At 71.5% G+C, this 55,643-nt stretch carries 55 protein-coding genes and 1 pseudogene (2 of these 56 running past the window's edge); 30 read left to right on the plus strand and 26 right to left on the minus strand.

Features of this window, described 5'->3' with window-relative positions; all coding sequences use genetic code 11:
• From ABEA34_RS16510 to ABEA34_RS16520, 3 genes are all read right to left on the minus strand, one after another.
• Positions 1–358, minus strand: partial view of an ABC transporter substrate-binding protein gene (locus tag ABEA34_RS16510; protein WP_345522484.1) — the 5' portion only. Its footprint begins 491 nt before the window's first position; only the first 358 of its 849 coding nucleotides appear in the window; its start codon is at positions 356–358; its stop codon lies off the left edge, out of view.
• Between the two features lie 23 nt (positions 359–381).
• Complete coding sequence (locus tag ABEA34_RS16515; RefSeq protein WP_345522485.1) at positions 382–1,029, minus strand: hypothetical protein; 648 nt, start codon at positions 1,027–1,029, stop codon at positions 382–384.
• 77 nt (positions 1,030–1,106) lie between these two features.
• On the minus strand, positions 1,107–1,784 hold the full coding sequence (locus ABEA34_RS16520) for a hypothetical protein (protein WP_345522486.1): 678 nt from the start codon (positions 1,782–1,784) through the stop codon (positions 1,107–1,109).
• Between the two features lie 91 nt (positions 1,785–1,875).
• Between ABEA34_RS16520 and ABEA34_RS16525 the strand changes: the two genes are divergently transcribed.
• From ABEA34_RS16525 to ABEA34_RS16545, 5 genes are read left to right on the plus strand one after another with little or no spacing between them, the layout of a single operon-like run.
• Positions 1,876–2,658, plus strand: a complete 783-nt coding sequence (locus ABEA34_RS16525) for a sulfite exporter TauE/SafE family protein (RefSeq protein ID WP_345522487.1) — start codon at positions 1,876–1,878, stop codon at positions 2,656–2,658.
• Positions 2,655–3,290, plus strand: a complete 636-nt coding sequence (locus ABEA34_RS16530) for a YigZ family protein (protein ID WP_345522488.1) — start codon at positions 2,655–2,657, stop codon at positions 3,288–3,290. The genes ABEA34_RS16525 and ABEA34_RS16530 overlap by 4 nt, the downstream gene beginning before the upstream one ends.
• A complete protein-coding gene (locus tag ABEA34_RS16535) occupies positions 3,287–3,601 on the plus strand; it encodes a pyridoxamine 5'-phosphate oxidase (protein ID WP_345522489.1) in 315 nt (104 codons plus the stop codon). The genes ABEA34_RS16530 and ABEA34_RS16535 overlap by 4 nt, the downstream gene beginning before the upstream one ends.
• Positions 3,598–4,332: a VOC family protein gene (locus ABEA34_RS16540; protein ID WP_345522490.1), complete on the plus strand. Its 735-nt coding sequence runs from the start codon at positions 3,598–3,600 to the stop codon at positions 4,330–4,332. The genes ABEA34_RS16535 and ABEA34_RS16540 overlap by 4 nt, the downstream gene beginning before the upstream one ends.
• Positions 4,329–4,826, plus strand: coding sequence for a DinB family protein (locus ABEA34_RS16545; protein ID WP_345522491.1), 498 nt, complete (start codon positions 4,329–4,331; stop codon positions 4,824–4,826). Before ABEA34_RS16540 ends, ABEA34_RS16545 begins: the two co-directional genes overlap by 4 nt.
• On the opposite strand, the gene ABEA34_RS16550 is transcribed toward ABEA34_RS16545, so the two are convergent.
• The gene (locus ABEA34_RS16550; RefSeq protein ID WP_345522492.1) at positions 4,823–6,160 is read right to left on the minus strand and encodes an ABC1 kinase family protein; all 1,338 of its coding nucleotides are present in this window, start codon (positions 6,158–6,160) and stop codon (positions 4,823–4,825) included. The genes ABEA34_RS16545 and ABEA34_RS16550 overlap by 4 nt on opposite strands.
• A gap of 104 nt (positions 6,161–6,264) precedes the next feature.
• On the opposite strand from ABEA34_RS16550, the gene ABEA34_RS16555 reads away from it, so the two are divergent.
• On the plus strand, positions 6,265–6,660 hold the full coding sequence (locus ABEA34_RS16555; protein WP_345522493.1) for a hypothetical protein: 396 nt from the start codon (positions 6,265–6,267) through the stop codon (positions 6,658–6,660).
• A 27-nt stretch (positions 6,661–6,687) separates the two neighbouring features.
• Here the strand turns inward: ABEA34_RS16555 and ABEA34_RS16560 are convergent, their stop codons facing one another.
• Positions 6,688–7,047: a YciI family protein gene (locus tag ABEA34_RS16560; RefSeq protein WP_345522494.1), complete on the minus strand. Its 360-nt coding sequence runs from the start codon at positions 7,045–7,047 to the stop codon at positions 6,688–6,690.
• Positions 7,048–7,155: 108 nt separating this feature from the next.
• The gene (locus ABEA34_RS16565; RefSeq protein WP_345522495.1) at positions 7,156–8,580 is read right to left on the minus strand and encodes a DHA2 family efflux MFS transporter permease subunit; all 1,425 of its coding nucleotides are present in this window, start codon (positions 8,578–8,580) and stop codon (positions 7,156–7,158) included.
• 93 nt (positions 8,581–8,673) lie between these two features.
• Between ABEA34_RS16565 and ABEA34_RS16570 the strand changes: the two genes are divergently transcribed.
• Positions 8,674–9,336 (plus strand): TetR/AcrR family transcriptional regulator, encoded by a 663-nt coding sequence (locus ABEA34_RS16570; RefSeq protein WP_345522496.1) that lies wholly within the window; start codon positions 8,674–8,676, stop codon positions 9,334–9,336.
• Positions 9,337–9,414: 78 nt separating this feature from the next.
• Here ABEA34_RS16570 and msrA read toward each other — a convergent pair whose 3' ends face one another.
• The 3 genes from msrA to ABEA34_RS16585 all read right to left on the minus strand — a co-directional run bounded on the left by msrA (position 9,415) and on the right by ABEA34_RS16585 (position 11,527).
• The gene (gene msrA, locus ABEA34_RS16575) at positions 9,415–10,059 is read right to left on the minus strand and encodes a peptide-methionine (S)-S-oxide reductase MsrA (protein ID WP_345522497.1); all 645 of its coding nucleotides are present in this window, start codon (positions 10,057–10,059) and stop codon (positions 9,415–9,417) included.
• A 76-nt stretch (positions 10,060–10,135) separates the two neighbouring features.
• Positions 10,136–11,275, minus strand: a complete 1,140-nt coding sequence (locus ABEA34_RS16580; RefSeq protein ID WP_345522498.1) for a CARDB domain-containing protein — start codon at positions 11,273–11,275, stop codon at positions 10,136–10,138.
• Positions 11,276–11,302: 27 nt separating this feature from the next.
• On the minus strand, positions 11,303–11,527 hold the full coding sequence (locus ABEA34_RS16585; RefSeq protein ID WP_345522499.1) for a hypothetical protein: 225 nt from the start codon (positions 11,525–11,527) through the stop codon (positions 11,303–11,305).
• A gap of 51 nt (positions 11,528–11,578) precedes the next feature.
• Here ABEA34_RS16585 and ABEA34_RS16590 point away from each other — a divergent pair, with 51 nt between their 5' ends.
• From ABEA34_RS16590 to ilvA, 3 genes are read left to right on the plus strand one after another with little or no spacing between them, the layout of a single operon-like run.
• Positions 11,579–12,742 (plus strand): cystathionine gamma-synthase, encoded by a 1,164-nt coding sequence (locus ABEA34_RS16590; RefSeq protein ID WP_345522500.1) that lies wholly within the window; start codon positions 11,579–11,581, stop codon positions 12,740–12,742.
• 24 nt (positions 12,743–12,766) lie between these two features.
• Positions 12,767–14,113, plus strand: a complete 1,347-nt coding sequence (locus ABEA34_RS16595; protein WP_345522501.1) for an AI-2E family transporter — start codon at positions 12,767–12,769, stop codon at positions 14,111–14,113.
• Positions 14,106–15,320: a threonine ammonia-lyase gene (ilvA, locus tag ABEA34_RS16600; protein ID WP_345522502.1), complete on the plus strand. Its 1,215-nt coding sequence runs from the start codon at positions 14,106–14,108 to the stop codon at positions 15,318–15,320. The genes ABEA34_RS16595 and ilvA overlap by 8 nt, the downstream gene beginning before the upstream one ends.
• Here ilvA and greA read toward each other — a convergent pair whose 3' ends face one another.
• A complete protein-coding gene (gene greA, locus ABEA34_RS16605) occupies positions 15,321–15,833 on the minus strand; it encodes a transcription elongation factor GreA (RefSeq protein ID WP_345522503.1) in 513 nt (170 codons plus the stop codon). It abuts the gene before it with no gap.
• Positions 15,834–16,026: 193 nt separating this feature from the next.
• The gene (locus ABEA34_RS16610; RefSeq protein ID WP_345522504.1) at positions 16,027–16,425 is read right to left on the minus strand and encodes a DUF4307 domain-containing protein; all 399 of its coding nucleotides are present in this window, start codon (positions 16,423–16,425) and stop codon (positions 16,027–16,029) included.
• Positions 16,426–16,490: 65 nt separating this feature from the next.
• On the opposite strand from ABEA34_RS16610, the gene mca reads away from it, so the two are divergent.
• Positions 16,491–17,342: a mycothiol conjugate amidase Mca gene (gene mca, locus ABEA34_RS16615; RefSeq protein WP_345522807.1), complete on the plus strand. Its 852-nt coding sequence runs from the start codon at positions 16,491–16,493 to the stop codon at positions 17,340–17,342.
• A 12-nt stretch (positions 17,343–17,354) separates the two neighbouring features.
• Positions 17,355–17,606 carry a hypothetical protein gene (locus ABEA34_RS16620; protein ID WP_345522505.1) on the plus strand — a complete coding sequence of 84 codons (252 nt, stop codon included), beginning with the start codon at positions 17,355–17,357 and terminating at the stop codon, positions 17,604–17,606.
• 2 nt (positions 17,607–17,608) lie between these two features.
• Here the strand turns inward: ABEA34_RS16620 and ABEA34_RS16625 are convergent, their stop codons facing one another.
• On the minus strand, positions 17,609–20,077 hold the full coding sequence (locus tag ABEA34_RS16625; protein ID WP_345522506.1) for an Ig-like domain-containing protein: 2,469 nt from the start codon (positions 20,075–20,077) through the stop codon (positions 17,609–17,611).
• Between the two features lie 150 nt (positions 20,078–20,227).
• Between ABEA34_RS16625 and ABEA34_RS16630 the strand changes: the two genes are divergently transcribed.
• The 10 genes from ABEA34_RS16630 to araA all read left to right on the plus strand — a co-directional run bounded on the left by ABEA34_RS16630 (position 20,228) and on the right by araA (position 32,170).
• Entirely contained in the window at positions 20,228–21,262 is a 1,035-nt protein-coding gene (locus ABEA34_RS16630; RefSeq protein ID WP_345522507.1) for a LacI family DNA-binding transcriptional regulator, read from the plus strand.
• A gap of 16 nt (positions 21,263–21,278) precedes the next feature.
• The gene (locus ABEA34_RS16635; protein WP_345522509.1) at positions 21,279–22,370 is read left to right on the plus strand and encodes an aldose epimerase family protein; all 1,092 of its coding nucleotides are present in this window, start codon (positions 21,279–21,281) and stop codon (positions 22,368–22,370) included.
• A 124-nt stretch (positions 22,371–22,494) separates the two neighbouring features.
• Positions 22,495–23,499, plus strand: coding sequence for an ABC transporter substrate-binding protein (locus ABEA34_RS16640; RefSeq protein ID WP_345522510.1), 1,005 nt, complete (start codon positions 22,495–22,497; stop codon positions 23,497–23,499).
• Positions 23,500–23,611: 112 nt separating this feature from the next.
• A complete protein-coding gene (locus ABEA34_RS16645) occupies positions 23,612–25,201 on the plus strand; it encodes a sugar ABC transporter ATP-binding protein (protein WP_345522511.1) in 1,590 nt (529 codons plus the stop codon).
• Positions 25,194–26,249, plus strand: a complete 1,056-nt coding sequence (locus ABEA34_RS16650; protein WP_345522512.1) for an ABC transporter permease — start codon at positions 25,194–25,196, stop codon at positions 26,247–26,249. Before ABEA34_RS16645 ends, ABEA34_RS16650 begins: the two co-directional genes overlap by 8 nt.
• Positions 26,246–27,247: a galactofuranose ABC transporter, permease protein YjfF gene (gene yjfF, locus ABEA34_RS16655; RefSeq protein ID WP_345522513.1), complete on the plus strand. Its 1,002-nt coding sequence runs from the start codon at positions 26,246–26,248 to the stop codon at positions 27,245–27,247. The genes ABEA34_RS16650 and yjfF overlap by 4 nt, the downstream gene beginning before the upstream one ends.
• Positions 27,244–28,290: a LacI family DNA-binding transcriptional regulator gene (locus ABEA34_RS16660; RefSeq protein WP_345522515.1), complete on the plus strand. Its 1,047-nt coding sequence runs from the start codon at positions 27,244–27,246 to the stop codon at positions 28,288–28,290. Before yjfF ends, ABEA34_RS16660 begins: the two co-directional genes overlap by 4 nt.
• Before the next feature lie 3 nt (positions 28,291–28,293).
• A complete protein-coding gene (araB, locus tag ABEA34_RS16665; RefSeq protein ID WP_345522517.1) occupies positions 28,294–29,982 on the plus strand; it encodes a ribulokinase in 1,689 nt (562 codons plus the stop codon).
• Positions 29,982–30,671, plus strand: coding sequence for an L-ribulose-5-phosphate 4-epimerase (locus tag ABEA34_RS16670; RefSeq protein ID WP_345522519.1), 690 nt, complete (start codon positions 29,982–29,984; stop codon positions 30,669–30,671). The genes araB and ABEA34_RS16670 overlap by 1 nt, the downstream gene beginning before the upstream one ends.
• On the plus strand, positions 30,668–32,170 hold the full coding sequence (gene araA, locus ABEA34_RS16675; RefSeq protein ID WP_345522521.1) for an L-arabinose isomerase: 1,503 nt from the start codon (positions 30,668–30,670) through the stop codon (positions 32,168–32,170). Before ABEA34_RS16670 ends, araA begins: the two co-directional genes overlap by 4 nt.
• Positions 32,171–32,195: 25 nt before the next feature.
• Here araA and trhA read toward each other — a convergent pair whose 3' ends face one another.
• From trhA to ABEA34_RS16695, 4 genes are all read right to left on the minus strand, one after another.
• Positions 32,196–32,990: a PAQR family membrane homeostasis protein TrhA gene (gene trhA / locus ABEA34_RS16680; RefSeq protein ID WP_345522522.1), complete on the minus strand. Its 795-nt coding sequence runs from the start codon at positions 32,988–32,990 to the stop codon at positions 32,196–32,198.
• Positions 32,991–33,070: 80 nt separating this feature from the next.
• On the minus strand, positions 33,071–33,784 hold the full coding sequence (locus tag ABEA34_RS16685; RefSeq protein WP_345522523.1) for a GAF and ANTAR domain-containing protein: 714 nt from the start codon (positions 33,782–33,784) through the stop codon (positions 33,071–33,073).
• Positions 33,785–33,831: 47 nt separating this feature from the next.
• The gene (locus ABEA34_RS16690; protein ID WP_345522524.1) at positions 33,832–34,566 is read right to left on the minus strand and encodes a GAF and ANTAR domain-containing protein; all 735 of its coding nucleotides are present in this window, start codon (positions 34,564–34,566) and stop codon (positions 33,832–33,834) included.
• Positions 34,567–34,792: 226 nt separating this feature from the next.
• On the minus strand, positions 34,793–36,436 hold the full coding sequence (locus tag ABEA34_RS16695; RefSeq protein ID WP_345522525.1) for an acetyl-CoA acetyltransferase: 1,644 nt from the start codon (positions 36,434–36,436) through the stop codon (positions 34,793–34,795).
• Positions 36,437–36,512: 76 nt separating this feature from the next.
• On the opposite strand from ABEA34_RS16695, the gene ABEA34_RS16700 reads away from it, so the two are divergent.
• The gene (locus tag ABEA34_RS16700) at positions 36,513–36,965 is read left to right on the plus strand and encodes an aromatic ring-opening dioxygenase LigA (RefSeq protein WP_345522526.1); all 453 of its coding nucleotides are present in this window, start codon (positions 36,513–36,515) and stop codon (positions 36,963–36,965) included.
• Between the two features lie 264 nt (positions 36,966–37,229).
• On the opposite strand, the pseudogene ABEA34_RS16705 reads toward ABEA34_RS16700, so the two are convergent.
• Positions 37,230–38,084: pseudogene (locus tag ABEA34_RS16705) on the minus strand (PPK2 family polyphosphate kinase); the annotation flags it as partial.
• Position 38,085: 1 nt separating this feature from the next.
• Positions 38,086–39,804, minus strand: a complete 1,719-nt coding sequence (locus ABEA34_RS16710) for a phospholipase D family protein (RefSeq protein WP_345522528.1) — start codon at positions 39,802–39,804, stop codon at positions 38,086–38,088.
• A gap of 87 nt (positions 39,805–39,891) precedes the next feature.
• Between ABEA34_RS16710 and ABEA34_RS16715 the strand changes: the two genes are divergently transcribed.
• From ABEA34_RS16715 to ABEA34_RS16745, 7 genes are all read left to right on the plus strand, one after another.
• Entirely contained in the window at positions 39,892–40,605 is a 714-nt protein-coding gene (locus ABEA34_RS16715; protein WP_345522529.1) for a phosphatase PAP2 family protein, read from the plus strand.
• On the plus strand, positions 40,580–41,332 hold the full coding sequence (locus ABEA34_RS16720) for a phosphatase PAP2 family protein (RefSeq protein ID WP_345522530.1): 753 nt from the start codon (positions 40,580–40,582) through the stop codon (positions 41,330–41,332). The genes ABEA34_RS16715 and ABEA34_RS16720 overlap by 26 nt, the downstream gene beginning before the upstream one ends.
• A gap of 57 nt (positions 41,333–41,389) precedes the next feature.
• A complete protein-coding gene (locus ABEA34_RS16725) occupies positions 41,390–42,202 on the plus strand; it encodes a DUF1206 domain-containing protein (RefSeq protein ID WP_345522531.1) in 813 nt (270 codons plus the stop codon).
• A complete protein-coding gene (locus ABEA34_RS16730) occupies positions 42,189–43,130 on the plus strand; it encodes a diacylglycerol/lipid kinase family protein (RefSeq protein ID WP_345522532.1) in 942 nt (313 codons plus the stop codon). Before ABEA34_RS16725 ends, ABEA34_RS16730 begins: the two co-directional genes overlap by 14 nt.
• A 66-nt stretch (positions 43,131–43,196) precedes the next feature.
• Positions 43,197–43,769 carry a dihydrofolate reductase family protein gene (locus tag ABEA34_RS16735; RefSeq protein WP_345522533.1) on the plus strand — a complete coding sequence of 191 codons (573 nt, stop codon included), beginning with the start codon at positions 43,197–43,199 and terminating at the stop codon, positions 43,767–43,769.
• Between the two features lie 22 nt (positions 43,770–43,791).
• Positions 43,792–45,759 (plus strand): thioredoxin domain-containing protein, encoded by a 1,968-nt coding sequence (locus tag ABEA34_RS16740; RefSeq protein WP_345522534.1) that lies wholly within the window; start codon positions 43,792–43,794, stop codon positions 45,757–45,759.
• A gap of 19 nt (positions 45,760–45,778) precedes the next feature.
• The gene (locus tag ABEA34_RS16745) at positions 45,779–47,272 is read left to right on the plus strand and encodes an aldehyde dehydrogenase family protein (protein ID WP_345522535.1); all 1,494 of its coding nucleotides are present in this window, start codon (positions 45,779–45,781) and stop codon (positions 47,270–47,272) included.
• Positions 47,273–47,303: 31 nt separating this feature from the next.
• Here ABEA34_RS16745 and ABEA34_RS16750 read toward each other — a convergent pair whose 3' ends face one another.
• From ABEA34_RS16750 to ABEA34_RS16785, 8 genes are all read right to left on the minus strand, one after another.
• Positions 47,304–48,551 carry an HNH endonuclease signature motif containing protein gene (locus tag ABEA34_RS16750; RefSeq protein WP_345522536.1) on the minus strand — a complete coding sequence of 416 codons (1,248 nt, stop codon included), beginning with the start codon at positions 48,549–48,551 and terminating at the stop codon, positions 47,304–47,306.
• Positions 48,552–48,816: 265 nt separating this feature from the next.
• Positions 48,817–50,127, minus strand: coding sequence for a flavin-containing monooxygenase (locus tag ABEA34_RS16755; RefSeq protein ID WP_345522537.1), 1,311 nt, complete (start codon positions 50,125–50,127; stop codon positions 48,817–48,819).
• On the minus strand, positions 50,124–51,260 hold the full coding sequence (locus tag ABEA34_RS16760) for a serine hydrolase domain-containing protein (protein ID WP_345522538.1): 1,137 nt from the start codon (positions 51,258–51,260) through the stop codon (positions 50,124–50,126). The genes ABEA34_RS16755 and ABEA34_RS16760 overlap by 4 nt, the downstream gene beginning before the upstream one ends.
• A gap of 41 nt (positions 51,261–51,301) precedes the next feature.
• Positions 51,302–51,895 carry a hypothetical protein gene (locus ABEA34_RS16765; RefSeq protein ID WP_345522539.1) on the minus strand — a complete coding sequence of 198 codons (594 nt, stop codon included), beginning with the start codon at positions 51,893–51,895 and terminating at the stop codon, positions 51,302–51,304.
• The gene (locus tag ABEA34_RS16770; protein WP_345522540.1) at positions 51,892–52,479 is read right to left on the minus strand and encodes a phage tail protein; all 588 of its coding nucleotides are present in this window, start codon (positions 52,477–52,479) and stop codon (positions 51,892–51,894) included. Before ABEA34_RS16770 ends, ABEA34_RS16765 begins: the two co-directional genes overlap by 4 nt.
• Positions 52,476–54,425 (minus strand): putative baseplate assembly protein, encoded by a 1,950-nt coding sequence (locus ABEA34_RS16775; RefSeq protein WP_345522541.1) that lies wholly within the window; start codon positions 54,423–54,425, stop codon positions 52,476–52,478. Before ABEA34_RS16775 ends, ABEA34_RS16770 begins: the two co-directional genes overlap by 4 nt.
• 8 nt (positions 54,426–54,433) lie before the next feature.
• Positions 54,434–54,871 (minus strand): GPW/gp25 family protein, encoded by a 438-nt coding sequence (locus ABEA34_RS16780; RefSeq protein WP_345522542.1) that lies wholly within the window; start codon positions 54,869–54,871, stop codon positions 54,434–54,436.
• Positions 54,871–55,643, minus strand: partial view of a phage baseplate assembly protein V gene (locus tag ABEA34_RS16785; protein WP_345522543.1) — the final stretch only. Its footprint extends 1,000 nt past the window's final position; only the last 773 of its 1,773 coding nucleotides appear in the window; the start codon falls outside the window, past its right edge — the gene reads right to left on this strand; its stop codon occupies positions 54,871–54,873. Before ABEA34_RS16785 ends, ABEA34_RS16780 begins: the two co-directional genes overlap by 1 nt.

The following is a 55,643-nucleotide window of genomic DNA, read 5'->3' on the forward strand; positions in this document are numbered from 1 at the left end:
GGTCGATGGTCAGCACGTCGGCCCGGCAGTCGAGGTAGGAGAGCGCCTCGTCCACGACCGAGACGTCCACCGCGCAGACGGCGCAGAGGTCCTGCGTGACGACCAGGTCGGCGTCGAGCTCGGCGAGCGCGTCGGCCGACAGGTGGTAGAGGTCCTCGCCGCGGGCGACCGCGCCGACGACGTACGCGTCGATCTCGGCGGGCGCCAGCCCCTCCGGCAGTGCGGAGGTCGACACGATCCGCCGGCTCCGTGCCTCGGCCGGGAAGTCGCACTCGAAGGTCACGCCGACGACGGAGTCACCCGCGCCGATGGCGAAGAGGATCTCCGTGGTCGACGGGAGCAGGGAGACGATCCGCATCCCTCGACCCTAGAGGGCCTGGGTCAGCGGGCCGTCCTCAGCGCCAGCCGGGTCAACGCCACCGTCTTCGGGACCGAGGGCGCGTCGTCGCCCTCCATGGACATCGTGGCCGCGTTGATGACGAGGGCGCCTCTCCGTACGTACAGCAGGTTCATGATCGTCGTCGCCTTCTTGGTCGTCCACGTCAGCCGGTAGCCCCAGTGCTGCCCGGCGAGCTTGAACCGGATGGCCTTGATCGTGAACGTCGAGTGCGGCGCGGCGACCCCGCCGTCCTTCGCGCACTTCTTGGCCTCGGCCTGGCCCTCGCGGAGGTACTTGGCCGCGGCCTTGGGTGACGGCAGGCGCTCCGCCGCGAGGAGGACGACCGGCTCCGCACCCGTGACGCTGAGGGAGTCAGTGTTCTCCGGGTCGAAGGCCGCCACGTAGGTGGCCGTGCTGCTCACCGCTCCCTTGATCGGCTTGCCGTCGTCGCAGCCCTTGCCGATGCTGTAGACCTTCTCGCGGGTCACGTCGGCGGTCCCACCCTCCAGGTGCGGGTAGATCTTCGTCACCTGGGCGAGCGCCGGGACGGCCGGCGGCTTCTGCGCGGCGGCGGGCGAGGTGAGGGTCGGGACGAGCAGGGCGGGTGCGGCGAGGGTGACCAGCGCCCGAGCCAGCCATCGGCGAGTCATGGTGCCGATGCTGCCAGCAAAGCGGACGGGCCGGGACCGGAACGGCCCGACCCGTCCACCCCGTCCGGCTGCGGGGGTCAGCCGGCGGTCTTGAGGGCGATCCCGGTGAAGGCGATCGACTTCGGGATCGACGGCGCCGTGGCGTCCATCGACATCGCGGTGGTGTAGACGATGGACCGGCCCTTGCGGGCGAAGAGCGAGTTGAAGACCGACGAGGTGGTCTGGTCGCCGATCGTGCAGGTCGACCTGATCTGGTAGCCCCAGCGCTCGTTGCCCAGCTTGAACGCGATCTTCTTCGTCTTGCTCGTGCAGTGCGGCTGGCCGCCCGTGCCGCCACCGCCGCCGCCGGGGTTCGTGCCCGGGCAGTGCTTGGCCTGCTTGGCGTAGCCGCGGAGGTAGGCGATCGCCGCCTTGGCGGTCGGGAACTTGAACGCCTGCACCGACACGCTCGGCCGCTCGCCGGTCATCAGGTAGGCGTCCGGGTCGCCGGAGGAGTAGTCGGGGGCGTACGACGCCGTCCGGCCGCTCGCGCCCTTGACGACCTTGGTCTGGCCGCACTTCTTGCCGGGCCCGTAGACCTTTGTGGCGGTCTCGGTGGCGGTGCCGCCGGCGAGGTGGGGGTAGACCTTCGCGGCGGCGTTGATGGTCGGCACCTTCACGGTCGGGGCCGCGGTGGCGGACGACGCGAGGGCGGGTACGGCGAGGGCGGGGACGACGAGCGCGATCAGCGCCCGGCTCATCCAGCGGCGGTTCATGGTGGACTCTCTTCCTGGTTTCCGGTTGGTGGGGAGACCATGTCGCCGCCCGCTTGTGGTCGGCTGGGAGCCGACTTGGAGAATGGCGTCGATGGACGACCCGACCGCGACCGTGCTGGTGCTCCTCGGCCTGGCCGGGTTGGCCGCGGGCTTCGTCGACGCCGTCGTCGGCGGTGGCGGGCTGATCCAGCTCCCGGCGCTGCTGCTCGGCCTGCCGAACGCGGCGACCGTGCAGGTCCTGGCGACCAACAAGGTCGCCGCCATCAGCGGTACGACGGTGAGCGCGGCGACGTACTACCGCCGGATCAGGCCCGACCCCAGGACCTTCCTGCCGCTGATGCTCTTCGCCTTCGCCGGGTCTGCCGCGGGAGCCCTGGTCGCCAGCCAGATCCCCCGGGAGGCGTTCGAGCCGATCGTCCTGGTCGCGCTCGTCGTGGTCGGCGGCTACGTGCTGCTCAAGCCCCGGCTCGGCGACGCCACGGCCCTGCGCTTCTCCGGCCACCGGCACACGGCGGCCGCGATGGGCACCGGCCTGGCGATCGGCTTCTACGACGGTGCGCTCGGACCGGGCACCGGCAGCTTCTTCGTGATCACCCTGGTCGGCCTGCTCGGCTACAGCTTCCTCGAGGCGTCCGCCAAGGCCAAGCTCGCCAACTTCGCGACCAACCTCGCCGCGATCGTCGTCTTCGCCCCGCAGGGCGCGATCCTCTGGAAGGTCGCCCTGGTGATGGGCGCCTGCAACATCGTCGGCGGGTACGTCGGGGCGCGGACCGCCGTCTCCCGCGGCACCCGCTTCGTGCGGATCTTCTTCATCGTGGTCGTCTCGGCGTTCATCGTCCGGATCGGCGGCGACGTGTTCGGGTTCTGGTCGTGACCAGCTACCTGACGGTCGCGCGGGACGCGACCGCCGAGATCGAGGTGAAGCGGTCCCGCTTCCTCTGCACCCTCGCCCGGGTCGAGGAGGAGGCTGCGGCCCGGGCGCTCGTCGACCGGCTCCGCAAGCACCACTGGGACGCGCGGCACCACTGCTCCGCCTTCAGGATCGGTCCGCCGCCCCACGCGGTCGAACGGTCCTCCGACGACGGCGAGCCTGCGGGTACGGCGGGCGCGCCGATGCTCGAGGTGCTGCGCGGCGCCGGCGTCGGCGACGTCGCTGCGGTGGTGACCAGGTGGTTCGGCGGCACCCTGCTGGGCGCCGGCGGACTGGTCCGTGCGTACGGCGACGCGGTCCGTGCCGCGCTCGACGCGTCCGGCACGCTGCGCCGGTCGCTCGTGCGCGAACACCTCCTCGAGCTGGACCACGCCGACGCGGGCCGGGTCGAGAGCGAGCTGCGCACCCGCGGGATCGCGGTGCTCGACACGGCGTACGGCGCGGGGGTGTCGCTCACCCTCGGGGTCGCGCCGGCCGACGAGCCCCGCCTCGCCGCTCTCCTCGCCGAGCTGACCTCCGGCGCGTCCGAAACCACGGTGGCAGGCGAGCGGTGGGTCGATAACCTCAGAACATGAGCGTTCTCGTCGACCTCGCGGACCTGCCCGAGCGGCTGCAGGAGTTCGACCGCGGCTACCTGCTCACGTCGCAGAGCGGCCTGGTCAAGGCGGTGTCGGTGCGAGCGGTGCCCGAGGACAGCGGGCTCCGGATCACCACACCTGGCCGGGGATCGGTCGCCAACGTCGGCGCCAACCCCCACCTCACCCTGCTCTTCCCGCCGCTCACCGACCCCGGCATGTCCCTCCTGGTCGATGGGACCGGCGCCGTGGACGGCGACGACGTGCTCGTCACGCCGACCGGTGCCGTCCTGCACAAGCCGGTCTCATGACGATCACGCCTTACTGGGTCAGCGCCTTCCTGGACTTCGGGTCCGGTGACTTCGAGCGCGGGGTGGCGTTCTGGCGGGACGTGACGGGGTACGCCGTCTCCGACCCGCGCGGGGAGACCGGCCAGTTCGCGACCCTGGTGCCACCCGACGGCGACGACTACCTGCGGGTCCAGCACCTCGACGACGGGCCCGGCCGGGTCCACCTCGACCTGCATGTCGCCGACCCCACGATCGCCGCCGAGGCGGCCGTCGAGCTCGGCGGGCACGTGCTGGTCCGGCACGAGCAGGGCTACGTGGTGCTGCGCTCGCCCGGCGGCCTCGTCTTCTGCTTCGTCAGCCACCCCGCCGCCCGCCGCCCCGCAGCGCAGACCTGGCCTGGGGGCCGCTCGCAGGTCGACCAGGTCTGCCTCGACGTCCCGCCGTCGGCGTACGACGTCGAGGTGGCCTTCTGGCAGGGCCTGACCGGCTGGGACCTGACGGCGGTCAACGAGCAGGAGTTCGAGCGGCTCCAGCCGCCCGACGACCAGCCGCTGCGCTGGCTCGTCCAGCGCCTCGACGACGACGGGAGCGAGGTCGGCGCCCACCTCGACCTGTCCGCGGACGACCGCGACGCCGAGGTCGCGCGGCACGTGGCGCTCGGCGCGACCGAGGTGGCGCGGCACGAGTGGTGGACGGTGCTCACCGACCCGGTCGGCATCACCTACTGCGTCACCCGGAGGGCACCGCGATGAGCCAGGCAGCCGACGAGCGCACCACGATCCAGGGCTTCCTGGACCACCACCGCGACGTGCTGCGCCGCAAGTGCGCCGGCCTCACCCCCGAGCAGCTCGCGACCGCCCACCCGCCCGCGTCGATGACCCTCGGCGGGATGCTCAAGCACCTGGCGTACGTCGAGAACTGGTGGTCGGTCGGGGTCTTCCTCGGTGAGCAGCCGGGTGAGCCGTGGGGCTCGGTCGACTGGGCCGCGGACGGCGACTGGGACTGGCACTCGGCGGCCGACGACGACCCCGCGGAGGTGCTGGCGCTCTACGAGGCCGAGGTCGCCGCCGCGGACCGCGTCTACGCCGGCGCCGGGCTCGACGACCTCGCCGTACGCGCCCACCACCGCACCGGTGAGCGCTCCAACCTGCGCTGGATCCTGATGCACCTGGTCGAGGAGTACGCCCGCCACAACGGCCACGCCGACCTGATCCGCGAGGCCATCGACGGCCAGGTCGGGGACTAGCTGTCCCCGGCGAAGCCGGGCAGCCACTCGGTGAGGATCTCCCGGAAGGGCACCTCGGCCTCGAGCTGGCTCAGGATGCCGATGGCGCCGAGCCAGGTGCGGTGGATCAGGAGGTACGACGGGGGCAGGTTGATCTTGAGGGCCAGCGTGTACGCCGGGTCGCGCGGGTTGTTGACCCGCTGGAACTGCGACTGCATCCACTTCCGCGAGAACCTGAAGCGCTCGACCTGCGTCGGCTCGACGAACGGCGACAGGTAGTCGAGGAGCAGCGCGGGGTCGATGGTGACCCGGTCCTTGATGAAGCCCTCGTCGCGCAGCCCGGCGAGCAGCTGCTCGTCGTCCTCGATCGCGGCGATCCGGATCAGCGAACCCATCGCCAACGGCAGGGCGCCCTCGGCGAGCCGGGCGACCGCGCCGAAGTCGAGGACCCCCATGCCGCCGGGCTTCCCGTCCTCGGTGGGCAGGATCCGGAAGTTGCCGGGGTGCGGGTCGGCGTGCAGCATCCCGGTGCGCGCCGGACCCTCGACCAGGAACCGGACGAAGAGCTCGCCGTAGTGGTCGCGCTCCTCCTGCGTCCCGTCGGAGATGATCGCGGCCAGGGACGAGGTGGACTCCATCCACTCCGTGACCAGGGTGGTGTCACCGGCCGCCACGACGTCGGGCACGACGAAGTCCGGGTCGTCGCGGAAGGCCTCGGCGAACGTGCGCTGCGCCTCGGCCTCGAGCCGGTAGTCCAGCTCCTCCTCGGTGCGGGCCTGCATCTCGGCGATCAGGGGCTTCACGTCGATCCCCGGGACCAGGCTCCCCATCGTCCGGGCGAGCCGGGAGAGCTGGCGCAGGTCGGAGCGCAGCGCGTCGCCGGCACCGGGGTACTGCACCTTCACCGCGACCTCGCGGCCGTCGTGCCAGCGGCCCCGGTGGACCTGGCCGATCGACGCGGCCGCGGTCGGGCCGCCGTCGAGCCAGACGAGCTGCTTCTTCCAGTCCGGGCCGAGGTCGCGGGCGAGCGCCTCGCGGACCTGCTGCGTCGGCATCGGTGGGGCCGAGTCCTGGAGCCGGGTGAGCTGCTCGCGGTAGGGCCCGGCGATCTCCTCGGGGAGCGCGGCCTCGAGCACCGACAGGGCCTGCCCGAACTTCATCGCCCCGCCCTTGAGCTCACCCAGGGTGCGGAAGAGCTGCTCGGCCGTGCGCTGCTGGATCTCCGACATCACGGCCTCGGCGGGCTTGCCACCCATCCGCTTGCCGAACCCGAGCGCGCTGCGTCCGGCGTACCCGATCGGCAGGGCGGCGAGCCGCGCCGTCCGGGCCACGGCCTTGCGAGGCAGCTCGGTCATGGGTCAAGTGTCCCAAACGCACCTAACGCCCACCGTTCGCGTCGTCGCGGCGGCAAAGCGCCGGAACGCCTGCGCTCTGGGGGCCGAGCCGTCACGCTGGCCCGATGAACCCTCTCCGCCTGCTCGGCGCCGTCCTGCTCCGCACCGTGGCGTGCCTCGTGGTGGTCGGGGTGGTGGTCCTGGCGATCGAGCACAGCGACTCGGACGACGCCCTCGGGGCCGGGCTGCTCGCCTTCCTGGTGCTGGTCACGCTGGCGTTCGCGTGGGCGCTCGTCGACGGCGTACGGCGCGGGTTCGTGCCCTCGCTGCTCGTGTGGGTCCTCACCTCGGCGGCCGCCGGGGTCGGCATCCCGCTGGTGCTCTCGCTGGGCTCGGACGAGAGCGTCGCCGTGGACGACGTCGTCTTCTTCGGGTTGCTGCTGCTCGTGCCCGCCGCTGTCGGGTTCGTCATCGGCGGCGCCGTGCACGGCACGAGGCGCGCGTCCGAGCCGGCTGCCTGACCGCCTGCCGCGTCATCCGGCGGAGGGTCAGTCGATCATCGGCCCGTCCTTGAAGCGACGGACCTCCTGCGGCCAGCCGCAGCCCTCCGCGACCCGACCTGCCCAGAACTGGGCGGTCTCCCGGTCGGGGACGTCGACGACGCAGAAGCCGCCGAGGTGCTCCTTGGTCTCCACGAAGGGGCCGTCGCTGAAGATCACCGAGCCGCTGGTCGCGTCGGCGCTGAAGGCCTCGTCGACCTCCTCGTCCAGGCCGCCGCCGAAGACCCACACTCCCGCTGCCTGCATCTCGCGGGCGACGGCCAACGAGGTCGGCCCGCGCGACTCGAACCACTCCTCGGAGTGGTCGCCCACCCACTGCTGGTTGAAGAAGATGAGGTACTTCGCCATGTCTGCTCCTCGGCTCGGACGGACCCGGTGCCCGCCGCTGCCTACGCTACGAACGGCGGGGACCAGATACGACAGCCACGCGAGGAGATTGCGGACCTGGCGAGCACCTCAGGCTGCGGCGAGCTCGGCGATCTCGTCAGGACTGGGCACCAGCTGCCGGGAGAGGGCGGCCAGCACCAGGATCGCGCCGCCGAGCACGGCCGTGAGCAGCAGGCCACGCTGGAAGCCGTCGGTGAGCGCCGCCTGCACGCTCGCGCCGCCGGTCAGGGCGGAGGTCGTCGCCGAGGTGGCCAGGGTCGAGATGACGGCCAGCCCGAGGGCGCCGCCGACCTGGTAGCCGGTGTTGATGACCCCGGAGGCCGCCCCCGCGTCCTCGTGGGCGACCTCGGACAGCGCGGTGATCTGGGCCGGGACCCCGACGCCCATGATGCCGGCGCCGTACAGCACGAGGCCGGGCAGCAGCTCGGTCACGTAGGAGCCGTCGGCCGAGGCGCGGCTGAGCAGCAGCAGACCGAGCAGGCTGACCACGGCCGAGACGACCTGGGTCGGTCGCGTCCCGATGCGGGGGAGCACCTGGGTGGCGACCATGGCCCCGACGATCGCGGCGATGCCCATCGGGAGGAACTCCAGGCCGGTCTCCAGGGCGGACAGGCCCTTCCCCTGCTGGAGGAAGATCGCGGTGAGGAAGAACATGGCGAGGAAGGCTCCGCCGTTGAGCGCCAGCACCAAGGTGGACCGGCTCAGGGTGCGAGAACGGAACAGGCGCAGCGGCACCAGCGGCGCGGCCGACCGCGACTCGGTGAGCAGGAAGAGCGCCAGCAGCAGGATCCCGGCGACGAGGGAGCCGATCACCTCGGCTGATCCCCAGCCGAGCGGTTCGGCCCGGATCACGCCGTAGATCACGGCCAGCACTGCTCCGGTGCCGAGTGCCGCACCCGCCACGTCGAAGGAACGCGGGCCGTCGGAGGTGACGCGGCTGTCCGCGACCGTCGACGGGGTGAGGAGCAGGAGGACGACGCCGATCGGGACGTTGACGAAGAAGACCCACTCCCACCCGGCCACGTCGACCAGCACGCCTCCGGCGACCACGCCGAGCGTGCCGCCGAGGCCGGCGAGGCCGCCCCAGATCCCCATCGCGATGTTGCGCTCGCGACCGGCGGCGTACGTGACGGTGAGGATGGACAGGGCGGCGGCCGACATCAGCGCCCCGCCGAAGCCCTGCACGGATCGGGCCCCCACGAGGAACCACTGAGACGTCGCGAGCCCGCCGACCAGCGAGGCGGCGGTGAAGATCGCCAGGCCGCCGGCGAAGACGCGGCGTCGGCCGAGGACGTCGCCGAGCCGTCCCCCGAGCAGCAGGAAGCCACCGAAGGCCAACGTGTAGGCGCTGATCACCCACTGGAGGTCGTCGGAGCTGAAGCCGAGATCGGCCTGCATGTCGGGCAGTGCGACGTTCACGATCGTGACGTCGAGGACCACCATGAACTGGGCGAGCGCCAGCACGACCAGCGTGGCCCAGGGACTTCTGCGCATCGGATCAACCTCTCCAGGGATTCCTGTGCGACGTACCTGTACGTCGTACATTTACGACGGAGAGTCGAACACGTACGGTGTACAGTTGTCAACATGGTGCAGGGGACGAAGGTGCGGCTCAGCCGTGAGACCGTGACGCAGGCGGCGGTCGCGCTCGCGGACACCGAGGGCCTGGAGGCACTCACGATCCGCCGGCTCGCCACCGACCTCGGCGTGACGCCGATGGCCCTCTACTGGCACTTCAAGGACAAGGACGCCCTCTTCGACGGCATCGCCGAGGCGGTGCTCGCAGAGGTGCGTCTGCCCGAGGCGACCGACGCCACCGCGCCGTGGGACGCCGAGCTGCGCACCCTGCTGGATGCGCTCCTCGGCGCGCTCGCCGACCACCCGGCGGTCGCCGACCTGGTCAAGGGGCGGTTCCTGCAGAACGAGCCGGGCCGCCAGATCACCGAGCGGGTGCTGTCGCTGCTGCGCGCCGGTGGTTTCTCACCGGAGCAGGCCTCCCAGCTGGCGGTCTACGCGCTGCTGTTCATGGTCGGGCTCATCACCGGCATGCCGGGCCAGGCGATCGGCTCGAGCCAGGAGGAGCGGGACCAGCAGGTGCGGACGAAGTGGGCCGCGCTGCAGGCGCTGCCTCCGAAGACCTATCCCTGCATCCTCGACTCGGCGGACTCGCTCACCGACTGCTCTGCGACCGAGCAGTGGCTCGAGCTCGGCATGGACACCCTGATGGCGGGCATCCGCGGCCGAGCCTGACCCGGGGGCGCTGCCCGGGACGTGACACGTCCCGGTGGCCGTGGCCACCGGGACGCATGGTGTGGTCGCTCGCGTGGGTCAGGCGGTCGCGGGGAACTTCACGCCGGTGTTGGCGTGGCAGCGGTAGCCGAACGGGTTCTTCGCGAGGTACTGCTGGTGGTGGTCCTCGGCGTAGTAGTACGTCGGGGCCTGGCGGATCTCGGTGGTGATGTCGCCGAGCCGGCGCCGCTTGAGCTCGTCGCCGTACACCTTCGTCAGGTCGCGGGCGACCTGCTCCTGCTCGGGGCTGGTGAAGTAGATCGCCGAGCGGTACTGCGTGCCGACGTCGTTGCCCTGGCGGAAGCCCTGGGTCGGGTCGTGGACCTCGAAGAACGTCTTCACCAGGTCGGCGAAGGACACCTTGCTCGGGTCGAAGACGATCCGGACGGCCTCGGTGTGGTTGGTGCGGCCGGAGCACACCTCGTCGTACGACGGGTGCGGGGTGGTGCCGCCGGCGTACCCGACCGACGTCGACCAGACGCCCGGGAGCTGCCAGTAGATCTCCTCGGCGCCCCAGAAGCAGCCGAGGCCGAAGAACGCCACCTCGAAGCCCTCCGGCACCTCGTCGGTGACCAGGGGGGCGTCCAGGACCTTGTGCTTCTCGGACAGGGGGAAGTTGCGCTCGCTGCGGCCGACCAGGGTCTCCTCGGGGGCGACCAGCTGGGCCTTGCGGGTGAGGAACACGGGTTCTCCTTCTTTCGGAGTGATGATGCACAGTCTGTAACACCGCCGGTGGCCGTGGCGTTCCCGGCTGCGAGGGTCAGGGGGACACCCAGTCGTCGTCCATGTGCCCCTTGACCAGCACCTCCTGGAAGTCGTGCCAGGTGCCGTCCGTCGGGTTGTCCGGGTCGGTCGGCTCGTCCCAGTGGGTGCCCGCCAGCTCCAGGCGGGTGACCGGGTAGCCGAGGTCCTCGAGGTCGGCCAGCTCCGCGTCCACCCCGGCCTCGGGGTAGGTCTCGTCGTCGGTGTGGAGCAGGTGGACGACCGGGAAGCGCCAGGCCGCCTGGGCGGCGTCGGAGGGCGTCGTGCCGTTGTCGCGGAACGGCGAGGTGTTCATCGCCAGCACGCCGGCGAACCGCTCGGCGTGCAGGAAGGCGGTCCGGTAGGCCAGGTCGCCGCCGGAGGAGTAGCCGCCCAGGACCACCCGTCGCGGATCGATGTCGAAGTGGGCGGTCAGGCTGGCCACGGTGCGCAGGACCCGGTCGGGCCCGGTCGACATCGACCAGCAGCCGCCTTCGGCCCCGTCGGGCACGATGGCGATGTAGTGGTAGCCCCAGTAGTCCGCGGCACCCCAGATGTCACCGTGGTCGCCGCCGCAGCCGTGCAGCCAGATGAGCACCCGGTAGGGAGCGTCGCTGCCGTCGTCGGGCACGTAGACCCAGTAGGAGCCGGACGCGTCGGTGTAGGGGACCTCGGTGCCGCGCGCCACGTCCAGGGGGTCGCACAGCCGGGTGGTGCACAGGGCGCCCGTCGAGGTGGTCCGGACCGTGACCCGGCCGAGGACGCGGCAGTTGTTGCGCTCGGACCGCTCGCGGAGCCGGTGCCGCGGGTCGGCGCAGGCCCGCACGGTGTAGCGGCCGGGCTGCAGGCGCGCGGTCGGTACGGCGAACCGCACGCGCGCGTGGTGGCCCGCGGCGAGCCGGGGGACCGGCCGCGAGCCCAGCACGACGGCGCGGCCCGCTCGCTCGGCCGTGAGCCGCACCACGGACCGCCCGGCGGCCCGCGCACGAGCACCCCGGCCGTTGGTGACGACCAGTGCGGCGACGACGCGCTCGCCGGTCACCCGCACCGAGCCACGGGTCACGACCAGGTCCGGGCCGGTCTCGCCGGCGGCGTACGTCGGGGGAGGGCCGACCAGCCCCGGGAGCAACCCGAGGACCAGACCCAGCGAGAGTGCCACGGCGCGCCGCACAGGAGTCGCGCCCCGTCACTCGCCCTGGTCGACGTACAGGTCCAGGTGGCCGCACTCGCCGCAGCGGTACGCCGCGATGTCGCGCCGCTGCTTGCCCATCCGCTGGGCGCCGCCGAACGGCCCCTTCTGCAGCGGTCCGGGGATCCAGCGCGCGTAGCCGCGGGAGCTCTCGCCGGCGTCCTCGACGAAGCCGGGCTCGAGCCCGACGGCCTGGCACGCGGAGCAACGTCGGTCGGTCATACGTGGATGGTAGGCGGCGACCTCAGGAGACCCGCCGGATAGCCTCGGGGGATGAGTTCTCAGCAGCACCGCAACAAGTCCGGCTTCGAGACGCGTGCGATCCACGCGGGGTACGAGCCGGATGCGGCGACGGGGTCCGTCATCCCGCCGATCTACGCGACCAGCACCTACAAGCAGGACGGCGTCGGCGGCCTGCGCGGCGGCTACGAGTACAGCCGCTCCGCCAACCCGACCCGCACCGCGCTCGAGGGCAACATCGCGGCCCTCGAGGAGGGGGAGCGCGGGTTCGCGTTCGCCTCCGGACTGGCCGCCGAGGACACGCTGGTCCGCGCGCTGTGCCGTCCCGGCGACCACGTCGTGATCCCCGACGACGCGTACGGCGGCACGTTCCGGCTCTTCGACAAGGTCGAGAGCGTGTGGGGGCTCGAGCACAGCCCCGCTCCGGTGTCCGACCTGGAGAAGGTGGCGGCCGCCGTCCGCCCCGGCCAGACGAAGCTCGTCTGGATCGAGACGCCCACCAACCCGCTGCTCAACATCGGCGACATCGAGGCCCTGGCCGCCATCGCCCACGACGCCGGCGCACTGCTGGTCGTCGACAACACGTTCGCGTCGCCGTACCTCCAGCAGCCGCTGACCCTCGGCGCGGACGTGGTGGTCCACTCGACCACGAAGTACTGCGGCGGCCACTCCGACGTCGTCGGCGGCGCGCTCGTGGTCAAGGACCTCGAGATCGCCGAGAAGGTCGGCTTCCACCAGAACGCGATCGGCGCCGTCGCGGGGCCGTTCGACGCCTGGCTCACCCTGCGCGGGCTCAAGACGCTGGCGCTGCGGATGGAGCGGCACTGCGACAACGCGGAGCGCGTGGTCGACTTCCTGACCAGCCACCCCCAGGTCGGCGAGGTCATCTACCCCGGCCTCGAGACGCACCCCGGGCACGAGGTCGCGCAGCGGCAGATGAAGAGGTACGGCGGGATGGTGTCCTTCCGGGTGACCGGCGGGGAGCAGCACGCGCTGCAGGTCTGCGAGCGGACCGAGGTCTTCACGCTCGGCGAGTCGCTCGGCGGGGTGGAGTCGCTGATCGAGCACCCCGGCCGGATGACCCACGCGAGCGTCGCGGGCACCGATCTCGAGGTGCCCGCGGACCTGGTCCGGCTCAGCGTCGGCATCGAGACGGCCGACGACCTCGTGGCCGACCTCGAGCGCGCGCTGGACTGACGCCGACTTGGGTACCTTGTCGCCGTGAGCAACGACGCCGACGGGCCCGACGTACCCCCCGAGCCCGAGACCTCTCGGCGACGACTGCCGATCATCGCCCGCCGGCAGCGGTCGGACGCCGAGGCCGAGGAGCGCGAGGTGCGTCTCGCGGCGCGGCTCGCGCACCAGTTCGCGCACCTGCGCGACGAGCGCCAGGCCCAGCTGAACATGCCGGCCGTCGTGGTCGGCGCGGCGCCGGTCAGCCGGCAGGTGCCCTGGGGGGTCGACCTCGCCGCGGCATGGGCGTGGCGCTTCCTGGTCATCGTGGCAGCGGGTGCGGTCGTCTTCCTGACGATCGGCTTCCTGTCCGTGGTCGTGCTCCCGGTCGTGATCGCGCTGCTGATCACCGCCCTGGTCGTCCCGATCGTGGACCTCCTGGTGCGGATCGGTGTGCCCCGCGGCATCGCGGCGCTCGGTGTGGTGATCGCGGGCATCGCCCTGGTCGGGCTGCTGCTCACCCTGGCCGGCCAGCAGATCGCCACCGGTGCCACCGACCTGGCCGACCAGACGGTCGCCGGGCTCGACGAGATCAAGGACTGGCTCAAGGACGGGCCGCTGCACGCCAGCGACTCACAGATCAACGACTACATCGACCGGGCCCAGGACGCCATCACCAAGCAGTCCGAGGGTGGGGAGGTCGTCGGCCGGATCACCGAGGTCAGCACCGCGGTCGGGCACGTGTTCGCCGGCTTCTTCATCGTGCTCTTCTCGACGTACTTCTTCCTCGCCGACGGCGAGAAGATCTGGGCGTGGATCGTCCGGCTCTCGCCGCGCGCCGCCCGCGGCCACGTGGACAGCTCGGGCCGGGTCGCCTGGATCTCGCTGACGCAGTTCGTCCGGGCGACCGTGATCGTCGCGCTGACCGACGCCATCGGGATCGCGGTCGGCGCCGCGATCCTCGGGGTGCCCTTCGTGCTGGCGATCGGCGTGCTGGTCTTCCTCGGCGCCTTCGTGCCGCTGGTCGGTGCCACCGTCGCCGGGACCGTCGCCGTCCTGGTGGCCCTGGTCGCCAACGGCCCGATCACCGCGCTCCTCATGCTGGCCGTCATCATCGGCGTCCAGCAGCTCGAGGCCCACGTGCTCCAGCCGTTCCTGATGGGCCGCTGGGTGTCGGTGCACCCGCTGGCCGTCATCCTGGCGATCGCGGCCGGCGTCCTGATCGCGGGCGTGGCCGGCGCGCTGGTCGCCGTACCGATCGCCGCCGCCGTCAACGCCGTCGTCCAGCACCTCGCCGCGTACACCTCACCCGGTGACGATCCGGTCGAGGAGCTCGAGGAGGACTACGAGGAGACCAGGGAGACCGTCGACATCGGGGACGGGCCCGATGAGTGACGTGCCGACCGTCGGCCTGAGCGACATCGAGGCAGCCCGTCAGGTGCTCGCCGGAGTGGCCATCGAGACGCCGATGGAGGAGTCGCGCTGGCTCTCCGCACTGGCCGGCGGGCCGGTGTCGCTCAAGTGTGAGAACCTCCAGCGCACGGGGTCGTTCAAGGCCCGCGGCGCCTACGTCCGGATCGCCCGGCTCTCCGCCGAGGAGCGCGCGCACGGCGTGGTCGCGGCGTCCGCCGGCAACCACGCGCAGGGCGTCGCGCTCGCCGCGCAGCTGCTCGGCATCCGGTCCACCGTCTTCATGCCCGAGGGGGCGCCGATCCCGAAGGAGAAGGCCACCCGCGCGTACGGCGCCGACGTGGTCTTCCACGGCCGCTACCTCGAGGACGCGCTGGTCGAGGCGCACGCGTTCGCCCAGCGCACCGGAGCGGTGCTGATCCACCCCTTCGACCACGTCGACATCGTCGCCGGCCAGGGCACCGCCGGGCTGGAGATCCTCGAGCAGTGCCCCGAGGTCGAGACCGTCCTGGTGCCGACCGGCGGTGGGGGACTGCTCGCCGGGATCGCGATCGCGGTCAAGGCGCTGCGTCCGGGCGTGCGGGTCATCGGCGTCCAGGCCGAGGGCGCGGCGGCGTACCCCGGCTCGCTGGAGCACGGCGCCCCCGTGGCGCTGCCGTCGATGAGCACGATGGCCGACGGCATCGCGGTCGGTCGTCCGGGCGACATCACCTTCGCCGCCGTACGCGACCACGTCGACGAGATCATCACCGTCTCGGAGGACGCGCTCGCGCGCGCCGTGCTGGCGACGCTCGAGCGGGCCAAGATGGTCGTCGAGCCGGCCGGAGCGGCCGCGGTCGCGGCGCTGCTGGAGCACCCCACGGCCTTCCGTACCCCGGCCGTCGCCGTGCTCTCGGGCGGCAACATCGACCCGCTGCTGCTCGGCAAGGTGATCCGGCACGGCATGGCCGCCGCGGGTCGCTACCTCAACCTGCGCGTCTGCATCCCCGACGTACCCGGTGGTCTCGCGCAGCTGCTCACCGAGATCAGCGCGGTCGGCGGCAACGTGCTCGAGGTCGTCCACGAGCGGATCTCACCCACGCTGCACGTCGACGAGGTCGAGGTGCACCTCCAGCTGGAGACCCGCGGCGCGCCGCACGCCGAGCAGGTGCTCGCCCGCCTGCACGAGCACGGCTACCGGGTGATGAGGTAGCTATCCGGTGTAGGGGACCGCGTCCACGATGACGACCTTGAGCTCCTTGCCGTTGGGCGCCTCGTAGCTGACGGTGTCGCCCTTGGAGGACCCGAGGATCGCCGAGCCGAGCGGCGACTGCGGCGAGTAGACCTTGAGGCCGCCGCCGGCGGCGTCCTCCATCTCGCGGGCGCCGAGCAGGAACGTCTCGACCTCGTCATCGGAGTCACCGACGAACTTGTAGGTGACCTTCATGCCGGGCTCGACGACGCCGTCGTCGGCCGGGGTCTCGCCGACCTCCGCGCGGTTGAGCATGTCCTCGAGCTGCCGGATCCGGCCCTCGAGCTTGCCCTGCTCCTCGCGGGCGGCGTGGTAGCCACCGTTCTCCTTGAGGTCGCCCTCGTCGCGGGCGGCGCTGATGCGGGCGATGATCTCCTGGCGGACGGGACCCTTGAGGTCCTCGAGCTCCTGGGTGAGCTTGTCGAAGGCGTCCTGGGTGAGCCAGACCTTGCCCTGCGCTGCTGCCTGTGTCATCGCGTAACTCCTGCTTGCTTCGAGGTACGACGGAAACGACCGTCGTATCGTCGGTGGGTGCCCCGCGCTGGATGCCGGTAAACGACACGGTGCCCGATCGGAAGATGGGCGATCGCGCCGGGCCGTCCACGACGGCCCTGCGGGGAGCGTCAGACCGAGGAGTCTAACAACGGACGCCCCCAAACGCCGATGTTCAGCGCGGGTGGCTCTGCCCGGGGGCGGTGCAGCCGAGCAGCTCGACCGACGTGGCGAGGCGCTCGGTGCGCACGTCCAGGTCGCTCTGGCCGTCCCTGGGGACGAACACCCTCTCGCCCACGACGGTGTGGTCCTCGGCGAACGCCCGGAGCGTGCAGCTCGCGACGACCCCGTCGTCGGCCAGCCGCACCTCGACCGTCGCCGTCGCCTGGTGCTGGTCGACGATCTTGTAGCCGACGATGTCGGAGCGCACCTGCGGGGTCGACTGGTCCCAGATCGTCCAGCCCAGCCAGCCCAGGAACGCCGCCGCGACGACGACGCTGCCGGCGATCAGCACCCGGCGCCGCCACGGCGCGGGCGCGCCGTACCGGTCGGCGAGGTCGGTCGGCTGGGTCACCGCGAAATCCTCCCACCTAGGATGACCGGGTGACGCAGCACCCCTCCCGCGCCGGCCTCCGGCTCATGCATGTCCATGCCCACCCCGACGACGAGTCGAGCAAGGGTGCGGCGAGCACCGCGATGTACGTCGCCCAAGGTGTCGACGTGCACGTCGCGACCTGCACCGGCGGCGAGCGCGGCTCGATCCTCAACCCCAAGATGGACCGGCCCGACATCCTCGAGAACATCACCGAGATCCGGCGCCAGGAGATGGAGCGGGCCCGCGACATCCTCGGCATCCGCCAGGACTGGCTGGGCTTCATCGACTCCGGCTGGCCCGAGGGTGACCCCAAGCCGCCGCTCCCGGAGGGCTGCTTCGCGCTGGTCCCGCTCGAGGAGGCCGTGGCGCCGCTGGTGCGGCTGATCCGCGAGTTCCGTCCGCACGTCCTGACGACGTACGACGAGCGCGGCGGCTACCCGCACCCCGACCACATCAAGTGCCACGAGATCAGCGTCGAGGCGTTCCGGGCGGCGGCCGACCCGGACCGCTACCCCGAGCTGGGGGAGCCGTGGCAGGTGCTCAAGCTCTACTACCACCACTCCTTCAACAAGGCCCGGATCCAGGCGACCCACGACGCGATGATCGCCCACGGGCTGGAGTCGCCGTGGGCGGAGCGGCTCGCCGAGTGGAAGGACGAGCCCGAGTGGGAGGCCCGGGTCACGACCCGGGTGCCGTGCTCCGACTACTTCGGCGTGCGCGACCAGGCGCTCCTGGCGCACGCGACGCAGATCGACCCGGACGGCTTCTGGTTCGCGATCCCGCGCGAGCTCCAGGCCGAGGTCTGGCCGACCGAGGACTTCGAGCTCGTCGAGAGCAAGGTCGCCTCCCAGCTCCCCGAGGACGACCTCTTCGCGGGCATCACCGACCCGCAGTGAGAGACTGAGCGCATGCAGGTGCTGACCGTCCTTCCCCAGGTGCTCTCGTTCGTCGATGACGTCCCGGAGGCCAACGACGTCAAGGCGGGCTGGGTCGCGTTCGCGATCTTCATCGGCCTGATCCTGGCGGTCGCGTTCCTCGGCTGGAGCCTGGTCAAGCAGCTGCGCAAGGTCGACGCGGCCGAGGAGGCCGGGCTCTACGACCCGTCCGACAAGAAGCCGGTCCCGATGCCCGAGCAGACCCCGGACCGCCCCCAGGCCTAGGGTCAGCCGACCTGGCAGGCGGTCAGCCTGCCGGTCGCGACGGCGAGGGTGCGCTTCGCCGCCTTCACCGCCTTGGTCGCGGTGGCGACCTTCTTCTTCGCCTGCGCGATCGCCTTGCGGTTGCCGGCCTTCTTGGCGGCCTTCAGCTTCTTGGTGGCCTTGGTCAGCGCGGCGGTCGCCTTCGTGACAGCCGCTCTCGCCTTCGTCACGCTCGCCTTGTCGGCGGAGCAGCTCGGCGGGGGCGAGACGACGGTGAAGCTCCTGATCGCCGGGACCTGGTCTGCGTTGCCGGCCCGGTCGATGGCGCGCACCACGAAGGTGTGCGCGCCCACCGCCAGGACCTGGGTGGTGTGCGCGGCGCCTGGCCCCGAGCAGGCGGCGTACGCAGCGCCGTCGAGCGAGCACTCGTACGTCGAGCCGGTCTCGGTGGCCGTGAAGGTGAACGTCGGCTGCGTGCTCGGGGTGTCGCCGGTCGGACCGGACGCGATGGTGGTGTCGGGGGCCGCCGTGTCGACCGTGAACACGACCTGGCTCGGAGTGGCACCGACGTTGCCCGCCCGGTCGGTGGCGCGGACCGCGAACGAGTGCGCCCCGTCGGCCAGGGCTGTGGTGGTGTGGGTGGTGCCCGGTCCCGAGCAAGCGGCGTACGCCGCGCCGTCGACGGAGCACTCGTACGTCGAGCCGGTCTCGGTGGACGTGAAGGCGAAGGTCGCCGCGGTGCTGCTCGTGAACGCAGGCGGACCGGACGCGATGCTGGTGCTGGGCGCCGCAGTGTCGACGGTGAAGGCGACCTGGGCCGCCTCGGGGTCGGTGTTGCCTGCCGGGTCGGTGGCGCGCACCGCGAGCGTGTGCATCCCGTCGGCGAGGAGCGGTGCGGTGAACCTGCCGTCCGTCCCCGCGCACGCGACGAACTCCGCGCCGTCCAGCGCACACTCGTACGTCGAGACGCCGTCGCCGGCGGTGAGCCCGAACGTGGGAGTGGAGTCCGGGAGATAGGCCGGGACCGCCTCGATCATGGTCTCTGGCGCCGCGGTATCGACGGTGAGCTGCCTGACCGCGGGCGTGGGGTCCACGTTGCCCGCGGCGTCGATGGCGCGGACCGACACCCCGTGTTCGCCGTCGCTCAGCGTCGGGAGCGTGACCTCGGGCGCGTCGCAGGCGCTGAACTCCGCCTGGTCGACCGAGCACTCGAAGGTCCCGCCCTCGTCCGTCGACGCGATCCCCCACGTGGGTGTCGGGTCGTTGGTCAGACCGTCGGGGCCGGAGGTGATCGACGTGTCGGGGACGTTGGTGTCGACCGTGAACGACCTCGTCGCCGGAGGGTCCTCGACGTGGCCGGCCGTGTCGGTCGCGCGCACGGTGAACGTGTGCGGACCGTCGGCCAGGACCGACGTGGTGTGCCCGTCGGGCTCGGAGCAGACCTCGTAGGGCGCCTCGTCCAACGAGCACGCGAAGGTCACGTCGGCCTCGGTCGAGTTGAAGGCGAAGGTGGGGGTCGAGTCGTTCGTCGGTCCACCGGGTCCGGAGGTGATCGTCGTGTCAGGAAGGGCCGCATCGACGATGAACGACCTGGTCGCCGGCGTCGGATCGGTGTTGGCCATGTCGTCGGTCGCGCGGACCGCGAAGGTGTGTGCACCTTCGTCCAGCGTCACGGATGTATGACTGGCACCCGGACCCGAGCAGGCGCCGTAGGCCGCGCCGTCGAGCGAGCACGCGAAGGTCGAGCCGGCCTCCGTCGAGGCGAAGGCGAAGGTGGGCGTCGGGTCGGTCGTGATCCCGGTCGGCCCCGAGGTGATCGTCGTGTCGGGCGGGGTGGTGTCGGCCGGCTGGTCGTCGAAGCTGTAGGTGTCGATGCCGATGTAGTCGCCGTTGTGCCCGCTGACCCCGGCGTCGCTGACGTAGTAGCGGAACGCGAGGCAGCCGGCCTTGGCGCCACCGGTGATGCCGGACAGCGCGCCCTGGAACTGGGTCCAGACGGTGGGATACACCGCGACCGTGAGCGTCGGGTTGATCGTCAGGAGCAAGGTCGTGAAGTCTCCGACGGAGCTGGCGCCGGCGCCCGGGCTGCAGCCGCCGTTGGTCGACAACCGCACCTCGAGCCGGTCCGGGTAGTTCAGGGTCTCCGGGGCCTTCCGCGTGAAGAACGACCAGGCGTCGCCGTTGCTCAGGGAGGTGTACCTCGGCGTGATCAGCCAGGTGCTGATGGTGGGTTGGGCACCGCTGCCCACGGATTGGTAGTTCATCGCGGCGTACGACGTCGCCGGCCCGTCGTGGGCGGAGAACGCGGTCGTCTCGCCCTGGAGGACGGTCGTGGTTCCGACTGGCGCGCTGTTGTTCTTGACCGTCCAGCCCGTCGGCACGGCGGACTCGAAGCCCTCGGTCGTCACGGCCGCCGACGAGGGGCCGGGGGTGGAGACCAGGAGAGTGGCGGCGAGGGCGCCGACCAGGATCGAGCTGAGGGTCTTCGTCACGTCGTGCTCCAGTCGTCGGTCGAGATGAAGCAACGTGCCGACCACAGGAAACCAGGAGCGGGGCGCGCTGGTGGCTGAAACGGTGAAAGCCCGTCGGTCGGGGGCGATCCGGACCGCCCCTGCCTCGCCCCCGAGTCCTACGATGCCTCCATGGCGGAAGTGGGGGCAGCGCCGGGACCGCGGGGGCGGCCGCCGAGCATGGCGGACGTGGCCGCGCTGGCCGGTGTCTCGCACCAGACGGTCTCGCGCGTCCTCAACGACGCCTCGCTCGTGAAGGAGGCGACCCGGACCCGGGTGCTCGACGCGATCCGCGAGCTCGGCTACCGACGCAACTCCGCCGCCCGCTCGCTCGCCACCAACCGCTCCGGCCGCATCGGCATGATCTCCGCGCACCTGGCCCTGCACGGGCCGACGATGATCAGCGCCGCGGTGCACCACGCGGCGCACCAGCGCGGCTACGAGGTGTCCCTGGCCGGTCTCGAGGAGATCTCCGCGGAGACGCTGCACGAGGCCGTGGACCGGCTGCTCGACCAGGCGGTCGAGGCGATCGTGGTCGCGGTCGCGCACCGCGACGCCCTCGACGCGACCCGGGCCCTCGACCTGCCGATCCCGGTCGTGATCGTCCAGGGCGTCACGCCGGGGGAGCCGCTGGCGGCCGGCATCGACCAGGAGCTCGGCGCCAGCCTGGCGGTCCGGCACCTGCTCGACCTCGGCCACGCCGAGGTGGCCCACGTGACCGGTCCGCTGGACTGGGTCGAGGGCGTGCAGCGACGCGCCGGCTGGCTGCGCGAGCACGAGACGCGCGGCCTCCTGCCGGGGCCGGAGATCGCAGGGGACTGGACGGCCGAGAGCGGCCACCGCGCGGGGGTGGAGATTGCCGCCCGCGACGACGTCACCGCGGTCTTCGCCGCCAACGACGCGATGGCGCTCGGCGTGCTCAAGGCGCTGCACGAGCACGGGCGGGCCGTGCCCGGCGACGTCAGCGTGGTCGGCTTCGACGACGTGCCCGAGGCGGACTTCTACTGGCCCGGCCTGACCACCGTCAACCAGGCGTTCTCGCAGCTCGGGACGAGTGCCGTCGACCTGGTGCTGAGGGCACTGCGCGGCGAGGCCGAGCCGGCCACCGAGCTGCTCCAGCCGAGCCTGGTCGTCCGGTCGTCGTCGGGGGCTCCGACCCGCGCCTGATGTTAACGTTCACATCATGACGCAGGTGCTCCCCGGACGTCCGTACGGCACGCTCCCCGACGGCCGCGACGTGCGGGCGCTGACCATCGGCTCGGCCCCCGGCCCGGTCGTCGAGATCCTCACCCTCGGCGCCGCCGTGCACCGGCTGGAGGTGGCCGGTCGCGACGGCGCACGGCGCAACGTGGTGCTCGGCCACGCGACCGTCGAGGAGCGTCTCGCCAGCACCGACTACGTCGGCGGCACCATCGGCCGCTACGCCAACCGGATCGCCGGCGGGCGCTTCCCGCTCGACGGGCGCGAGGTCGTCGTCGGCGCCCACGACCGCGGCAACAGCCTGCACGGCGGACCCGAGGGCTTCGACCGCCGGCTCTGGGAGGTCGTCGAGCACCGGCCCGACGAGGTGGCGCTCTCGCTGGTCAGCCCGGACGGCGACCAGGGCTTCCCGGGGACCGTCTCGGTGCTCGTCCGCTACCGGGTCGTCGGCGACGTGGTGCGGGTCGAGATGGAGGCGACCACCGACGCGCCGACCGTGCTGAACCTGACCAACCACGCCTACTTCAACCTCGACGGCGAGGGTGCGAGGACGGTCGACGACCACCTGCTGACGGTCGCCGCGGACGCGTTCACGCCGGTCGACAGCACCGGCATCCCGTTCGGAGAGCACGCACCGGTGGCGGGCACGCCGTTCGACCTCCGCGACCCGACGGCGATCGGTTCGGCGGTGCGCGCCGAGCACCCGCAGGTCGTCGAGGCCCGGGGGATCGACCACAACTTCGTGGTCCGGGGGACGGGGCTGCGGGTCCACGCGGTGCTCTCCTCACCGCGGTCCGGGGTCCGGCTCGTGCTGCGGTCGGACCAGCCCGGGCTGCAGGTCTACACCGGCAACAACCTCGACGGCAGCCGCCGCTCGACCCGCGGCGGGCGCTACCGCCAGGGCGACGGCATCGCCCTCGAGCCGCAGCTCTTCCCCGACTCCCCGAACCGACCCGAGTGGCCGTCGGCGCAGGTGGGACCGGGTACGGCGTACCGCGCGACGCTGGAGTGGGACCTCGGTCCGGGGGAGCCGGACGGGGCCTTGGATCGTTCCGATTCCCGGGTCGCGAAGTGAGCGCTCACATTTCCTAGGAACAATCTGGTCACAAGGGTTGACGGCGGCGAATGTTAGCGCTCACACTCGTCGCTCAGTGACACCGGTCACAGGGTGGAGAGCCCGACGATCTGGAGGAATACCAGTGCTGAAGAAGACCCTGATCGCGGCGAGCGCGATCACCCTGAGCGCGTTCGCGCTCACCGCCTGCGGCAGTGACTCCGACGGCGGCGACAAGGCCTCGGACAGCGGCGGCGGCGGCACGATCACGATGGGCTTCGCCCAGGTCGGCGCCGAGAGCGGCTGGCGCACGGCCAACACCAAGTCGATCCAGGACTCGGCCAAGGACGCGGGCATCGAGCTCAAGTTCACCGACGCGCAGGGCAAGCAGGAGAACCAGATCCAGGCGATCCGCTCCTACATCCAGCAGAAGGTCGACGTCATCGCCTTCAGCCCGGTCGTCGAGACCGGCTGGGACGCCGTGCTCAACGAGGCCAAGGCCGCCGGGATCCCGGTCATCCTGACCGACCGCGCGGTCGACTCCAAGGACACGTCGCTCTACAAGACCTTCCTCGGCTCGGACTTCGTCGTCGAGGGCCAGAAGGCCGGCCAGTGGGTCGTGGACAACGCGGCCGACGCCGACACGGACGGCGATGGTGCCATCAACGTCGTCCAGCTCGAGGGCACGACCGGCGCCGCGCCGGCCATCGACCGCGGCGAGGGCTTCGCGGACACCATCAAGGCCGACCCGTCCATCAAGGTGGTCGCCTCGCAGACCGGCGACTTCACCCGCGACGGTGGCAAGCAGGTCATGGAGTCCTTCCTGCAGTCCGGTGACCACATCGACGTCCTGTTCGCGCAGAACGACGACATGGGCCTCGGCGCGATCGAGGCGATCGAGGCCGCCGGCCTGAAGCCCGGCAAGGACATCAAGATCGTCACGGTGGACGCCGTGCACGACGGCATGCAGGCTCTGTCCGACGGCAAGATCAACTTCATCGTGGAGTGCAGCCCGCTCCTCGGACCGCAGCTGATGGACGTCGCCAAGAAGGTGCTCGACGGCGAGGAGGTCGAGCCCCGGATCCTGACCGAGGAGACGACCTTCGACCAGGAGCAGGCGACGGCGGCCCTGCCGGACCGGCAGTACTGATCGCTCGCGCCTGAGCAGCACGACGTACGGCGGCGCCGGGTCCTCCCACGACCTCTGGGTCGGGCCCGGCGTCGCCGCCGTCACCACCACGATCACTCGCGAAGGGAGCGAGATGACCCAGATGGACCACCAGCTCGCGAACGGTCCGTCGGCCCCGTCCGGCGCGCCGCGCCCGGTGGTCGAGATGCGCGACATCTCGATCACCTTCGGCAACGTCCGGGCGCTCGACCAGGTCTCGCTGCGGCTCCTCCCCGGTGAGGTGCACGCGCTGATGGGCGAGAACGGCGCCGGGAAGTCGACGCTGATCAAGGCCCTGACCGGCGTCTACTCGATCGACGAGGGCACCGTCGTGGTCGACGGTGAGCAGCACGAGTTCGGCTCCCCGGCGGCGTCGCAGGCGGCCGGCATCAGCACGGTCTACCAAGAGGTGAACCTGCTCCCCAACCTCACCGTCGCCGAGAACATGTTGCTGGGCCGCGAGCCGCGCCGGTTCGGCGCGATCCAGGTCCGGGCGATGAACCGCCGGGCCCGCGCCACCCTCGAGAGCCTCGGCATCGACATCGACCCGACCTCCGAGCTCGGCCAGCATCCCATCGCCGTCCAGCAGCTCGTCGCGATCGCCCGCGCCGTCGACGTCGAGGCGCGCGTGCTGATCCTCGACGAGCCGACCTCCAGCCTCGACGCCGACGAGGTGGCGAAGCTGTTCGAGGTGATGCGCCGCCTGCGCGAGCAGGGCGTCGCGATCGTCTTCGTGTCCCACTTCCTCGACCAGGTCTACGAGATCGCCGACCGGATGACGATCCTGCGCAACGGCAGGCTGGTCGAGGAGCGGATGGTCGCCGACACCACCCAGCTCGAGCTGGTCAAGCTGATGATCGGCCGCGAGCTCGAGGCGCTCGAGCGGCTCGACCGCAAGGTCAGCGCCCGGACGGCCGACGAGTCGGGCGCCCCGGTGCTCAAGGCGCTCGGGGTGGGCCGGAAGGGCTCGCTCGAGGCGACCGACCTCGACCTGTACGCCGGCGAGGTGATCGGCCTCGCGGGCCTGCTGGGCTCGGGGCGCACCGAGCTCGCCCGCCTGCTCTTCGGCGCCGACACGGCCGACACCGGCGAGGTCGTCATCCACTCAGAGCGCCGTCGGCTGCGCAGCCCCCGGCACGCGATCGACCGCAAGGTCGCCTTCTCCAGCGAGGACCGCAAGGCCGAGGGCATCGTCGGTGACCTCACCGTGGCGGACAACATGCTGCTCGCCCTGCAGGCCTCCCGTGGGTGGCTGCGACCGATCCCGCAGGTGACCCGGACCAAGCTGGTCGAGCAGTACATCGCCGCGCTCGACATCCGGCCGACCGACCCGACCGCGCTGATGCGCAACCTCTCGGGAGGCAACCAGCAGAAGGTGCTGCTGGCCCGGTGGCTGATCACCCAGCCCGAGATCCTGGTCCTCGACGAGCCCACGCGCGGCATCGACATCGGCGCCAAGGCGCAGATCCAGGCCAAGGTGGCCGAGCTGGCCGCCCAGGGCATGGCAGTCGTCTTCATCTCCGCCGAGCTCGAGGAGGTGCTGCGCCTCAGCGACCGGCTGGTCGTGATGCGGGACCGCCGCAAGATCGACGAGCGGCCCAACCAGGACGTCAGCGTCAGCGACGTCCTCGAGATCATCGCGGGCGAGGCCCGCGCCGAGCAGGCGGAGGAACCCCGTGCCTGAGACTCCCACCCTCGCCCAGCGGCTCCTCCGGCAGCCGCTGCTGTGGCCGGTCCTGGCCCTGCTCGCCCTGCTGGTCGTCAACGTGCTCGCGAACCCGTCCTTCCTCGACATCCGGATGCAGGACGGCCACCTCTACGGCAACCTCATCGACATCGTGCGCAACAGCGCGCCGGTCCTGCTGGTCGCCCTGGGCATGACGCTGGTCATCGCCACCCGCGGGATCGACCTCTCCGTCGGCGCGATCGCCGCCATCTCGGCGGCGGTCGCCTGCACCCGGATCGTCGGCGCCGGCGACGAGGGCGCGCTCACCACCGCGGTGATGGCGTGCACCTACGCGGTCGCCGTCTGCATCGTGCTCGGCGCCTGGAACGGCTTCCTGGTCTCGGTGCTCGGCATCCAGCCGATCATCGCCACGCTGGTGCTGATGGTGGCCGGCCGCGGCATCTCGATGGCCATCACCGACGGGCAGATCACCACGGTCCGCAACAGCTGGTTCAGCGACCTGGCGACCGGCTACGCGCTGACCCTGCCGCTGGCCTTCATCATCGCGCTCGGGGTCTTCACCCTGACAGCGGTCCTCACCCGTCGTACGGCGCTCGGCATGCTCATCGAGGCCGTCGGCATCAACCCCGAGGCCAGCCGGCTCGCCGGCGTGCGCTCCCGCACCATCATCTGGACCGTCTACGCGTTCTCCGGGTTCTGCGCCGGCTTCGCCGGCCTGGTCATCGCCGCCAACACCAACTCGGTCAACGCCAACAGCCTGGGCCTGTGGATCGAGCTCGACGCCATCCTGGCCGTCGTCATCGGCGGCACGTCGCTCGCCGGGGGCCGGTTCTCGCTCACGGGAACCCTGGTCGGGGCGCTCTTCATCGCGACCCTGGCGCGCACGATCCCCAACATCGGCATCCCGTCCGAGCTCAACTACCTCTTCAAGGCGGTGGTCGTGATCGCCGTGTGCCTGCTCCAGTCGCCGAAGATGCGCGCGCTGTTCAGGATCCGCCGACCCGCCTCACCCGTCCCCGCTCTCGCGAAGGCAGGCCCGGCATGAGCGCCACCACCGTCCCCGTCGGCTCCGTCTGGGACCGCGTCCGCGGCTACAGCCCGCCGCCGCGCTTCCTGCCGGTGATCGCGACGCTGGCCCTGCTCGTCGGCATGTTCGCGGTCGGCGGCGTCCGCTACGAGGGCTTCTCCGACCCGCAGGTCGTGCTCAGCCTGCTGATCGACAACGCCTTCCTGATCGTGCTCGCGGTCGGCATGACCTTCGTGATCCTCACCGGCGGCATCGACCTGTCGGTCGGGTCGGTGGTGGCGCTGTCCACGATGATCGCCGCCAAGACCCTCCAGCTGGGCTGGCCGCCGTACCTCTCCATGGCGGCGGTGCTCGCCACCGGCACCCTGCTCGGGCTGCTGATGGGCCTGCTCATCCACTACTTCGACATCCAGCCCTTCATCGCCACGCTGGCGGGGCTCTTTCTGGCGCGCGGCCTGACCTTCCTGATCAGCGTCGAGTCGATCCCGATCAGCGACACGACCTTCACCGAGCTGGCGTTCAAGCAGGTCACCTTCGGCGACTACTACCTCCGCTGGACGGCGATCATCGCCCTGCTGACGGTCGTGGTCGCGGCGTACGTCCTCGCCCGGACCCGCTTCGGCCGGACCGTCTACGCCATCGGCGGCAACGAGAGCTCGGCCATGCTGATGGGGCTGCGGGTGGCCTTCACCAAGGTCGGCGTCTACGTGATCAGCGGCTTCTGCGCGGCGCTCGGCGGGCTGCTGTTCTCCTTCTACATCCTGTCCGGCAACAGCCTCCACGCGGTCGGCACCGAGCTCGACGCGATCGCGGCGGTCGTCATCGGCGGCACGCTGCTCACCGGTGGCCGTGGGTACGTCGTCGGCTCGCTGCTCGGCGTCATGGTGCTCGGGATGATCAAGACCCTGATCTCCTTCGACGGCACCCTGAGCTCGTACTGGATCCGGATCATCACCGGCGCGCTGCTGCTCGCGTTCGTCGTCGTGCAGCGCTTCGCCACGCGGCGGCAGTCGTGACCGAGACCGCCCGGCGCCCACCGGCCGACAGGACGCCGGTGATGGCCGATGTCGCCCGCCTCGCCGGGGTCTCGCACCAGACGGTCTCGCGGGTCGTCAACGGCCAGACCAACCTCCGTCCGGAGACCCGCGAGCGGGTGCTGAAGGCGATCCGCCAGCTCGGCTACCGCCCCAACACCGCGGCCCGTGCCCTGGTGACCCGACGCTCGGCGACCATCGGGGTGATCGGCTCGAAGGCGGGCTACTGGGGGCCGAGCACCGTGCACCGGACGATCCAGGCCGCCGGCCGGGAGGCGGGCTACTTCGTCAGCTCGGCCAACCTGCAGAGCCTGACCCGCGAGGAGCTCGCCGACGCGATCAGCCACCTGCGCGACCAGAGCGTCGAGGCGATCGTGCTGATCAGCGCGACCGACGACGCGCTGGACGTCGCGCGGGCGCAGGAGGACCTCGGCATCCCGGTGATCGTGGTCGAGGGCGACGAGGCGAAGACCCGCTGGACGGTCGGCGTCGACCAGGTGGCCGGTGCGGCGCTCGGCACCCAGCACCTCATCGACCTCGGGCACACCGAGATCGTGCACCTCGGCGGGCCGCCGTCCTGGACCGAGGCACGCTCCCGCAAGCGGGGCTGGCAGCAGGCGATGCGGGCCGCGGGTCTGCAGCCCACGCAGCACCTCAAGGGCGACTGGTCGGCGCGCAGCGGCTACGAGGCGGGCCTCGAGATCGCCCGCGACCACGGCGTGCGCGCCGTCTTCTGCGCCAACGACCAGATGGCGCTCGGCCTGCTCCGCGCCCTCAACGAGGCCGGCCGGTCCGTCCCCGACGACGTCAGCGTCGTCGGCTTCGACGACATCCCGGAGGCGGCGTACCTCATCCCGCCGCTGACGACGGTGCGCCAGGACTTCACCGCCGTGGGCCACCGCGCCATCGAGATCATCCAGGCCGCGCTGGCGGGCGAGCCGGCGCCCGAGCGGCTGATCAGCCCCGAGCTCGTCGTGCGCGCCAGCAGCAGCGTGCCCGCCCCCCGACCGAAGAAGAGGAAGTAGGAGATGTCCCAGCGGGACCAGTACGTCGTCGGGGTCGACTTCGGCACCCTGTCCGGCCGCGCCGTGGTGGTGCGCGTGGCGGACGGTGCCGAGGTCGGCACCGCGACCCACGCCTACCCGCACGGGGTGCTCGAGCGGACGCTCCCGGACGGCACCGAGCTCGCGCCCGACTGGGCGCTCCAGGTGCCCGAGGACTACCGCGAGGTGCTGCGCACCGCGGTGCCGGCAGCGGTGGCCGCGGCCGGCATCGACGCCGCGGACGTCATCGGCATCGCCACCGACTTCACCGCCTGCACCATGGTGCCGACGCTCGCCGACGGCACCCCGCTCTCCGAGCTGCCCGAGTACGCCGGCCGCCCGCACGCCTACGTGAAGCTGTGGAAGCACCACGCCGCGCAGCCGCAGGCGGACCGGATCAACCGGCTCGCCACCGACCGGGGGGAGACGTGGCTGCCGCGGTACGGCGGCCTGATCTCGTCGGAGTGGGAGCTCGCCAAGGGCCTCGAGCTGTTCGAGGGTGACCGCGCGGCGTACGACCGGATGGAGCGCTTCGTCGAGGCGGCCGACTGGATCGTGTGGCAGCTGTGCGGGACCTACGTCCGCAACGCGTGCTCTGCTGGCTACAAGGGGCAGCTCCAGGAGGGCGGCTACCCGTCGGAGGAGTTCCTCGAGGAGCTGGCGCCCGGCTTCGGGGTCTTCGTCGCCGACAAGCTCGACCAGCCGATCGGCCAGCTCGGCGACCGGGCCGGCTCGCTCACCGCCGAGGCGGCGGCGTGGACCGGGCTGCCGGAGGGCATCGCGGTCGCCGTCGGCAACGTGGACGCGCACGTCACCGCACCCGCCGCCCAGGCGGTCGGGCCCGGCCAGATGGTCGCGATCATGGGCACCTCGACCTGCCACATCATGAGCTCCGACGTGCTGCGCGAGGTGCCCGGCATGTGCGGCGTCGTCGACGGCGGCATCGTCGCCGGCGCCTGGGGCTACGAGGCCGGCCAGAGCGGGGTCGGCGACATCTTCGGCTGGTTCACCGAGACCTCCGTGCCCGCGTCGTACGCCGAGCAGGCGGCGGCCGCGGGGCAGAGCCTGCACGAGCTGCTCACGGACCTCGCCGCGCGGCAGGAGGTCGGCGAGCACGGGCTGGTCGCCCTCGACTGGCACAGCGGCAACCGCTCGGTGCTGGTCGACCACGAGCTCACGGGACTCGTGGTCGGCCAGACCCTGGCGACCCGGGCCGAGGACGTCTACCGCGCGCTGCTCGAGGCGACCGCGTTCGGCACCCGGGTGATCGTGGAGACGTTCCGCGACAGCGGGGTGCCGGTCGAGGAGTTCATCGTCGCCGGCGGCCTGGCCAAGAACCGGCTGCTCATGCAGATCTACGCCGACGTGACCCGGCTGCCGCTGTCGGTGATCGGCTCCGAGCAGGGCCCGGCGCTGGGAGCGGCGATCCACGCCGCCGTCGCCGCCGGCGCCTACGCCGACGTCGCGACGGCCGCCAAGAGCATGGGCAAGGTCGAGCGCGCGGCGTACGTCCCCGACGACGCCCGGGCGGAGGTCTACGACGCGCTCTTCGAGGAGTACCTCGCCCTGCACGACCACTTCGGGCGCCGGGACCGGGCGATGCGGCGGCTCAAGGCGATCCGCCGGGCCGCGGTCGAGCGTCGTCGTACGGCCCGGGCATCGGGGGAGGCGTGATGACGGCCGTCACCGACACCCAGGCCACGATCGCCGCCGTCCGCCGCGACGTCGCCGCCCTGCACGCCGAGCTGACGCGCTACCAGCTGGTCGTGTGGACCGCGGGCAACGTGTCGGCGCGGGTGCCCGGCCACGACCTGCTGGTGATCAAGCCGAGCGGGGTGTCGTACGACGACCTGACGCCCGACAACATGGTGGTCTGCGACCTGAACGGCGCGGTGGTCGACGGCGAGCACGCGCCGTCGTCGGACACGGAGGCGCAGGCCTACGTCTACCGCCACCTGCCCGAGGTCGGCGGGGTCGTGCACACGCACTCGACGTACGCCACCGCCTGGGCGGCGCGGGGCGAGCCGGTCCCGTGCGTGCTCACGATGGGTGCCGACGAGTTCGGCGGGGAGATCCCGGTCGGGCCGTTCGCGGTCATCGGCGACGACTCGATCGGCCGCGGCATCGTCGAGACGCTGCGGGGGAGCCGCTCGCCGGCCGTGCTGATGCAGAACCACGGCGTCTTCACCGTCGGGCCGACCGCCCGCGCGGCCGTCAAGGCCGCGGTGATGTGCGAGGACGTCGCCCGCACCGTGCACATCGCCCGGCAGCTCGGCGCACCGCTCGTCATCGACCCGTCCGACATCGACTCGCTCCACGACCGCTACCAGAACGTCTACGGACAGCAGAAGGACCGCCGATGACCACGAGCTCCACGCCCGCCGAGATCTGGTTCCTGACCGGGAGCCAGGGGATGTACGGACCGGAGACGCTCGAGCAGGTCGCCGAGCAGTCGCAGACGGTCGCCCGCGAGCTCGGCTCGACCATGCCCGTGACCGTCGTGTGGAAGCCGGTGCTCCTGGACGCGGCCGCGATCCACCGGCAGATGCTCGAGGCCAACAGCGCTCCGGAGTGCGTCGGCGTCATCACCTGGATGCACACGTTCTCGCCGGCCAAGATGTGGATCGCCGGCCTCGACGCGCTCCAGAAGCCGCTGCTGCACCTGCACACGCAGGCCGGCATGGAGCTGCCGTGGTCCACGATCGACATGGACTTCATGAACCTCAACCAGGCCGCGCACGGCGACCGCGAGCACGGCTACATCCAGACCCGGCTGGGCATCGCCCGCAAGACGGTCGCCGGGCACGTGCGCTCGCCCGAGGTGGCCCGGCGTACGGCGCTCTGGGCGCGCGCGGCGCTCGGTCGCCACGAGCTGCGGCAGCTCAGGCTGGTGCGCTTCGGCGACAACATGCGCAACGTCGCGGTCACCGAGGGCGACAAGGTGGAGGCGCAGCGGCGCTTCGGCGTCGCCGTCAACACGCACGGCGTCAACGACCTGGTCGCGGTCGTGGACCGGGTCGGCGGCGACGAGATCGACAAGCTGGTCACGGAGTACGCCGACACGTACGCCGTGGCGCCCGAGCTGCTGCCGGGCGGGGCGCGGCACGAGTCGCTGCGCTACGGCGCGCGCATCGAGCTCGGCCTGCGCTCGTTCCTCACCGAGGGCGGCTTCGGCGCCTTCACCACCAACTTCGAGGACCTCGGCGGCCTGCGTCAGCTGCCCGGTCTCGCCGTGCAACGGCTGATGGCCGACGGCTACGGCTTCGGCGGCGAGGGCGACTGGAAGACGTCGGTGCTGCTGCGCGCCGCGAAGGTGATGGAGGGCGGCGAGCCGGGCGGCAGCTCGTTCATGGAGGACTACACGTACCACCTCGTGCCGGGCGCCGAGAAGGTGCTCGGCGCGCACATGCTCGAGGTCTGCCCGTCGATCGCGGGGGCCCGTCCGTCCCTGGAGATCCACCCGCTGTCGATCGGCGGCCGCGAGGACCCGGTGCGGCTCCGCTTCACCGCCGCGCCCGGCGAGGCCGTGGTCGTCGGTCTCTCCGACCTCGGCGACCGGCTGCGGCTGACCCTCAACGAGATCGACGTGGTCGAGCCCGACGAGGCCCTCCCCCACCTGCCCGTCGCCTGCGCCGTCTGGGAGCCGCGGCCGTCGCTGTCCGTCTCCGCCGAGGCCTGGCTGATGGCAGGTGCCCCGCACCACACGGTGCTGTCGAAGGCCGTCGGCCGCGAGGTCTGGGAGGACTTCTCCGAGATGACCGGCGTCGAGGCGCTCGTCATCGACGCCGACACCACGACCCGGCGTTTCCAGCAGGAGCTGCGCTGGAGCGCGGCGTACCGGCGGCTGGCCGAGGGGCTCTAGCCTGCCGGACACGTCGCGCGGGGCGTCAGCGCAGCGCGTACGTCGCCGCCGAGATGCCGATGTAGTGCGCGGCGAACGCGAACACGGTGAACGTGTGGAACACCTCGTGGAAGCCGAACCACTTCGGCCACGGGTCAGGCCGGCGCAACCCGTAGACCACCGCGCCCACGATGTACAACGCACTCCCGACGCTCAGCAGCACCAGAGCTGCGACACCCGCATCACCGAGACGCGTGGCCCCGTCGACGAAGTCGGGGAAGAACACCACGGCTCCCAGGCCGCATCCGACGTAGACCGGCGGCGACAGCCACCGCGGCGCGTCGGGCCACAGGAACCGGGCACCCACACCGAGCGCGGCGCTCGACCAGACCATGACCAACAGCACCGTTCGTTCCGTCCCGTCGAGCAGGAGCAGGGCGGCCGCGGTGCAGGAACCGGCGATGAGCACGAAGATGTTGCAGTGGTCGAGCCGCCGCAGCATGCGCCGAGCACGCGGTGACCAGGTGCCACAGTGGTACGCGGCCGAGACCCCGAACAGCACCAGAGCCGACGCCATGAACACCGCCGACCCGGTCCTCGCGGTGGCGTTCGGGGACAACACGACCAGGACGACGCCGGCGGCGATCGTCAGCGGCACCGTACCGAGGTGGAGCCAACCGCGCAGGTGCGGTTTGACGTCCGCCATCGACTCCCGCAGATGGCCCGCGAGGGCGACGGCCAGTTCCGGCACGTCCCTGGACGGGGCATCCGATGACCTCGGCGTAGTGCGGTCGTTGGCGTTGAGTGGTCGCATGGCGCGGGTTCTCCGACGGCGACGCACGAGGTCCGGGCGCGTGACATCCAGGTAGGGTCAGGCCGGCAACCAGCCGACCATTCGTCACACAGTAGCTCCGGGGTGGTTCACGTTCGGTCAGGGTTCTCCAGCCCGGCCAGAACCTCCTGCGCGACGTCAACCAGGCGACGCCTGGACGACCGGGCGCGTGAACGCATCACGTCGAACGCGTCCGATGTCGAGATCCGGTCAGCCTGAGCGAGCGCCCCCTTCGCCTGCTCGATGACGACCCGGCTGTTCAGCGCGCTCTGCAGCTGCTCGGTGAGCACCTCGGCTTGACCGAGGTTCCGTTCATGCAGGATGGCGATCGTGGCAACGTCGGCGAGAGCCTGGACGACCTTCACCTCGTCCGCCTCGAAGCGCGTGTCCTCGGCCCCGAACAGGTTCAACGCACCGATGACCTGGTCGCGCAGTCTCATCGGAAACGCGTGCACCGACTGGAACCCAGCCTCGATGGCGCGCGGCGCGAAGGTCGGCCACCGGTCGCCGGCGTGCGCCAGGTCCGCATTCACGACGGGTACGCCGGTTGTCAGGCAGTCGAGGCACGGCCCTTCTTGGTTCTGGATCTGCAGGAGCTCGAGCATCTTGCCGGACTCGTTGCTCGATGCCATGAACCGGACCCGGCCGCGGTGGTCGGAGAGCACCAGCCCGACGGCGGCCGCGCTGCTGACCACGGCTGCTTTCGCGGTGAGGTTGTCGAGGAAGTCGACGACGTCGAACTCGTCGACCAGGGTGTCAGCGACCTCGACGAAGAAGTCGGAAAGGTCCGTCACGGAGATCATGGCTGGTATGCCTCACTTCTCGTCGTCGAAGACTGTGACACAACAAATCAGTGCTCATCTCGGGGGAGAGTGAGCCGTCCGGCCACGATCTCGCCGGCCAACGTCGCGAGGTCCTGTCCGGTCGCCCAGGCATGTGCCCGCATCCGCGCAAGCGCCTCCGCCAGCGAGATCCCGAGGTCCACCATCAGCATGCCCTGCGCCTGGTAGATGTGCGCATGCGTTCCGAGGGTCTTGTCCAGATCGTGCTCCAGCTGGAGGCCGTCCGTTGGCATGGAGCTGTCCAGAAGGGTCTCGGTGGCCAGGTCCGCGAACACCAGCGCCGTGTGCAGCCCCTCTGTATCCAGTCCCGGGCTGTCGGCGGCGTACAACGCCAGGACACCGAACACGGACGCCCCGACCTGCAACGGGAACGCGTACACCGCGTTCACCCCGGCATCCAGGGCCTCCGCCACCCATCCGGGCCACCGCAACGCCCCCTCCACCCTCAGGTCCGCGACAAGGACCGGACGGCGAGACGCGAACGCGGCTGACGTCGGGCCCTCCCCGGCACCGAACTGTGACTCCTCCAGGCGCCGTGAACCGGGTCCCGATGCCGCCGACACGACATGGGTCTCCGTACCGGGCATCAGCGTCACGGCGGCACCGAAGAGGTCCAGGTCCTGACACACACAGCGGCACAACCGCTCGAGGGTGGCAACAGTCCCGCCGCCGACGTCGCCGTTGCCCCGTTGGGCGCGCAGCAGACGCTCGACACGATGACGTGTCAGCTCGGCATCTGCCATCGGGACCTGACTTCTCGACATCGATGACGTACGGGCGTCGGCAGGGTCCTGGTCGACGGTCGATCATGATGAGGTTACCCGCCAGCTCGGCCCAGATGGGAAGAAAGTCCTTCGACGACGCCCGCCGGCTCTCGCGAGCCGCCTCGGCTAGCGCCTGGACATCGGCATGCGTGGGAGTGCGTACGGACTCTCCGGCCGGTGGGCCGGAGAAACGGGACACACCCAGTCAGAGGACCTTCTCGAACTCCGCGGCCTGGCGGGCGGTCTCGGCGCGGTCGGCGTCGGTGGCGCCGTCGGGGTGCACGGCGTCGATCGCCTCCCGCGTGGTCGCCACCCGGTTGCCGTGCTTGAGCGAGCGCACGTAGACCCGCTGGCCGATCGGGTCGGGGGCCGCGAGGAGGTCGAGGACCTCGGTGTCGTCCTCGAGCGGGGTGGACAGGAAGCGCTCGCCCGTGTGGTCGAGCCGGCCGACCACGATGCCGGACCGGCGGCCGCTACGGCCGTAGCGCACGGCGTACGTCTCGATGGTGGCCCAGCCCTCGGGGTGCTCGGTGAAGGCGGGCACCGGCCAGGCGTCGATCTCGGCCTGCAGCTCGGCGCTGCGGTCCGCCCGCCACGGGGCCGGGCGGGCGGAGTAGACGCCGACGGAGTACTTCGCCTGCATGCCGCCGTTGGCGGTGACCAGGCCGAGCTCGCCCGGGTCGGTCCGGCAGCGCTGCACCGCCTCGGCGATGGCGTGCATCGAGTAGTTGTTGCCGGCGCCGCCGAAGAACGGCAGGCCGCCGGTCACCGTGAAGCCGCGGGGGTCGTCGACGTCGAGGTCGAGGCCCTCCAGCACGGTGGAGACCGCGACTGGGAAGCACGAGTAGAGGTCGAGGAACGTGAGGTCGGCCAGCCCGACCCCGGCGACGTCCAGGGCCTCCTGGACGGCGAGCACGGCGGTCGGGTAGCTGCTCAGGTCCTCCCGGTCGAGGAGGTCGGGAGCGCGGAGGTCGGCGTGGCCGTGCAGGAACACCCACCGGTCCTCGGGTACGCCGAGCCACCGTGCGGCGCCGACCGACATGAGCAGGGCGGCGGCGCCCTGGTTGACCTGGTCGCGCGCGATCAGGAAGCGCGGGTAGGGGTCGACGATCGGGCGGTTGCGATCGGTCGGCGTCGCCAGCTCCGACGCCGTCCGCGACGTCGGCGCCGCCGAGAGCGGGTTGCCGGCCGCTACCTGGCTGAACGGCGCGAACAGCTCGCCCATCCCGGCGGCGTACTCCTCCCGGCTCAGGCCGAGCCGGGCGCGACGGGCGTTCTCGAAGAGCGCGTACTGGATCGGTGCGTCCGTCATGCCGTGGATCGCGGTGTGCCAGGTGACCAGCCCGCGCAGGCCGATGCCGCGGTCCTCGAGCTGACCGCCGACCTCTTCGGTGAAGTCTGGTGCGCCCTCGGCGTCCGTGAAGTGCCGGGTCGTCGAGATGGCCTCCGAGCCGGCGACCAGCACGACCTCGCGCTCGCCGGCCGCGATGGCGGCGGCCATCTCGGTGACCAGCCGCTGTGGCGCCTGGCCGCCGACCACCTCGAGGATCGCGTGGGCCGGGTCGGCGCCGATCCGCGCCGCCACCGCCCGCGGGAAGTTGTCGGCCCGACCCAGCGGAGCCTCCGCGATCGGCGTGGACGTCTCGAACTGGCGGACCCCGGCGATGGTGTCGATCGCGGCCGCGACCGCCGCGACCGGTGCACCCGTGTCGGCGAGGGCGTACGCCGCCGCGCGGCCCGCGAGGTCGGCCGCCGAGAGGCCCTCGTAGCCCGGGTCGTCGATCCGCTCGGCGCACTGGCCGACACCGACGAGCACGGGCGTGGTGGGGTCGAGGTCGCTGGCAGGCATGGCGAGACCGTAGCGACGCGACCCTCACCCGGTCCGGGTGACCCCACCGTCCGGCGCTCGGTGCTGTGCTGGACGCATGAGTGAGACCGAGTCCGCCGGCACCCGACCGGCCGCGCGCAACGACAGGGCCGTCCGGGTCGTCGGGATCATCGTCGCCGTCCTCGGCGCGGTCTTCCTCGTCGCCGGCATCGCGACGTACGTCGTCGTCTCGAGCACCCTCGCGGACGAGAAGATCACCGTCTCCGACGACGCCGCCCACTTCGCGGGCAAGGACGTCAAGGGGCCGTTCACGGCGTACGCCCAGGCCGACGTGATCGCCCAGCACGCGGAGGAGATCGGCGGCGGCAAGACCTACTCCGAGCTGCCGCAGGACGACCCCAACCGGCAGACCGTGATGACCGCGTCCTTCCTGCGGGCGAGCCTGTTCACCTCGGTCGTCGCGTTCGGCGTCGCCGCCTTCGTGTCGGTCGTGGGTGTGCTGCTCATCCTGCTGGGCTGGGCGCTCACCCGGCTCGCCCGCACCGCCTGATCCGCGTCAGTCCTGGTCGCGCTCGGCGAGGAGCACGGTCTTCTGCGTCCGGGTGCGTTGGAGGTCGAGCATCGAGGCGGCCGCCGTCGCGACGGCCTCGGCCCGACGAGCCTCTGCCTCGGCCTCGGTGAGCGGGTCGCTCTCCGCCCCCACCTCGCTGGCGGTGGCCGCGTCCTCCTGCACCTGACGGTCGTCGGCGACCGCCTTCTTGACCTCGCGGCGGGTCTCCTTCAACGACGTCCGCAGGGCCCGGGTGCTCATGGTCTCGGCCAGCCTCCGGCGCTGGACCTCGGGGTCCCAGCGCACGGTCGGCCACTCCGGGTCCATGTCGACCAGGGTCTGGGCGAGGATCTCGGTGATCGCGAGGCGCGTGTACCACTTGTGGTCCGCCGGGATGACGTACCACGGGGCGGCCTCGGTGGAGGTCCTCCGGAAGACGTCGGCGTACGCCTCCTGGTAGTCGTCCCACTGCCGGCGGGTCGGCAGGTCGTTGGTGCTGTACTTCCAGCGCTTGTCGGGGCGGTCGAGCCGCTTCATCAGGCGCAGCCCCTGCTCGTCGTGGCTGACCATCAGGCCGAACTTGAGCACGGTCGTGCCCGAGGCGACCAGGTCGGCCTCGAACGCGTTGATCTCGTCGTACCTCTCCTCCCACACCTTCGGGGGCACGAGCCCCTCGACGCGGGTGATCAGCACGTCCTCGTAGTGGGACCGGTCGAAGACGCCGATGAGCCCCGGGGCGGGGAGCTCCTTCTTGATCCGCCACAGGAAGTGGTGCTTCTGCTCCTCCTCCGTGGGCGGTCCGAACGAGCGCAGGGCGACGCCCTGGGGGTCCACCTTGCTCATCACGTGGCGGGCCACGCCGCCCTTGCCCGCGGTGTCGAGACCCTGCACGACCACCAGCACCGATCGCCCGCCGCCGGTGCGGCCCTCGGCGAAGAGCCGCTCCTGCAGCTCGCTCAGCAGGTCGCCGCGCTCGTGCCCGAACTTCTTGGCGGCCTTCTTGCCGGCCTCCCACCCGGGGGTGGCGTCGCGATCGAGCTCGCCGAGGTCGTAGTCGGGGTGGGTACGCAGGAGGTCCCGCGGGTCCTCGCTCCAGGCGCCGTTGCTCTTCTTGCCCATGTCAGTTTCCCTCTCCTGGGCGGGGCCCGCCGTCGGGGTCGAACAGCAGGTCGTACAGCCGCGGTGCCCAGAGGAGCTGGGTGGCGGTGAGCTCGGGTGTCGCGAGCCGGCGCAGGCGGCCCGGTGGCCGCTGCTGCTCGTGGTCCGCCGACGCGAACGCGGTCGCCCGGGCCAGGACCTGGAGGCGGCGGCGGGCATGGCCCGGGAGCCGCCGGCTCACGGACGTGGGCACGGGCGCCGGTCGACGCGGGAGCCGGTCGCGCACCCGACGGCGCGCACCGGGACCGCCGGCGTACCAGCCGTCGAGGTCGGCCGCGCACGCCACCATCGCGTCGAAGAGCTCGTGCGGGTCCTCGGGCACCTCGTCCGGGCCGCAGCCCAGGTGCTCGGCGACGAGGGTGCGGAGCAGGACCCTCGGGAAGGAGTCCTCGGGCGCCGCGTCCCCGACGTCGCCCCGGTCGTCGACCACGGTGCAGGCGATCTCGCTGTCACTGGTCCAGGAGCGGCGGTTGAGGTTGTCGGAGCCGACGCTCGCCCACCGGTGGTCGATGATGCAGGTCTTCGCGTGCACGTAGGTCGGCAGCCCGTTGTCGTTGGTGAGCCCGAAGAAGGCCACCCGGTCGCCGCCCGCCTCGACGATCTTGCGCATCGCCAGCGCGCGGCCGTAGAGCTGCGGCAGCTCGACGGCCGTCCCCTCGCGGTCGGGGACCATCGGCAGCACGACGACGAGCCGCAGGTCGGGGTTGCGGCGCAGGGCGCCGGCGAAGTGCTCGCCCACCTCCTCGGACCAGAGGTACTGGTCCTCGACGTAGACCAGCCGCTCGGCCTGGGCGATGGCCTTCGTGTTGCCGAGCATCACGGACCGCTCGCCCTCGGGCGCGAAGTCGTACGACTTGGGGTAGATCACCGGGAAGGTCCGGACGATCTGCACGATCTCGTGGCCGTCGGGCCGGGCGGGTGGCGGGGGCGCCTGGTCGCCGAGCGGCCGGGGTGTCAGGTCCTCGCGGTGGACGAAGCTGGACAGCAGCCGCCCGGGGTTGAGGGTCAGGGGAGTGCTGTCCTCCCACCGCTCCCGGAAGGTCGTCTCCACGTCGTGGACCGCCGGACCCTGGATCGCCACCTGCACGTCGTGCCAGGCGGGGGTCGGGCCGTACGCGCGGGCCATCTCGACCGGCTGTCGGTCGCCCTGGTGCTTGGCGTCGTCGCGGCGTCCGTGGCAGAGGTCGATGCCGCCGAGGTAGGCGACGTCGCGGCTCGGGTCGTCGGCGTAGCGCAGGACGACGAGCTTCTGGTGGTGTGCACCGCGGGTGCGGACCCGCATGTCGCGCAGGCACTGCCCTCCCGCCTCGCCGATGTCCTCGCCCAGCTGGCGGTGACGGTGCGCGCTGAAGCCGAGCCGGTGCCAGTGCGAGCGCCAGAGCAGTCCCCGCACGTCGACGCCACGGCGTACGGCGTCGACGAGCGTGGTGTTCAACGTCGACCGAGGGTCGTCGGTGAGCTGTTGGTCGGGGTCGCCCTGCCAGTCGGCGAAGTAGAGCCGGTCGCCCGGTCCCATGGCGCAGATGCGCTCGTGCAGCTCCGCGAAGTAGTCACGACCGTGGACGATCGCTCGCACGCTGTTGCCGTCGCTCCACGCCGAACCGTCGCCGCGCGCCGCATCGATCGCGGTGTGCGAGTTCTCCCTCTCGGCGCTCTCGAGCAGCCAGTCCCTCACCTCCACGGCGCAGATCCTGCGTCATATCGGGACCGCGCAAACATCTGCCGCCGCGCGCGTTTGCGCAGGTCAGGCGCTGCGCAAGATGCGGAGGTGGAGGGGACCCAGACTCGTGCGCGCCGCCTGAGCCGTGCCGTGGTGTACGCCGTGGTGGTCGCGGTCCCCCTCGGCCTGCTCGCCTTCCTGGTGCGCTCCAACTTCGGCCCGCTGGTCGACCTCGACGAGCGCGTCATCGTCGCCGCCACCGACGTCACGCGGTCGCACCCGGGCTTCCGCTCGATCGCGGAGACGTGGGAGCTCGTCAGCCAGCCCTGGGTGATGTACGTCGTCCTCGGCGTGCCCGCGTGCCTCGTCGCGTGGTTCCGTCTGCACCTGCGGACCCGTGCCCTGTGGGCGCTGGCCACGATGGCCACCGGATGGGCGGTCGCGGTCGCCCTCAAGATGGTGGTCCAGCGGGCCCGACCCGCCATCGACGACCCCTTCGCCTCCCACGCCGGCTACTCGTTCCCGTCCGGTCACGCCACCAACAACGCGATCGTGGTGACGACCGTCGTGCTGCTGCTGTGGCCCGTCCTGGGTGCGACCGCGCGCCGGGTGGTGCCCGTCGCGGGCGGCCTGTGGGTGCTGATCACCTGCGCCGACCGCCTGTTCATGGGCGCGCACTTCCTCTCCGACGTCGTCGCCGGAGTGCTGCTCGGGTGCGGGCTCTCCATCGCGTCGTACGCCGGCTACGTCGGCTGGAGCCCGCCCTCTCCCACCACCCCCTCGAAGGAGTCCGCAGATGACGATGCTCACCAGGTGGCGTGACGACCAGTCGCGCCCGTCGGCGAAGGAAGCGGGACGCGACCTCGCGCTCCGCGTGCTGCTGCCGATCGCGCTGTGGTGGCTGGTGGTGCTGGCGATCGGGTGGGCGCTCACCGATGGCCCCCTGAAGCACCTCGGGACGTCCGAGGAGCAGATCAACAAGTCCCTGGCCTCGTCGCGGACCTCGCTCCTCAACAACGTCACGCTGTTCTTCTCGTGGACCGGGGCGACCGTCAGCATCGTCGGCCTGTGCCTCGTCGTCGTCGCGCTCGTCTGGTGGCGCACGCGGCAGTGGTGGTACGCCGTGGTGCCGCTCATCGCCATCTCGGCGCAGGCGCTGGTGTTCTTCTTCACCACCCTGCTGATCGACCGCGAGCGGCCGGACGTGGAGAAGCTCGACGACTCGCCGCCGACGTCGAGCTTCCCGAGCGGCCACACCGGCGCCGCCACCGGGCTGTACTTCACGCTGGCGCTGATGGCCCTGCGGATCCGCCAGCCCGCCCTGCGTGCCGTCGTGGTGGTCGTGTGCCTGCTGGTGCCGTTCCTGGTCGCGACCGCACGGCTCTACCGCGGCATGCACCACCTCAGCGACGTCACCGTGGCGATCGTCGACGGTCTCCTCGCCTGCTTCCTGGCCTGGAACTGGCTGCGCCGCGATCCCGCACGATCGGGAGCCTCCGCCGACGGGTCCGTCGCCTCGGAGAGACGTCCGGACCAGGCGGTCGCCTAGGTATGGCGGCGCCCCTCGCGGGGTAGATCAGGAGGGGACGGGAGACTGAGGGAGACCATGGCGCAGCAGAACATCACAGGCCACGTGGACCGAGCGAGCACCGCCGCGAAGGGGGCAGCGCGGAAGGCCGGCGACCATCCCGTCGTCGAGTGGGGCGCACGGCTGGGCTACGCCGCCAGCGGGGCGTTGCACCTCGTGCTGGCGTGGATCACCGTGCAGATCGCCTTGGGCGAAGGTGGACAGGCCAGCCAGTCCGGCGCACTGGCCACCGTGGCGCGGCAGCCCTTCGGGCAGTTCCTCCTCTGGGTGCTGGCCATCGGCTTCACGCTGCTCGCACTCTGGCAGGTGACCGAGGTCTTCCTCGGCCGGGAGGCCTTCGACAAGGCCAAGGCGGCGGGCAAGGCCGTGATGTACGCCGCGCTCGCCTACACCGGCTTCGTCTTCGCACTCGGTGGACACACGTCCAGCAACAAGCAGACCAAGGACTTCACCCGGACACTGATGGACGCACCCGCCGGGCGGGTGCTGGTCGGACTGGTCGGGCTCGGCATCATCGGGATCGGGGTCTACCACGTCTACAAGGGGTGGAAGCAGAAGTTCCTCGAGGACCTCCAGGAGCACCCCGGCCACGGGGCGGTCGTGGCCGCGCGCGTCGGCTACATCGGCAAGGGCATCGCACTGGTCGCGGTGGGCGTGCTCTTCGTCGCCGCGGCGTTCAAGCAGCACCTCGGGAAGACCACCGGTCTCGACGGGGCGCTGAAGTCGTTGCGCGACCTGCCCGCAGGGACCGTGATCCTCATCGGCATCGCGCTCGGCCTCGCGGCGTACGGCGTCTACTCCTTCGCCCGGGCTCGCTATGCACGGGTCTGAGATCACGGTCGTCGTCAACCCGATCAAGGTCGACGTCGACGAGGTCCGCGAGACGCTGGAGCAGGTGGCCCGGGACGCGGGCGTGCCGACGCCGAGGCTGGTGGAGACGACCGAGGACGACCCCGGCTTCGGCCAGACCCGGGACGCGGTGGAGGCCGGCGCCACCGTTGTGTGCGCCCTCGGCGGCGACGGGACCGTCCGAGCGGTGGCGCAGGCGCTCGTGGGCACGGGCGTGCCGATCGGCCTGCTGCCCGGCGGCACCGGCAACCTCCTGGCGCGCAACGTCGGCGGGCGGGTCGATCCTCTGGAGGACGCCGCGCGGGTGGCGTTCACCGGACAGGACCGCACCATCGACGTCGGGTGGCTGGTGCTCGACCCGACCGAGGACCAGCTCGAGGGCGTCCCCGGCGCTGCCGACAACGTGCACTGCTTCACCGTCATGGCCGGGGTCGGCTTCGACGCCCAGATGATGGCCGACGCGCCCGAGGGTGTGAAGGACAAGGTCGGCTGGGCGGCCTACGTCGCCAGCGGCGGCAAGCACCTGACCGACCCGCCGTTCGCCCTCGACCTCGTCGTCGACGGTGAGCCGTCGGCGGCCCGCAAGGCGAGGACCGTGGTCGTGGGCAACTGCGGCGAGCTGACCGGCGGGATGGTGCTGCTGCCCGACGCGCTGTTCGACGACGGCAAGCTCGACGTCGCGACGGTGAGCCCGGAGAGCCTGACGCAGTGGATCGGCGTCGCGGCGCGCGTGCTGGCCAACCGCGACGACAGCCCCACCCTCGAGCGGAAGGCTGGTGTGGACGTCAAGCTGACCGTCGACCCCCCTCAGCTGTGCGAGGTCGACGGCGACGTGCTCACCGAGGCATCGTCGCTCCGGTTCGTGCTCCAGCCGAACGCGCTCGTGGTGCGGGTCGCCGGCGACGACTGACCCGCTCCGGCGAAGAAGTCTGCTGGCGAGCGATGCGTTTCCGACCCCTGGCGGGTCACAGGAGGCATGACCCTCGACAGCTCCTCCGACGGCGCCCGGCGGCTCCGGCAGTCCCTGCTCGTCTCCCTCAACGGCGTGACCAGCGAGCCGCTCAGCTGGGCCGGTCCCTACTTCGGGCCGGGCAGCGCCGCCGCGTCGCTGAGCACGCTCCAGGCCTGCGACGCCCTGCTGATGGGGCGGGGGACGTACGAGATCTTCTCGCGACAGTGGCCCGCGGCGTCGGGCGAGTACGCCGACCACCTGAACGCGATGCCGAAGTACGTCTTCTCGTCGACGCTCACCGAGGCCGGGTGGACCAACACCGTCGTCGTCCCCGGGGACGTCGCCGAGGCGGTCTCCGAGCTGAAGGGGAGCCCCGGCAAGGACCTGATGATCTACGGGCACGGTCGGTTCGGCCAGACCGTGACGGACGCCGGGCTGGTGGACGAGCTGACGCTCATGGTCGTCCCGGTGTTCGTCGACGACGGAGTGCCGATGTACCGGCCGGGCGGGTCCGGGCAGGCGTGGGACCTGGTCAGTGCGGGCCCGGGCCAGGACCCCGGCCTGGCGACGTTGACCTATCGGTCGAGGAGGGGCTGACCCGTCCTGGCAGGCTGGACGGGTGAACAAACTCGCGTCCGCGACCTCGCCGTACCTCCTCCAGCACGCCGACAACCCGGTCGACTGGTGGGAGTGGGAGCCGGCGGCGTTCGAGGAGGCCCGACGACGAAACGTGCCGGTGCTGCTGAGCGTCGGGTACGCCGCGTGCCACTGGTGCCACGTGATGGCGCACGATTCGTTCGAGGACGAGGCGACGGCGGCGTACCTCAACGAGCACTTCGTGAGCATCAAGGTCGACCGCGAGGAGCGCCCCGACGTGGACGCGGTCTACATGCAGGCGACCACGTCGATGACCGGGCACGGCGGCTGGCCGATGACGTGCGTGCTCGACCACGACGGCAACCCCTTCTTCGCCGGCACCTACTTCCCCGACCAGCCGCGGCACGGGCAGCCGTCGTTCCGCCAGGTGCTCGAGGCGCTCGCGGACGCGTGGGCCACCCGCGGCGACGAGGTCGCCCGCGTCGCGACGACCCTGCGCGAGCACCTCAACCAGCGGGCCACCCTGGCGGCCGGCGCCGTCACGGGGGCGGTGCTCGACGCCGCGGTGCTCACGCTGGCGGGGGAGTACGACGCACAGTCGGCCGGCTTCGGCCGGGCACCGAAGTTCCCGCCGTCGATGGTGCTCGAGTTCCTGCTGCTGCACGGCTCGAAGCAGGCACGCGGGATGGCCGCGGCGACGCTGGAGGCGATGGCCCGCGGCGGCATCCACGACCAGCTCGCGGGTGGCTTCGCGCGCTACAGCGTGGACCGCGACTGGGTGGTCCCGCACTTCGAGAAGATGCTCTACGACAACGCGCTGCTGCTGCGGGTGTACGCCGAGTGGGGGACCGACCTCGGGGTCCGGGCCGCCGAGGGCATCGCCGACTTCCTCCTCGGGGAGTTGCGGACGCCGGAGGGCGGGTTCGCGTCCGCGCTGGACGCCGACTCCGAGGGCGCGGAGGGCACCTACTACGTGTGGACCCCGGCGCAGCTGACCGAGGTGCTCGGGCCGGACGACGGGCCGTGGGCCGCCGGCCTGCTGTCGGTCACGGACGCAGGGACCTTCGAGCACGGCAGCTCGACGCTCCAGCTGCTCGCGGAGCCGGACGACCTCAAGCGGTGGTACCGCACCCAGCGGCTGCTGCGGTCTGCGCGTGACCGCAGGGAGCGCCCGGCGCGCGACGACAAGGTCGTCGCGGCGTGGAACGGGCTGGCGATCAGCGGCCTCTGCCGCGCCGGCCGGCTGCTCGACCGGCCGACGTACGTCCGGGACGCCCGCGTGGTCGGCGAGCTGCTGTGGCGGGTGCACCTGGTCGATGGGCGGCTGCGCCGGGTCTCGCGGGACGGCGTCGTCGGCGCGCCGGCCGGCGTGCTCGAGGACTACGGCTGCGTCGCGGCCGGCTTCCTCGACCTGCTCCAGGTCACCGGCGACCCGGTGTGGTTGGAGCGTGCCGGAGTCCTCCTCGACATCGCGCTCGAGCACTTCGCGGCCGACGACGGTGGCTTCTTCGACACCGCGGACGACGCGGAGGCGCTGGTCGCGCGCCCGCGCGATGCGTCGGACAACGCCTCGCCGTCCGGCCTGTCGTCCCTGGTCCACGCCCTGACGACGTACGCCGCGGTCACGGGCTCCGGTCGGCACCGGGACGCCGCCGAGGCCGCGCTCGAGACGGTGGCGGCGATCGCCGAGCAGGCGCCGCGGTTCGCGGGCTGGTCGCTCGCGGCGGCCCAGGCCGCGCTCGACGGACCGGTGGAGGTCGCGATCGTGGGACCCCCCAGCGCGGAGCGCGACACGCTGGAGCGCCAGGCCAGGCGCCACCTCGGTGCGGTCGTGGTGGTCGCGGACGGCCCTGACGAGCGGATCCCGCTGCTGGTCGGCCGGGTCGCGGTCGACGGCCGCCCGACGGCGTACGTGTGCCGAGGCTTCGTCTGCGAGCGTCCGGTGACGACCGTCGAGGAGCTCGCGGAGGCCCTGTTGCGCCGACCCTGACAGCACTACTGTGACCGTCATGACCCAGGCACCCGCTCGACCGCAGTCCGGCTCCACCTTCGAGTCGCTCAACCCCGCCACCGGTGAGGTCGTCGGCACCCACCCGGTGCAGACCGAGGAGGAGGTCCGGGCCGCCGTCGCCCGCGCCCGCGGCGAGGCCGCGTGGTGGGACGGACTGGGCTTCGACGGCCGCAAGAAGCACCTGAACGCCTGGAAGACGCTGATGACCCAGCGCCTCCCCGAGCTCGCCGAGCTGGTGAGCCAGGAGATGGGCAAGCCGGCCGCCGACGCGATGCTCGAGGCCGCGCTGGCCGTCGACCACATCGCCTGGGCTGCCGGTCACGCCAAGAAGGTGCTCGGCCGCCGCAAGGTCTCCTCCGGGCTGCTGATGGTCAACCAGTCGGCGTCGGTCGCCTTCAAGCCGCTCGGCGTCGTCGGCGTCATCGGCCCGTGGAACTACCCGGTCTTCACGCCGATGGGCTCCATCGCCTACGCCCTCGCAGCCGGCAACGCGGTGGTCTTCAAGCCGAGCGAGTACACTCCGGGCGTCGGCGGCTGGCTCGTCCAGACCTTCCACGAGGCCGTCGGTCGACCGGTGCTCCAGCTGGTCACCGGCCTCGGCGAGACCGGCTCCTTCCTGTGCCGCGCCGGCGTCGACAAGCTCGCGTTCACCGGCTCCACGGCCACCGGCAAGAAGGTGATGGCCGCCTGCGCCGAGACGCTCACGCCGGTCGTGATCGAGGCGGGCGGCAAGGACTCCGTGATCGTGGACGCCGACGCCGACGTCGAGGCCGCCGCCGACGCCGCCCTGTGGGGCGCGTGCAGCAACGCGGGCCAGACCTGCATCGGTGTCGAGCGGGTCTACGTGCACGAGAAGGTGTACGACGAGTTCGTCTCGACCATCCTCGCCAAGGCCTCCGGCCTGGAGGCCGCCGAGGGCGCGAAGATCGGGCCGATCACGATGCCCAGCCAGGTCGGCGTCATCCGCAGCCACGTCCAGGACGCGCTCGACCGCGGCGGGCGGGCCCTGCTCGGCGGCGTCGACGCCGTCGGGGACCGGTTCGTGCAGCCGACCATCCTGGTCGACGTACCCGAGGACTCCCTGGCGGTGCAGGAGGAGACCTTCGGCCCGACCCTGACCATCGCCAAGGTGCGGACCATGGACGAGGCGGTCGAGAAGACCAACGCGACCCGCTACGGCCTGGGCAACACGGTCTTCAGCAAGGCCAACGGCATGGCGATCGCCGAGCGGGTGCGCTCCGGGATGACCGCCGTCAACGGCGTGATCACCTTCGCCGGCATCCCGAGCCTGCCCTTCGGTGGCGTCGGTGACTCCGGCTTCGGTCGGATCCACGGGCCCGAGGGCCTCAAGGAGTTCACCTACGCCAAGGCGATCGCCCGGCAGAAGTTCAAGCCGATGATCAACCTGACCAGCTTCGAGCGCACCGAGAAGGCCGACAAGCAGCTCGTCCAGGTGCTCGGTCTGCTGCACGGGCGCGGCAAGAAGAAGTAGCCAGGCGGTCCGGCCCGAGCCGGAGTCCGGCCTAGCACCTGCGGTGGAAGGTGACCTTGCCGTCGGGTTGGTGGGTCGTCTCGTACGTCGGGTCGTGGGCTCGGGCGTGATGCCTCGGGCACAGGAGACCGCCGTTTGTCAGATCCGTCGGGCCGTCGTCGGTCCAGCGGGTCCAGTGATGTCCGTGGCACATCCAGGGTGGCCAGTCGCATCCTTCGGCGACGCAGCCGCCGTCGCGGATGCCGAGGGCGGTGAGCTGGGCTCGGGTGAAGAACCGCTTGGCGCGGCCGACATCGAGGACCTCGGACTTGCCGTTGAGGACGACGGGGAGGATGCGGGCGGTGCAGGCGAGTCTTCTCACCTGGCGGGGGCTGATGCGCTCGCCGGTGTCGAGGACCCCGGCCTTCTCGAGTCTTCCGGTCAACACGTCGAGGTCGATGTGGATGACGATGGTGGCGTCGCTTCCGCCGACCTTCGGCAGATCCTTCGCGGAGATGCGTTCGATGAGCTCGGCGAACGCCCGGCCCATCCGCTCCGGACCCGGGCGCCGTTCGACCCCGGCGCCGTGGGTGGCGGCCTGGTGCTTCGGCGCGGCGATTGCCAAGAGCATCTTCTTGAGCATCGCGGCCTGGACGGTGGGGAGGGTGAACCGGGCGTGGGTCTTGCCGTGGCCGTCGTCGGTCATCGTGAGCCGCATCGCTTGGGCTGCTTTGGCTTCTTCCTTCTCGAGGAGGTCGGCCTCGTGCTGGTCCGCCAGGTCCGGGGCGACCACATCCAACAGGCGGCGGCCGAGGATCCGCAACGTCTTCGCGTCGTGCTCAGCAGCGGCCTCCACCAGATGACGCTCGGCGCGGATCACCAGGTCCGGCTCGAGATCCTCGGGCAGCTCCTTCACCGCCCGGACGATGACCTGTGCCTGCTCCGGGCGGAGGTCACCAGCAGCGAGGGCGTCGCGGACCACGTCGTGGGTGTCCAGGTCGTAGCCGAGGTGCACTACTCCGGCCGCGGCCGACCGGGTCATCCGAGTCTGGTGCGCCAACCAGGTCGCGGTCGACGTGGCACCCACATCGGTGCCGACCTGGACCTCGTCCGCGTGCCGCGCGACCCGAGCCCGGAGCTCCACGACCTGCGCCTCCAGCCGCGTCAGCTCGACCAATGTGGACGCCGCGTCGGCAGACGTCATGGACCACACCGACGCGTCCACCACGGCATCGGCAACCGCGCGCATCCGCGCGGTCGCCGTGGCCACCTGGTGGTGGGGTGTGGTCATCGCTGTCATGTGACTAGCCAAGCACTGGCCACCGACAGTCAGAGGCCTCAGAAGGGCTTATCCACAGGGGTTCAGGTCACGAAACGGTCACGATCTCGATGGCGGGAGGGCGGTCAGCTTTCCGGGGTTTCGACGCGGGCCTAGCGGCCCTGCTCAACCAGCGGAGGTGGGTTGCGGCCGGAAACCCCGGCGCCGACCGCAACCCACCGCCCGCCGTACCCGCGTAACTGCCATGGCGGCGGCCAACCCGAGCGGACCCGCAGCCCTAGACGCCTCACCCCGCAGCGGCGCGCGCCTCGCCGGCGGCGATCTCGGCGTGCAGGTCCAGGCAGTAGCGGCCGAAGTCGATCTGGATGGTGTGGCGCGGGGCGTCGTAGTACTGCTCGAGGTGGGCGGCCTCGTCGGCGCGCATGATCCGCTCCTGCTCCTCGACGGAGGGGAGCGCGTAGGTGCCGGCGAGGAGCTTCGCGAGCAGCTTGGACTGCTGCTCGGCGAGGTTGACGATCGTCGGGGACGACTGGGCCAGGCCGAGGTAGAAGAGGTGGTCGACGCCTGGCTTGATCATCCGCTTGAAGAGCGGGTAGCGGTGCTCGTCGTCGGGGTGCAGGTCGGTCTCGGCGGAGTCGAAGAACGGGAAGCTCATCTCGTAGCCGGTCGCGCAGACGATCACGTCGGCCTCCACGGACGACCCGTCGGCCAGGTGCACGGTCGACCCGTCCAGCGACACGATCTCGGGCAGCATGTGGATGTCGCCCGAGCCGGCCTTGGTGAGGAAGTCGGCGCTCACCGACGGGTGCGCGGCCAGCGGCTCGTGGTCCGGCTCGGGCAGGCCGTAGCTGCTCATCGAGCCGACGAGCTCCCGGATCAGGGCCCGCGACGCCACCAGCGCCTGCTCCTTCGGGATGTCCGGCGGCGCCATCACCTTGTCGGCGGGCTGGCCGTTGCGGTACTTCGGCAGCACCCAGACCCCCCGCCGCGCCGAGACGTAGAGCCGCGACGCCATCCACGGGGACGACAGCTCGCTCGCGATGTCCATCGCCGAGTTGCCCATGCCGACCACGATCACCCGCTTGCCGCGCATCTCGACGGGCTCGAACGGCGAGATGTACGAGTGGCTGTGCAGCAGCTCGCCGTCGAACTGCCCGGGCCAGGAGGGGAGCCGCGGCTTCCAGTGGTGCCCGTTGGCGACCACGAGGTCGGTGTACGACCGCGTCTCGCCCGTCGACAAGGTCACCTCCCACCCGGACGGCGTACGGCGGGCCAGGTCGACGCCGACGCCGAACGTGATCGCGTCGCGCAGACCGAAGTGGTCGACGTAGTCGCGGAAGTACTGGTGGATCAGCGTGTGGTGCGGGAAGTGCGGGTAGTCCGACGGCGCCGGGAAGTCCTCGAACTCCAGGCGCGACGTGGACGTGTCGATGTGCAGCGACTCGTAGACCGAGGACCGGCCGTTGGGGTTGCGGAAGTACCAGTTGCCGCCGACGTCGTCGGACAGCTCGAACTGGTCGTAGTCGATGCCGTAGTCCTTCAGCCGCTTGGCCGTCGTGATGCCGGAGCAGCCGGCGCCGATGATGCAGACCTTCATCGCGCAACACCTTCCCCGCAGTCGAACGCCGTCCGCACGTACGCATCGGTGCGTGCGGAGGACGTGAAGTGGTTGTCCATCCGGTTCATCGCATAGGCGACGGTCGTCCGCCGGTCGAGGTCGTTGACGACGATCGCCCCGCCGTACCCCGTCCACCAGCAGACCCGTCCCTCCGGCACCGCCGGCGCCGACGCCGGTTGCGGCAGCCCGTAGCCGATGCCCCACCGCAACGGCACGAGCAGGACCAGGTCGGGTCCGTCGGCCTGGACCTCGAAGATCCGGTCGATGGTCGCCGGGGACAGCAGGCGTACGCCGTCGATCTCGCCGCCGTGCGACACCACCGACTGGGCGCGGGCGATCGAGCGGGCGTTGCCGTGGCCGTTGGCGCCGGCGACCGACACCCGCCGCCACGGCGCCGTGTTGCAGAAGCCGCCCACGTCGAGCAGCGGGTTGACGATCGTCGGCACCAGGAGGTTGCCCTCCGGCAGCAACGAGAGGTCGAGCCCGCCCGGTGGCGGCGGGATGAGGTCCGCGCACCGCGCCAACGAGGACTCGGGCACGCCGAGGTGGAAGTCGGCGCCCAGCGGCTCGGCCACGAGCGTGCGGTACTGGTCGGCGAGCGGGACACCCGTCGCCGCTCGCACCAGTCCGTCGAGCAGGTGGCCGTAGCTGACCATGTGGTAGCCGGACGCCGTCCCCGGCTCCCACCACGGCTCCTGGTCGGCCAGCATCCGCTCCGAGCGCTCGAGGTCGAGCAGCACCGGCACGTCGAGGGTCTCGGTCCACCCCGCCTGGCCGGAGGTGTGCGCGAGCAGGTGGCGCACCAGCACGTCCGGGCTCCGGAACTCGGGCCAGTACGACGCCACCGGGGCGTCCAGGTCCAGCACGCCGCGGTCCACGAGCACGAGCACGGTGAGGGCGGCCATCGTCTTGGTCACCGACCAGACCTGGACGATCGTGTCCTCCTGCCAGGGCTCGCCGGGCCGGGCCTCGCCGCCCCACAGGTCGACGACCAGCTCCCCGTCGTGGACCACCGCGACCGAGGCGCCCGCCTCGGACCCGTCAGCCAGGCGCGACGCCAACAGGTCGCGGAGCGGTCGGTACGACGGATGGCAGCTGCCGTGGACAGTCATGCCGCCCACCATAGGAACAGGTTCTAGTTTTCGGAACCCCGTCAGCGACCGGCGACGAAGTAGACCACCAGCGCGATGAGCAGCAGGAGGGTGGAGCCACCGAGTGCCCAGACCCACCAGGGGATCGGCTTCTTCGGCTCGGGGGCCGGCGCGGGTGCCGGCGGCGGGGCGACGACGACCGGGGCCGGCGCGGGCGGGTTCATCAGTCCACCGCAGCGGGCGCAGACCTCGGCGGTGAGCAGGTTGCCCTCCGCGCAGTGCGGGCACGGGACCGAGCCGACCATCACCCGGCCGGACGTGCCGGGCAGGCGGCGCAGCGACTCGCCGGCCGTGGTGCCGCTGTCGAGCTGGACCTTGGAGGGCGTCCAGAAGAGCGGGTAGTCGCACTGCCGGCAGAAGTCGTCGGACTCGCGGCGGGTCAGCGCGACCATCGCGACGGTGCCGCACTCGGGGCAGGTGACCCGCTCCTCCGGTGCGGACGTGGCGGTGGGTACGGCGAGGGGCGGCGCCAGCGCCTGGGTCGGCTGGTCGCCGACCCCCTGCTCGTCGACGAACAGGCCCGGGGGCGTGAGGGGACTGGTGTCGTCCGGCTCATCGCCCGAGAACACGTGCTTCCCGGCCAGCGTCTCGCTCACCCCGGCCACTCCTCCTCAGATGTCCAGACCCGGTCGGGCCCGACGTACAGCTCGGCGCGCACGTGCGCGGGGACCTCGTCCCGGACCACGTCGATGAAGTCGGTCAGCTCCAGGAGCCCCGTCGTCCGCACCCTCATCACCACCCACGCGGTGTCCTCAGGTGCGTCGCCGGCACGCCAGATGCCGCCGCCTTCCTCGACGTCGGCCGGGCCCTCGCTGATCAGCTCCAGGTAGGACCTGAGTCCGCGAGCGGTACCGCGCCACGTCAACGTCTTTGCTGCACCGGCAACGATACGACGTTGCAGGCTCTCCGGTTGGGAATCGTCGATCGTCTCGACGCCGATCCACGAGGCGAGGTAGGGCAGCATCGGGCTCGGGGAGACCGTGGTGTCGGCGACGTGCTCGATGTTGTCGGCGTCCTGGAGGAGCGTGCCCCCCATCTCCTGGAAGATCGAGACGAACCGCACGAAGAAGTCGTGGTCGAGCATCGAGACCGGCAGCTGGTCCAGCATCCACGTGGGCGAGCGCTGCGGCCGGGTCTGTCCCCCCGGCACCACCGTCGCGGTCAGCCGTTCGACGGTCATCGCACGACGACCTGGTGACCGGCCGACAGGAAGAGGGACTGCTTGTCGAGGCGGATCACGTCCTTGCCACCGCCGAGGCGGCGACCGGTACGCAGGTCGTACTCGAACAGCAGCACCTCCTCGACGCGCTCGACGCCGTCGACGCTCTCCAGGAGCTGGGTGATCACGGCGAGGTTGACGTCGGCGTCGAACGGCCAGCCGGTCCCGTCGGACCCACCCACCAGCGGGTTGAGGAAGCGCGACAGCGCGTCCATCGTCCGCTGCCGCACCAGGGCGGCCGGCCGGCCGGGAGCTCCGTGCAGCAGCGCGACGACCGAGACGCCCTGGTAGTACGGCGTGCTCACCTCGACCGACGTCCCGACCAGCCGGTGCTCGTCGAGGGCGTCCACGATCGTCGTCATCAGCTGCGGCGAGATGGCGAAGTCGTCGAGCTGGTGGCCGGTCGGGTCCGTGCGGACCTGCGGTACGACGAGCAGCTGGACCGCGCCGTTGTCGCGCCCCGCCGGGCGGCACCGCGCCCGCGCGACCTCGATCGACGACTCGATGGTGAGCCGCTCGAAGTCGCGGGCGGTCACCGCGCGGTTGCCGGTGCGGAGCGTCAGCGGGCCGCGGACCTTCGCCTCGGCGACCGACTCGGCGTCGACGCCACCGGACGCGGGGCCGAGGTTGATCGTGCCGTTGACGAACGGGACCGCCGTCCGCATCACGGTCAGCGTGCGGGCGCCGACGTTGCCGCGCGAGCCGCCGCCGTGCCGATAGCCCGACACCTCGATGAACGCGCCGTCGCGAGGGATCGCGCCGTGCTGACGGATCGAGCCGTCGGGGTAGCGGATCCGGGGGCCGAAGTGGACGACACCGGTGCCGCTGTCCCACACGAAGTGGTGGTCGGTCGGCCCGGACGCGGAGAAGTCCTCGACCTCCGTCCAGCTGTCGGTGCGGTCGCCGTCCACGACCCGGAGCGTCTCGCTGTCCCGACGCGGCAGCACGGGGAAGCGGTCGACCTGGAAGGTCTGGCCCGGGGCGCCGTTGCTGCGCCCGAGCACCTCGGCGCCGATCGTCTCGGCATGCTCCGCACCGACGGTGCCGCCCAGAGCGGAGACCTCGACGCCGCGCACGCGGGGGGAGTTGCGGTAGATCGGCTGCCCCGTCTTCGGTGCCAGCAGCCGGGCACGCAGCCAGTACGCCGACTCGTTGGCGACCGTCAGCGGCTGGTGCTCGACGGGGACCATCAGCACGACCTCGCCGGGCCGGTTCAGCCCGCCGGTGGTGTCCTCGTAGATCCGGGTGGGCAGCCAGCCCTCGCCGTTCCAGACCTCCCAGATCAGGGGCGGGTTGCGCGGGTCGACGCCGATGCCCTCCGCGCGGGCCTCGACCGCGAGGCGCAGCACCATGCCGGCCAGGCTGTCGCGGAAGCCGAGGTAGAAGGCGTCGCCCGGGGTGATCGTGTCCGCCGGGAAGCAGCTGGCGCCGTCGGCGCCGAAGCGGAGGTCCTCCCACACGTCGAGGATCTGGTCGTTGTCGGCGGCGGACGACTTGGCCGCGATCAGCTCCGGCGGCGCGATGACCAGGTCCTCGACGGTGCTGAAGACGACCCCCTCACCCTCGGCGGCGCTCATCTGCGTCATCACCTGGGTGGTGGCGGGCACCACGACCGGCTGCTCCAGCACGGCCGAGAGCCAGAACGTCAGGTCCGTGCGGGCCACCGACGGCGGGAACGGCTCGATGCCGACCATGTTCAGGAAGTGCACGTACAGCCGGTCCGGCACCTGGTTGACCCGGTAGAGGACCATCTCGCTCATCCAGGCGAAGAGCTCGATCAGCGCGACCCCGGGGTCGGACACGTTGTGGTTGGTCCACTCGGGGCAGTAGCGCGGGATCAGGCGCTTCGCTTCGTCGACGATGTCCTGGAAGGTCCGGTCGTCGAGGGCGGGGGTGGGCAGCGGCATCGGGCGTCCTACTCGGCGTCGTGGGGGATCACGTAGAAGGGGTAGACGAGGTTGCGGCGGTCGTTGGTGGCGCGGACCCGGTAGGTGATCTGGATGCGCACCAGCGCCTGGTTGTCCGGGTCGGGCTCGGGCTTCACGTCCTCGACGACGATCCGCGGCTCCCACTGGGCGAGCGCGTCGCGGACCGCCTCGGCGATGAGGCCGAGCAGGTTGCCGGTCACGGGCTCGAAGAGCAGGTCCCAGATCCGGCAGCCGAACTGTGGCCGCATCAGGCGCTCGCCCGGAGCGGTCATCAGGACGATCTCGATCGACCGGTCGAGATCGGGTACGCCGGCGGACAGGCCGATGGCGCCGGTGTGGTCGACGGCGAGCGGCCAGGAGAAGCCGCGGCCGATGAAGGACGAGTCCGCCTGACCGGGCTCGTCGTGCCTCCGGAGCTCTGACATCAGTTGATCGCCACCATTCCGCCCTTGAGCGTCAGCATGCCGCCGCCGTCGACGGTCGCCGTACCGCTCGCCTTCACGTCGAGCGCCGGGGCCTCGATCTTGGCGGTGCCGCTGCCCTTGGCCTCGAGCTGCACGCCCTCGAGCTTGAGCGCGGTCTTGGCCTTGATGGTGACGTTGACGCCCTCGATGGTGATGTCGCCCGAGTCGGAGAACTCGATCTTGGCCTGGCCGTTGCTGATCGAGATCGGTTTGTTGGCGACGGTCAGCTCCATCTTGTCCTCGCCGACGCGGATGAGGTGCCCGTTCGAGGTCTTGAGCAGGATGTGCTTGGTGTCCGGCCCGGTGCCGTCGGCGATCTCGATGACGTGACCGAGGCGCGAGTTGATCCGGCGGTACTCGACCTTCCCGCCCGCGCTGACGTTGTCGGTCGTGGGCAGCTCGTTCTTCTTGCTGAAGAGTCCGCCGATGACGACCGGTCGCCGGGTGTCGCTCTGCTCGAAGCCGACCAGCACCTCGTCGTTGACCTCGGGCTGGAAGACCACGCCGCGCTTCGCGCCGCCGCCGAGGGTGACGACCCGCGCCCACTCCGACTCGATGTCCCCGTTGATGGTCGGGAACTTCACCTTCACCCGGCCGATCTTGCCCTCGGTGTCGTTGATGTTGGTGACCACGCCGACGAGCAGGCCGCTGATCGTCGAGCCCGCCGTGTCGGGCGAGCCCGACAGCAGGTCGACCAGGCCCTCGGGCCGGATCGGTCCGGCCGTGAAGTGGG

This window comes from Nocardioides conyzicola (assembly GCF_039543825.1).
In the GTDB taxonomy this organism is placed as follows: Bacteria; Actinomycetota; Actinomycetes; order Propionibacteriales; family Nocardioidaceae; genus Nocardioides; species Nocardioides conyzicola.

Bases quoted from the DNA above. Each gene is read 5' to 3' on its own strand.
- ABEA34_RS16515 (WP_345522485.1), bottom strand. From the start codon at position 1,029: ATGACTCGCCGATGGCTGGCTCGGGCGCTGGTCACCCTCGCCGCACCC.
- ABEA34_RS16520 (WP_345522486.1), bottom strand. From the start codon at position 1,784: ATGAACCGCCGCTGGATGAGCCGGGCGCTGATCGCGCTCGTCGTCCCC.
- ABEA34_RS16525 (WP_345522487.1), top strand. From the start codon at position 1,876: ATGGACGACCCGACCGCGACCGTGCTGGTGCTCCTCGGCCTGGCCGGG.
- ABEA34_RS16535 (WP_345522489.1), top strand. From the start codon at position 3,287: ATGAGCGTTCTCGTCGACCTCGCGGACCTGCCCGAGCGGCTGCAGGAG.
- ABEA34_RS16540 (WP_345522490.1), top strand. From the start codon at position 3,598: ATGACGATCACGCCTTACTGGGTCAGCGCCTTCCTGGACTTCGGGTCC.
- ABEA34_RS16545 (WP_345522491.1), top strand. From the start codon at position 4,329: ATGAGCCAGGCAGCCGACGAGCGCACCACGATCCAGGGCTTCCTGGAC.
- ABEA34_RS16550 (WP_345522492.1), bottom strand. From the start codon at position 6,160: ATGACCGAGCTGCCTCGCAAGGCCGTGGCCCGGACGGCGCGGCTCGCC.
- ABEA34_RS16555 (WP_345522493.1), top strand. From the start codon at position 6,265: ATGAACCCTCTCCGCCTGCTCGGCGCCGTCCTGCTCCGCACCGTGGCG.
- ABEA34_RS16560 (WP_345522494.1), bottom strand. From the start codon at position 7,047: ATGGCGAAGTACCTCATCTTCTTCAACCAGCAGTGGGTGGGCGACCAC.
- ABEA34_RS16565 (WP_345522495.1), bottom strand. From the start codon at position 8,580: ATGCGCAGAAGTCCCTGGGCCACGCTGGTCGTGCTGGCGCTCGCCCAG.
- ABEA34_RS16570 (WP_345522496.1), top strand. From the start codon at position 8,674: ATGGTGCAGGGGACGAAGGTGCGGCTCAGCCGTGAGACCGTGACGCAG.
- ABEA34_RS16585 (WP_345522499.1), bottom strand. From the start codon at position 11,527: ATGACCGACCGACGTTGCTCCGCGTGCCAGGCCGTCGGGCTCGAGCCC.
- ABEA34_RS16590 (WP_345522500.1), top strand. From the start codon at position 11,579: ATGAGTTCTCAGCAGCACCGCAACAAGTCCGGCTTCGAGACGCGTGCG.
- ilvA (WP_345522502.1), top strand. From the start codon at position 14,106: ATGAGTGACGTGCCGACCGTCGGCCTGAGCGACATCGAGGCAGCCCGT.
- greA (WP_345522503.1), bottom strand. From the start codon at position 15,833: ATGACACAGGCAGCAGCGCAGGGCAAGGTCTGGCTCACCCAGGACGCC.
- mca (WP_345522807.1), top strand. From the start codon at position 16,491: ATGCATGTCCATGCCCACCCCGACGACGAGTCGAGCAAGGGTGCGGCG.
- ABEA34_RS16620 (WP_345522505.1), top strand. From the start codon at position 17,355: ATGCAGGTGCTGACCGTCCTTCCCCAGGTGCTCTCGTTCGTCGATGAC.
- ABEA34_RS16630 (WP_345522507.1), top strand. From the start codon at position 20,228: ATGGCGGAAGTGGGGGCAGCGCCGGGACCGCGGGGGCGGCCGCCGAGC.
- ABEA34_RS16635 (WP_345522509.1), top strand. From the start codon at position 21,279: ATGACGCAGGTGCTCCCCGGACGTCCGTACGGCACGCTCCCCGACGGC.
- ABEA34_RS16645 (WP_345522511.1), top strand. From the start codon at position 23,612: ATGACCCAGATGGACCACCAGCTCGCGAACGGTCCGTCGGCCCCGTCC.
- yjfF (WP_345522513.1), top strand. From the start codon at position 26,246: ATGAGCGCCACCACCGTCCCCGTCGGCTCCGTCTGGGACCGCGTCCGC.
- araB (WP_345522517.1), top strand. From the start codon at position 28,294: ATGTCCCAGCGGGACCAGTACGTCGTCGGGGTCGACTTCGGCACCCTG.
- ABEA34_RS16670 (WP_345522519.1), top strand. From the start codon at position 29,982: ATGACGGCCGTCACCGACACCCAGGCCACGATCGCCGCCGTCCGCCGC.
- araA (WP_345522521.1), top strand. From the start codon at position 30,668: ATGACCACGAGCTCCACGCCCGCCGAGATCTGGTTCCTGACCGGGAGC.
- ABEA34_RS16685 (WP_345522523.1), bottom strand. From the start codon at position 33,784: ATGATCTCCGTGACGGACCTTTCCGACTTCTTCGTCGAGGTCGCTGAC.
- ABEA34_RS16690 (WP_345522524.1), bottom strand. From the start codon at position 34,566: ATGGCAGATGCCGAGCTGACACGTCATCGTGTCGAGCGTCTGCTGCGC.
- ABEA34_RS16695 (WP_345522525.1), bottom strand. From the start codon at position 36,436: ATGCCTGCCAGCGACCTCGACCCCACCACGCCCGTGCTCGTCGGTGTC.
- ABEA34_RS16700 (WP_345522526.1), top strand. From the start codon at position 36,513: ATGAGTGAGACCGAGTCCGCCGGCACCCGACCGGCCGCGCGCAACGAC.
- ABEA34_RS16720 (WP_345522530.1), top strand. From the start codon at position 40,580: ATGACGATGCTCACCAGGTGGCGTGACGACCAGTCGCGCCCGTCGGCG.
- ABEA34_RS16725 (WP_345522531.1), top strand. From the start codon at position 41,390: ATGGCGCAGCAGAACATCACAGGCCACGTGGACCGAGCGAGCACCGCC.
- ABEA34_RS16730 (WP_345522532.1), top strand. From the start codon at position 42,189: ATGCACGGGTCTGAGATCACGGTCGTCGTCAACCCGATCAAGGTCGAC.
- ABEA34_RS16735 (WP_345522533.1), top strand. From the start codon at position 43,197: ATGACCCTCGACAGCTCCTCCGACGGCGCCCGGCGGCTCCGGCAGTCC.
- ABEA34_RS16745 (WP_345522535.1), top strand. From the start codon at position 45,779: ATGACCCAGGCACCCGCTCGACCGCAGTCCGGCTCCACCTTCGAGTCG.
- ABEA34_RS16750 (WP_345522536.1), bottom strand. From the start codon at position 48,551: ATGACAGCGATGACCACACCCCACCACCAGGTGGCCACGGCGACCGCG.
- ABEA34_RS16755 (WP_345522537.1), bottom strand. From the start codon at position 50,127: ATGAAGGTCTGCATCATCGGCGCCGGCTGCTCCGGCATCACGACGGCC.
- ABEA34_RS16760 (WP_345522538.1), bottom strand. From the start codon at position 51,260: ATGACTGTCCACGGCAGCTGCCATCCGTCGTACCGACCGCTCCGCGAC.
- ABEA34_RS16770 (WP_345522540.1), bottom strand. From the start codon at position 52,479: ATGACCGTCGAACGGCTGACCGCGACGGTGGTGCCGGGGGGACAGACC.
- ABEA34_RS16775 (WP_345522541.1), bottom strand. From the start codon at position 54,425: ATGCCGCTGCCCACCCCCGCCCTCGACGACCGGACCTTCCAGGACATC.
- ABEA34_RS16780 (WP_345522542.1), bottom strand. From the start codon at position 54,871: ATGTCAGAGCTCCGGAGGCACGACGAGCCCGGTCAGGCGGACTCGTCC.